The organism is Nonomuraea sp. NPDC049378, from assembly GCF_055586745.1.
The window spans coordinates 191,637-239,062 of record NZ_JBVJHP010000018.1 but is presented as its reverse complement, the minus strand read 5'-3'; the positions used below and the strand labels follow the sequence as shown (position 1 = coordinate 239,062).

The 47,426-nt window shown below is 70.5% G+C and carries 51 protein-coding genes and 2 pseudogenes (1 of these 53 only partly in view); 28 read left to right on the top strand and 25 right to left on the bottom strand.

The features are described 5' to 3' along the window. Positions 1–375 precede the first annotated feature (375 nt). On the top strand, positions 376–663 hold the full coding sequence (locus tag ACZ6SA_RS35135; protein ID WP_347650777.1) for a helix-turn-helix transcriptional regulator: 288 nt from the start codon (positions 376–378) through the stop codon (positions 661–663). A 97-nt stretch (positions 664–760) separates the two neighbouring features. Here ACZ6SA_RS35135 and ACZ6SA_RS35130 read toward each other — a convergent pair whose 3' ends face one another. Further along, positions 761–1,228, bottom strand: a complete 468-nt coding sequence (locus ACZ6SA_RS35130) for a GbsR/MarR family transcriptional regulator (RefSeq protein ID WP_347650776.1) — start codon at positions 1,226–1,228, stop codon at positions 761–763. Positions 1,229–1,278: 50 nt separating this feature from the next. Between ACZ6SA_RS35130 and ACZ6SA_RS35125 the strand changes: the two genes are divergently transcribed. The 3 genes from ACZ6SA_RS35125 (at position 1,279) to ACZ6SA_RS35115 (ending at position 4,056) form a co-directional block, all read left to right on the top strand. Next, positions 1,279–2,139: an SDR family NAD(P)-dependent oxidoreductase gene (locus tag ACZ6SA_RS35125; RefSeq protein ID WP_465833054.1), complete on the top strand. Its 861-nt coding sequence runs from the start codon at positions 1,279–1,281 to the stop codon at positions 2,137–2,139. A gap of 184 nt (positions 2,140–2,323) precedes the next feature. After that, positions 2,324–2,767 carry a CBS domain-containing protein gene (locus ACZ6SA_RS35120; protein WP_347650774.1) on the top strand — a complete coding sequence of 148 codons (444 nt, stop codon included), beginning with the start codon at positions 2,324–2,326 and terminating at the stop codon, positions 2,765–2,767. Further along, complete coding sequence (locus ACZ6SA_RS35115; RefSeq protein ID WP_347650773.1) at positions 2,764–4,056, top strand: ArsB/NhaD family transporter; 1,293 nt, start codon at positions 2,764–2,766, stop codon at positions 4,054–4,056. Before ACZ6SA_RS35120 ends, ACZ6SA_RS35115 begins: the two co-directional genes overlap by 4 nt. A gap of 41 nt (positions 4,057–4,097) precedes the next feature. Here ACZ6SA_RS35115 and ACZ6SA_RS35110 read toward each other — a convergent pair whose 3' ends face one another. Further along, positions 4,098–5,111 carry an alpha/beta hydrolase gene (locus ACZ6SA_RS35110; RefSeq protein ID WP_465833051.1) on the bottom strand — a complete coding sequence of 338 codons (1,014 nt, stop codon included), beginning with the start codon at positions 5,109–5,111 and terminating at the stop codon, positions 4,098–4,100. A 186-nt stretch (positions 5,112–5,297) separates the two neighbouring features. Here ACZ6SA_RS35110 and ACZ6SA_RS35105 point away from each other — a divergent pair, with 186 nt between their 5' ends. The 4 genes from ACZ6SA_RS35105 (at position 5,298) to ACZ6SA_RS35090 (ending at position 12,212) form a co-directional block, all read left to right on the top strand. Continuing rightward, on the top strand, positions 5,298–6,212 hold the full coding sequence (locus ACZ6SA_RS35105; RefSeq protein ID WP_347650770.1) for a LysR family transcriptional regulator: 915 nt from the start codon (positions 5,298–5,300) through the stop codon (positions 6,210–6,212). Positions 6,213–6,222: 10 nt separating this feature from the next. Further along, complete coding sequence (locus ACZ6SA_RS35100; protein ID WP_347650769.1) at positions 6,223–7,398, top strand: acetate/propionate family kinase; 1,176 nt, start codon at positions 6,223–6,225, stop codon at positions 7,396–7,398. 59 nt (positions 7,399–7,457) lie between these two features. Next, positions 7,458–9,506, top strand: a complete 2,049-nt coding sequence (pta, locus tag ACZ6SA_RS35095) for a phosphate acetyltransferase (RefSeq protein ID WP_465833048.1) — start codon at positions 7,458–7,460, stop codon at positions 9,504–9,506. Between the two features lie 168 nt (positions 9,507–9,674). Then, positions 9,675–12,212, top strand: coding sequence for a cation-translocating P-type ATPase (locus ACZ6SA_RS35090; protein ID WP_347650767.1), 2,538 nt, complete (start codon positions 9,675–9,677; stop codon positions 12,210–12,212). 56 nt (positions 12,213–12,268) lie between these two features. Here the strand turns inward: ACZ6SA_RS35090 and ACZ6SA_RS35085 are convergent, their stop codons facing one another. Beyond that, the gene (locus ACZ6SA_RS35085) at positions 12,269–13,102 is read right to left on the bottom strand and encodes a class I SAM-dependent methyltransferase (RefSeq protein ID WP_465833045.1); all 834 of its coding nucleotides are present in this window, start codon (positions 13,100–13,102) and stop codon (positions 12,269–12,271) included. Beyond that, the gene (locus ACZ6SA_RS35080; RefSeq protein WP_347650765.1) at positions 13,099–13,500 is read right to left on the bottom strand and encodes a YHS domain-containing protein; all 402 of its coding nucleotides are present in this window, start codon (positions 13,498–13,500) and stop codon (positions 13,099–13,101) included. Before ACZ6SA_RS35080 ends, ACZ6SA_RS35085 begins: the two co-directional genes overlap by 4 nt. A 279-nt stretch (positions 13,501–13,779) precedes the next feature. Here ACZ6SA_RS35080 and ACZ6SA_RS35075 point away from each other — a divergent pair, with 279 nt between their 5' ends. Continuing rightward, positions 13,780–14,652: a universal stress protein gene (locus tag ACZ6SA_RS35075; protein ID WP_347650764.1), complete on the top strand. Its 873-nt coding sequence runs from the start codon at positions 13,780–13,782 to the stop codon at positions 14,650–14,652. Between the two features lie 40 nt (positions 14,653–14,692). Here the strand turns inward: ACZ6SA_RS35075 and ACZ6SA_RS35070 are convergent, their stop codons facing one another. The 4 genes from ACZ6SA_RS35070 to ACZ6SA_RS35055 all read right to left on the bottom strand — a co-directional run bounded on the left by ACZ6SA_RS35070 (position 14,693) and on the right by ACZ6SA_RS35055 (position 18,058). Then, positions 14,693–15,349 (bottom strand): CBS domain-containing protein, encoded by a 657-nt coding sequence (locus ACZ6SA_RS35070; protein ID WP_465833043.1) that lies wholly within the window; start codon positions 15,347–15,349, stop codon positions 14,693–14,695. A 127-nt stretch (positions 15,350–15,476) separates the two neighbouring features. Continuing rightward, a complete protein-coding gene (locus ACZ6SA_RS35065) occupies positions 15,477–15,944 on the bottom strand; it encodes a CBS domain-containing protein (protein ID WP_347650762.1) in 468 nt (155 codons plus the stop codon). A 395-nt stretch (positions 15,945–16,339) separates the two neighbouring features. Beyond that, on the bottom strand, positions 16,340–17,200 hold the full coding sequence (locus ACZ6SA_RS35060; protein WP_465833040.1) for a universal stress protein: 861 nt from the start codon (positions 17,198–17,200) through the stop codon (positions 16,340–16,342). Between the two features lie 18 nt (positions 17,201–17,218). Next, positions 17,219–18,058: a universal stress protein gene (locus tag ACZ6SA_RS35055; RefSeq protein WP_465833038.1), complete on the bottom strand. Its 840-nt coding sequence runs from the start codon at positions 18,056–18,058 to the stop codon at positions 17,219–17,221. 378 nt (positions 18,059–18,436) lie between these two features. Between ACZ6SA_RS35055 and ACZ6SA_RS35050 the strand changes: the two genes are divergently transcribed. Continuing rightward, the gene (locus ACZ6SA_RS35050) at positions 18,437–19,132 is read left to right on the top strand and encodes a universal stress protein (RefSeq protein ID WP_347650756.1); all 696 of its coding nucleotides are present in this window, start codon (positions 18,437–18,439) and stop codon (positions 19,130–19,132) included. Positions 19,133–19,329: 197 nt separating this feature from the next. Here ACZ6SA_RS35050 and ACZ6SA_RS35045 read toward each other — a convergent pair whose 3' ends face one another. Beyond that, positions 19,330–20,472: an RNA-guided endonuclease InsQ/TnpB family protein gene (locus ACZ6SA_RS35045; protein WP_465833036.1), complete on the bottom strand. Its 1,143-nt coding sequence runs from the start codon at positions 20,470–20,472 to the stop codon at positions 19,330–19,332. A 24-nt stretch (positions 20,473–20,496) separates the two neighbouring features. Between ACZ6SA_RS35045 and tnpA the strand changes: the two genes are divergently transcribed. After that, positions 20,497–20,925, top strand: a complete 429-nt coding sequence (tnpA, locus tag ACZ6SA_RS35040; RefSeq protein ID WP_465833034.1) for an IS200/IS605 family transposase — start codon at positions 20,497–20,499, stop codon at positions 20,923–20,925. 112 nt (positions 20,926–21,037) lie between these two features. Continuing rightward, entirely contained in the window at positions 21,038–21,682 is a 645-nt protein-coding gene (locus ACZ6SA_RS35035) for a P-loop nucleotide/nucleoside kinase family protein (RefSeq protein ID WP_465833032.1), read from the top strand. 49 nt (positions 21,683–21,731) lie between these two features. Here the strand turns inward: ACZ6SA_RS35035 and ACZ6SA_RS35030 are convergent, their stop codons facing one another. From ACZ6SA_RS35030 to ACZ6SA_RS35020, 3 genes are read right to left on the bottom strand one after another with little or no spacing between them, the layout of a single operon-like run. Further along, positions 21,732–23,435: a SulP family inorganic anion transporter gene (locus ACZ6SA_RS35030; RefSeq protein ID WP_465833063.1), complete on the bottom strand. Its 1,704-nt coding sequence runs from the start codon at positions 23,433–23,435 to the stop codon at positions 21,732–21,734. Positions 23,436–23,440: 5 nt separating this feature from the next. Beyond that, on the bottom strand, positions 23,441–23,782 hold the full coding sequence (locus ACZ6SA_RS35025; protein WP_347650752.1) for an ArsR/SmtB family transcription factor: 342 nt from the start codon (positions 23,780–23,782) through the stop codon (positions 23,441–23,443). Continuing rightward, positions 23,782–24,027: a hypothetical protein gene (locus ACZ6SA_RS35020; protein ID WP_347650751.1), complete on the bottom strand. Its 246-nt coding sequence runs from the start codon at positions 24,025–24,027 to the stop codon at positions 23,782–23,784. Before ACZ6SA_RS35020 ends, ACZ6SA_RS35025 begins: the two co-directional genes overlap by 1 nt. 257 nt (positions 24,028–24,284) lie before the next feature. On the opposite strand from ACZ6SA_RS35020, the gene ACZ6SA_RS35015 reads away from it, so the two are divergent. The 5 genes from ACZ6SA_RS35015 (at position 24,285) to ACZ6SA_RS34995 (ending at position 27,998) form a co-directional block, all read left to right on the top strand. Next, positions 24,285–25,709 (top strand): MFS transporter, encoded by a 1,425-nt coding sequence (locus ACZ6SA_RS35015; RefSeq protein WP_465833029.1) that lies wholly within the window; start codon positions 24,285–24,287, stop codon positions 25,707–25,709. 120 nt (positions 25,710–25,829) lie between these two features. Beyond that, on the top strand, positions 25,830–26,075 hold the full coding sequence (locus tag ACZ6SA_RS35010) for a hypothetical protein (RefSeq protein ID WP_465833027.1): 246 nt from the start codon (positions 25,830–25,832) through the stop codon (positions 26,073–26,075). A 24-nt stretch (positions 26,076–26,099) separates the two neighbouring features. Then, positions 26,100–26,393, top strand: a complete 294-nt coding sequence (locus ACZ6SA_RS35005) for a hypothetical protein (protein ID WP_465833025.1) — start codon at positions 26,100–26,102, stop codon at positions 26,391–26,393. Next, positions 26,390–27,280 (top strand): hypothetical protein, encoded by an 891-nt coding sequence (locus ACZ6SA_RS35000; protein WP_465833024.1) that lies wholly within the window; start codon positions 26,390–26,392, stop codon positions 27,278–27,280. The genes ACZ6SA_RS35005 and ACZ6SA_RS35000 overlap by 4 nt, the downstream gene beginning before the upstream one ends. A 139-nt stretch (positions 27,281–27,419) precedes the next feature. Then, on the top strand, positions 27,420–27,998 hold the full coding sequence (locus ACZ6SA_RS34995) for a dihydrofolate reductase family protein (protein WP_347650746.1): 579 nt from the start codon (positions 27,420–27,422) through the stop codon (positions 27,996–27,998). A 117-nt stretch (positions 27,999–28,115) separates the two neighbouring features. Here ACZ6SA_RS34995 and ACZ6SA_RS34990 read toward each other — a convergent pair whose 3' ends face one another. Continuing rightward, positions 28,116–28,886, bottom strand: a complete 771-nt coding sequence (locus ACZ6SA_RS34990) for a TetR/AcrR family transcriptional regulator (RefSeq protein WP_347650745.1) — start codon at positions 28,884–28,886, stop codon at positions 28,116–28,118. 169 nt (positions 28,887–29,055) lie between these two features. Between ACZ6SA_RS34990 and ACZ6SA_RS34985 the strand changes: the two genes are divergently transcribed. Further along, positions 29,056–29,703: a DUF2306 domain-containing protein gene (locus ACZ6SA_RS34985; RefSeq protein ID WP_465833021.1), complete on the top strand. Its 648-nt coding sequence runs from the start codon at positions 29,056–29,058 to the stop codon at positions 29,701–29,703. Positions 29,704–29,871: 168 nt separating this feature from the next. Next, complete coding sequence (locus tag ACZ6SA_RS34980; protein WP_465833019.1) at positions 29,872–30,765, top strand: helix-turn-helix transcriptional regulator; 894 nt, start codon at positions 29,872–29,874, stop codon at positions 30,763–30,765. A 156-nt stretch (positions 30,766–30,921) separates the two neighbouring features. Here the strand turns inward: ACZ6SA_RS34980 and ACZ6SA_RS34975 are convergent, their stop codons facing one another. The 3 genes and pseudogenes from ACZ6SA_RS34975 to ACZ6SA_RS34965 form a co-directional block, all read right to left on the bottom strand. After that, positions 30,922–31,959: a TerC family protein gene (locus ACZ6SA_RS34975; protein ID WP_465833061.1), complete on the bottom strand. Its 1,038-nt coding sequence runs from the start codon at positions 31,957–31,959 to the stop codon at positions 30,922–30,924. Positions 31,960–32,181: 222 nt separating this feature from the next. Then, positions 32,182–32,637: a hypothetical protein gene (locus tag ACZ6SA_RS34970; RefSeq protein WP_465833017.1), complete on the bottom strand. Its 456-nt coding sequence runs from the start codon at positions 32,635–32,637 to the stop codon at positions 32,182–32,184. Next, positions 32,595–32,957, bottom strand: a pseudogene (locus ACZ6SA_RS34965) (acyltransferase domain-containing protein); the annotation flags it as partial. The pseudogene ACZ6SA_RS34965 and the gene ACZ6SA_RS34970, both read right to left, overlap by 43 nt. Positions 32,958–33,034: 77 nt before the next feature. Here ACZ6SA_RS34965 and ACZ6SA_RS34960 point away from each other — a divergent pair. Both ACZ6SA_RS34960 and ACZ6SA_RS34955 read left to right on the top strand, forming a co-directional pair. Continuing rightward, a complete protein-coding gene (locus ACZ6SA_RS34960) occupies positions 33,035–33,574 on the top strand; it encodes a GNAT family N-acetyltransferase (RefSeq protein WP_347646163.1) in 540 nt (179 codons plus the stop codon). 166 nt (positions 33,575–33,740) lie between these two features. Beyond that, positions 33,741–34,673, top strand: coding sequence for an NmrA family NAD(P)-binding protein (locus ACZ6SA_RS34955; protein WP_347646162.1), 933 nt, complete (start codon positions 33,741–33,743; stop codon positions 34,671–34,673). On the opposite strand, the gene ACZ6SA_RS34950 is transcribed toward ACZ6SA_RS34955, so the two are convergent. After that, the gene (locus tag ACZ6SA_RS34950) at positions 34,660–35,484 is read right to left on the bottom strand and encodes an Atu4866 domain-containing protein (protein ID WP_347646161.1); all 825 of its coding nucleotides are present in this window, start codon (positions 35,482–35,484) and stop codon (positions 34,660–34,662) included. The genes ACZ6SA_RS34955 and ACZ6SA_RS34950 overlap by 14 nt on opposite strands. Positions 35,485–35,622: 138 nt before the next feature. Between ACZ6SA_RS34950 and ACZ6SA_RS34945 the strand changes: the two genes are divergently transcribed. Beyond that, positions 35,623–36,150 (top strand): RNA polymerase sigma factor, encoded by a 528-nt coding sequence (locus ACZ6SA_RS34945; RefSeq protein WP_465833014.1) that lies wholly within the window; start codon positions 35,623–35,625, stop codon positions 36,148–36,150. Beyond that, positions 36,147–36,632, top strand: a complete 486-nt coding sequence (locus ACZ6SA_RS34940) for a hypothetical protein (protein ID WP_347646159.1) — start codon at positions 36,147–36,149, stop codon at positions 36,630–36,632. The genes ACZ6SA_RS34945 and ACZ6SA_RS34940 overlap by 4 nt, the downstream gene beginning before the upstream one ends. A 90-nt stretch (positions 36,633–36,722) precedes the next feature. Here the strand turns inward: ACZ6SA_RS34940 and ACZ6SA_RS34935 are convergent, their stop codons facing one another. The 3 genes from ACZ6SA_RS34935 to ACZ6SA_RS34925 all read right to left on the bottom strand — a co-directional run bounded on the left by ACZ6SA_RS34935 (position 36,723) and on the right by ACZ6SA_RS34925 (position 39,079). Continuing rightward, on the bottom strand, positions 36,723–37,547 hold the full coding sequence (locus tag ACZ6SA_RS34935) for an SDR family NAD(P)-dependent oxidoreductase (protein WP_443154238.1): 825 nt from the start codon (positions 37,545–37,547) through the stop codon (positions 36,723–36,725). A 63-nt stretch (positions 37,548–37,610) separates the two neighbouring features. Then, complete coding sequence (gene sigJ, locus ACZ6SA_RS34930) at positions 37,611–38,546, bottom strand: RNA polymerase sigma factor SigJ (protein WP_347646157.1); 936 nt, start codon at positions 38,544–38,546, stop codon at positions 37,611–37,613. Positions 38,547–38,596: 50 nt separating this feature from the next. Then, on the bottom strand, positions 38,597–39,079 hold the full coding sequence (locus ACZ6SA_RS34925; RefSeq protein ID WP_347646156.1) for a carboxymuconolactone decarboxylase family protein: 483 nt from the start codon (positions 39,077–39,079) through the stop codon (positions 38,597–38,599). A gap of 112 nt (positions 39,080–39,191) precedes the next feature. Between ACZ6SA_RS34925 and ACZ6SA_RS34920 the strand changes: the two are divergent. Then, positions 39,192–39,491 (top strand): annotated as a pseudogene (locus tag ACZ6SA_RS34920) (hypothetical protein); the annotation flags it as partial. On the opposite strand, the gene ACZ6SA_RS34915 reads toward ACZ6SA_RS34920, so the two are convergent. From ACZ6SA_RS34915 to ACZ6SA_RS34895, 5 genes are all read right to left on the bottom strand, one after another. Next, positions 39,384–40,364, bottom strand: a complete 981-nt coding sequence (locus ACZ6SA_RS34915) for a cation efflux transmembrane domain-containing protein (RefSeq protein ID WP_465833010.1) — start codon at positions 40,362–40,364, stop codon at positions 39,384–39,386. The pseudogene ACZ6SA_RS34920 and the gene ACZ6SA_RS34915 overlap by 108 nt on opposite strands. Continuing rightward, positions 40,361–40,747 (bottom strand): ArsR/SmtB family transcription factor, encoded by a 387-nt coding sequence (locus ACZ6SA_RS34910; protein ID WP_347646154.1) that lies wholly within the window; start codon positions 40,745–40,747, stop codon positions 40,361–40,363. The genes ACZ6SA_RS34915 and ACZ6SA_RS34910 overlap by 4 nt, the downstream gene beginning before the upstream one ends. A gap of 98 nt (positions 40,748–40,845) precedes the next feature. Further along, positions 40,846–42,093, bottom strand: coding sequence for an MFS transporter (locus ACZ6SA_RS34905; RefSeq protein ID WP_347646153.1), 1,248 nt, complete (start codon positions 42,091–42,093; stop codon positions 40,846–40,848). Continuing rightward, entirely contained in the window at positions 42,090–43,181 is a 1,092-nt protein-coding gene (locus ACZ6SA_RS34900; protein ID WP_347646152.1) for a PLP-dependent cysteine synthase family protein, read from the bottom strand. Before ACZ6SA_RS34900 ends, ACZ6SA_RS34905 begins: the two co-directional genes overlap by 4 nt. A 90-nt stretch (positions 43,182–43,271) precedes the next feature. Next, positions 43,272–43,634, bottom strand: coding sequence for a hypothetical protein (locus ACZ6SA_RS34895; RefSeq protein ID WP_347646151.1), 363 nt, complete (start codon positions 43,632–43,634; stop codon positions 43,272–43,274). 310 nt (positions 43,635–43,944) lie between these two features. On the opposite strand from ACZ6SA_RS34895, the gene ACZ6SA_RS34890 reads away from it, so the two are divergent. The 4 genes from ACZ6SA_RS34890 to ACZ6SA_RS34875 form a co-directional block, all read left to right on the top strand. Then, positions 43,945–45,246, top strand: coding sequence for an aminotransferase class V-fold PLP-dependent enzyme (locus ACZ6SA_RS34890; protein WP_465833006.1), 1,302 nt, complete (start codon positions 43,945–43,947; stop codon positions 45,244–45,246). Positions 45,247–45,393: 147 nt separating this feature from the next. Continuing rightward, positions 45,394–45,867, top strand: a complete 474-nt coding sequence (locus ACZ6SA_RS34885) for a lamin tail domain-containing protein (protein WP_347646149.1) — start codon at positions 45,394–45,396, stop codon at positions 45,865–45,867. Between the two features lie 48 nt (positions 45,868–45,915). Continuing rightward, positions 45,916–46,758 carry a phosphotransferase gene (locus ACZ6SA_RS34880; protein ID WP_465833004.1) on the top strand — a complete coding sequence of 281 codons (843 nt, stop codon included), beginning with the start codon at positions 45,916–45,918 and terminating at the stop codon, positions 46,756–46,758. Positions 46,759–46,894: 136 nt separating this feature from the next. Further along, positions 46,895–47,426: the 5' portion of a polyprenyl synthetase family protein gene (locus tag ACZ6SA_RS34875; protein WP_465833059.1), read on the top strand. 506 nt of this gene lie beyond the right edge of the window; the window shows 532 of its 1,038 coding nt (coding positions 1–532); the start codon lies at positions 46,895–46,897; the stop codon falls past the right edge of the window.

Genomic DNA, 47,426 nt, shown 5'->3' with positions numbered 1-47,426 from the left:
CTCGCCGCCGTCGTCACGCCCGAGGAGCTCGGCCCCAACTACATCATCCCGAGCGTCTTCCACCCCGACGTGTCCACCGCCGTCGCCGCCGCCGTGCATGTCACGGGGGCACACCGCGGCCCATCGAGCCACAACTCAGCGCGCGGTCGGAAAGAGAGTTGGCAATAGCCCCGGCCACGATGGCCTGGCAGATGGTCGAGACCGTGGACTCGGACAGAGCGTCCTCGAGGGCCGAGCGCGTCGGCCAGCCGTTCCGGCACCAACAGGTTTCGATGGCGTTCGGTCTGCGGTTGGCCGGTGTCGTGTGTTGCTGCGCAGGCCCGGCTGGCTGAGCGCGGGTTCCCTGTGCCCGGCCGCCGACGCCGGGCCACGCCGATGTCGAGGCGGGCCGCGGCGATATCGCGGACGTCGTTCGCCGAGCGTTTCCGCACCGTGTCGGGCGTGCCGCCGCTGACCTACCTCAACCGGTGGCGGATGCTGCCGGCCCGGCGGGCACTCCGCGACGGCGACGTCCGCGTCGGGTCGCCGGCGACCGAACTGGGGTACGCCTCCGAAAGCGCGTTCAGCACCGCGTTCAAACGCAAGGTGGGCGAATCCCCGCTGCGCTACCGGCGCCGCGTACGCGACGAAATCGCCTCCCGTGCCGAGCCTCTGCCGGTGTGACAGGGACGGGGGAAGGGCCCGCCACCGGCGCGCCTCGGCCTGGGACACGCGGTCGCCCGTGGACACGATCGTGCGGCGCGCCGAGCCGGCGGTGCCGTCAGGCGCCACTCGGCCGTCGGCGGTGCTCTCGGTCCCATTGGTCGAGGAGCTTGGGGAACTCACGGCCCATGAAGCCGTACATGTCGCGCATGAGCTCCAGCCTGGCCCGGCTCTTGGGGTTGTCGCCGACGGCGGCGAGGCCCTGTTCGGCGAGCTGTGCGAACGCGGTGAACTCGGCCATCTTGGCCCTGAATGCGCGTCCGAAGACGTCCTCGGTCAGCCGGTAGTGATCGCGGCGGCCTCGCGGCGGGCGGAAGCGCTCGACGAGCCCGCCCCGTTCGAGCTGGCCCAGGGCGACGCTCATGCTGCTCTTGGCCACGCCGAGTTGCTCGCACAACGTCGGGGCGTCGGCGGAGTCGTCCGGATCGGCCAGGAGCGCGCCGATGACGCGGCCTGCCGTACGGCTGAGCCCCAGACGTTCGAAGTACAGCCCGGCACTTTCCACGAACTCCTCGGCACCGGTCACGCACAGATTCTAGTCTGTTCGGATTGTTCCGAACAGACTAGAATCCCCGCATGTTGTCCATCGCCATCACCGGCGCCGGCTCCGGGATCGGCCTGCGCGCCGCCCGCGCCCTCGCCGCCGCGGGCCACCACGTGCTGGCGCTGTGCCGAGACCCCGACCGGGGCCGCGCCGCGCTGGCCGACATCAACGCCCGCGCCGCGCACCCGGCCGACCTGGTCCAGGCGGACCTGTCGGCGCCCGCCTCCATCGAGGCCGCCGCCGAGCAGCTCGCGCGGACCGCCGGTCGCCTCGACGTGCTCATCAACAACGCCGCCGTCTTCGACCAGACGCTCCGCGCGCCCCAGTTCGCGGTGGACGGGCACGAACTGTTCTGGACGACCAACCACCTGGGTCCCTTCCTGCTGACCGCACGCCTCAGCCGGCTGCTCGCCGCCGCGGACAGGCCTCGCGTGATCAATGTCGCCAGCAAGGGCCTGCTCTCGATGCCACGCATCCGGATCCGTTTCGACCAGCTCGACGACCCGAGCTGGTACAGCCCCACCCGCGCCTACTACCACGCCAAACTCGCCCAGATCATGACCACGTTCACCCTGGCCGAGAGGGCCGCAGGACACCTGGAGACGACCTGCGTGCGCGTCCCCGCCGTACGTCTCGACCCGGACCGCGTGGCGGCCATGCCCTGGTTGCAGCGCACCTTGTACGCCCCCAAGAACCGCATGGCCGCCCCCGCCGAACGTCTCGGCGAGACCTACGCCCAGCTGGCCACCTGGGACGGGAACCTACCGGGACCCTACGTGGACGAAGACCTCCGCCCGGTCCGCGCCCCGGCCTTCGCCTACGACGAGGCCGCGCGCGAACGCCTCTGGACGGTGTCCCAGGCCGCCACCGGCCACCCCACCTGGGCCTGGTGACCGCGAAGGCCCGTCACGAACGCTTCCTGGCCACGTTGTCCTCCATTCGCCGGAACGGGCGGGAGGTGATCGTTCCCGTTCTCCGCCGGTCGCCACCGTTCGCGGATAGTTGATACGTTGATGGCAGGTGTGCCGGGAAGTCTGGTCGGCGATTCTCATCGTCGATCACGAAAGAGGCACGAAGATGCGCGCAGGCGATCTCGCATGCGATTTTCCGACCGTCACCGCGGACACCTCGGTGTACGCCGCCGCCCGGCTCCTCGCCGAGCAGGACCTGCCGGGCCTCATCGTGGTCGACGAGCACGGGTTGCCCGTCACCATCCTGCCCGGCACGCAGGTGCTCAGGCTGGCCGTGCCCGGCTACTGCCAGGACGATCCGGCGCTGGCGCGGGTCGTCGACGAACCACACGCGGACCGGTTCCTGCACGCTCTGACCGGCCGGACCGTCCGCGAGGCGCTACCGGCACAGCCGCGCGAACTGCCGATCAGCGACCCCGATGCCACCATCCTGGAGCTGGCCGCGTTGATGGCGCGCACGCACAGCCCGCTCGTGGCCGTGGTGAACGACGGGCGGCTGCTGGGCGCGGTCACGCTGCAGGCGCTGCTGGACCGGGCGGTGGCCGCGTGACCGTCACCGCATGGCTGGCGGTGGCGGTCTTCCTGTGCGCGTACGCGCTGATCGCCACCGAGAAGATCCACCGCGTCGCCGCCGCGCTCGGCGGCGCCGGCCTCATGCTGCTGATCCACGCCACCGACGCCGGAGCCGCGTTCTTCGACGAGCACACCGGCATCGACTGGAACGTCATCTTCCTGCTGCTCGGCATGATGGTGATCGTCGGCGTGCTGAAACAGACCGGCATCTTCGAATACCTGGCGATCTGGGCGGCCAAACGCGCCAAGGGCCATCCGTACCGGCTGATGGTGCTGCTGGTGGTCATCACCGCCGCCGCCTCGGCGCTGCTGGACAACGTCACCACCGTGCTGCTGATCGCGCCGGTGACCTTCCTGGTGTGCGAACGGCTGGCGCTGAACGCGGCGCCGTTCCTCATCGCCGAGGCCATGGCCTCCAACATCGGCGGCGCCGCCACCCTGGTCGGCGACCCGCCGAACATCATCATCGCCAGCCGCGCGGGCCTGAGCTTCAACGACTTCCTCATCCACATGGCGCCCCTCGTCATCGTGCTGATGATCGTCTTCATCGGGTTGTGCCGGATCCTGTTCAGGAGGTCCTTCCACTACGACCCGGACCGCGCGGCCGAGATCATGGCGCTCGACGAGCGGGAGGCCATCGCCGACCGGCGGCTGCTCTGGCAGAGCCTCGCCGTGCTGGCCCTGGTCATGATCGGGTTCGTGCTCCATCCCGTGCTGCACTACGAGCCGTCGGTGGTGGCCATCCTCGGCGCGGGCGTCCTGGTGGCCGCCACGAAGGTGACCACCGAGGACGCGATCGAAGAGGTGGAGTGGCCGACGCTGGTGTTCTTCGCCGGGCTGTTCGTCATGGTCGGGGCGCTCGTGGAGACCGGCGTGATCGGCCAGATCTCCCAGGCCGCGACGGCCGCCACCGCAGGCCGGCCGGAGCTCACCACCATGGGCCTGCTCTGGGCCTCGGCCGGGTTGTCGGCCATCGTCGACAACATCCCCTACGTCGCCACCATGAGCCCCATCGTCGCCGAACTGGTCCAGGCGGGCGGCGGCAACGACCAGGCCCAGGTGTTGTGGTGGGCGCTGGCCTTCGGCGCCGACCTGGGCGGCAACGCCACCGCCGTCGGCGCGGCGGCCAACGTCGTCATCCTCGGCATCGCCGCCCGCAACGGCACCCCGATCAGCTTCTGGCAGTTCACCAAGTACGGCCTGGTCGTCACCATGGTGACCATCACGCTGACCGCGCCGTACCTCTGGTTGCGCTACCTGACCTGACGTTCACCTCGCGGAGCCGTGCCCGGCCGGCCATGCCCCTCTCAGGACTCCATGTGGGACTGGAACCACTGCAGCATCGGTTGCGGGCGTCTCTGGAACTCCAGGTAGCCGTCAAAGCGGCGGCTGGTACCGCGGATCCACTGGAGTTTCTTGTCGGCGACCGGAATGTTGTCGAACATCGTCTGCACGTCGCTCGGGTGGGTCAGCGTGTCGTCGTGCACCTGGTAGAGGAACGTCGGGACCCGGACCCCCTTGGCCCACTCCTGTGGCTGCCGCGCCGCGAACGGGATGCCGGTGCGCAACACCACCCGCCTTTCCAGCTCGCCGATGCGGTCGGCGGGCACGCCCGCCATGACCAGCCGCCGCGCCATGATGACCTCCATGGTTACCGGTTGCGGCCCCACCAGGCAGCGCACGCCCTCGAACGCCCGCGGGTCCCTGGTCATCGCGTGAAACGTGGCGCTGCAGCCCAGGCAGCGGCTGAACAGGCCGATCCGCATGCGTCGCGTGTCCGGGCGTTCGCGTGCGTACCGCAGCGAGCCGAGGACGTCACGCGACTCGAAGATCCCGCTGGAGGCGATGCCGCCGTTGGCGGCTCCGCTGAGGCCGTAGTTGCGCAGGTCGTAGGCGAGCACGTTGTACCCGGCGTCGTGCAGGATCTTGTAGTCGGGTAGGAGGTCCACCTCGATGTCGTTGTCGCTGGAACTCCAGATGGACTTCCACGGTTCCAACTGGCCGGGCAGCCCGGCCCGGCTGAATCCCATCGGGTGATTGGCGATGATCAGCTTGTCGGATCCCCGAGCAGGGATGAACCAGCCCTCGATGGGCACGCCGTCAACCGCCTGGAAGGAAACGTCCTCGTGGTCGAGGCCCTGCTCCTCCGGCGAATGCATGATCGGCGAGCGGAGTTGGTTGCCGAACGCGTCGGCCATCTGCTGCAGGATCTGGTCCTCGTCGGGGGCCGTCGACGCGGCCCTCGCCGTACCCGCCAGGAGCGGGATGGCTGACAGTCCGGCCGCCGCTCCCAGCACGGCGCGGCGAGTTGCTTCAGGCATGTGGCTCTCCATCTTCTGGTACGGCAGGGCCCCGGTCGGACGGGGGTGCGCAGCTCCGCCGAGCCGGCAGGATCACGCATCAACGCCCCCATCGTCGGAAGGCCGGCGCGCGAAGTCCAAAGCCTGCGCGGCATCGCCATACGTTCGAGGCATCACCCGACGTCAGCCGCGGGCTATGCTGCAGGCATGGCGGAATCAGCGCCGGATCTGGACCTACGATCAGTGCGCTATTTCACGGTCGTCGCCGAGCACCGGCACTTCGGACGGGCCGCCGAAGCCCTGCACATCACCCAGCCCTCCCTGAGCCGCCAGATCCGCGGCCTGGAGCGGCAGCTCGGCGCCGCTCTGCTGGACCGCACCCCGCACGGCACCAGGTTGACCGAGGCGGGCGAGGTGTTCCTGCCCCGCGCCAAGGCGTTGCTGCGATCATCGGCGCAGGCGGTGGCCGCCACCCGCGCCGCGGCCCACCCCAGCAGGATCGCGGTCGGGCACACCCTGCACGTGCCCGTCATGCCCGCCGTGCGCGAGCTGCGTCATCGGCATCCCGACGCCGACGTGCGCGTGGTGCAGCTGGCCTGGAACGAACCGCGCGCCGCGCTGCTGGAGTGCCGGGTGGACGTGGTGGTGTGCCGGCTGCCGCTCCGTGACGAGGGGCTCCGCGTGACGACTCTCTACGACGAGCCGCGGGTCCTTCTCGTCGCCCGCGATCACCGCCTGGCCGGCAAGGAACGGGTGACCCTCGACGACATCGGTGACGAAGCCCTGCCGCGCCTGCCCGACACGGCCTGGAACGCCTACTGGCGGATCGACCCGCGGCCGGACGGCAGTCCCGCGCCGGACGGCCCGCTCGTCGAGGCGCCTGAGGAGAAGTTCGAGATCGTCGCGGCCGGGCAGGCCGTGGCCATCGTCTCGGCCGGCCTACGCGCGGAGACCCTCCACCCCGGCCTCACCAGCATCCCCTTGGAGGGAGTGAAGCCGAGCCAGGTCGCCCTCGCCACTCGGGCAGGCGATGGCAACCCCCTGCTCGCGCCCTTCCTCAAGGCCGCCCTGACGCGCCTCACGGGCGGTTGGCAGCCCTTCGGCGAAGCCCCCCGGACGTAGGCTCCTGGACATGGCCGGCCGCATTCTCGTCCTGAACACGGGATCCTCCTCGATCAAGTACGAGCTCATCGACGTCGAGACCCGCGAACGCCCGGCCCGCGGCCTGGTCGAACGCATCGGCGAGGAGATCGGGCGGCTCACGCACCGGGCCGGCGGCCGGCCGCCGTACGTGAGGGAGCGGACCTTCTCCGGGCACGGCGAAGGGCTGGAGACGATGATGGAGGCGTTCGCCGCGGCAGGCCCCGAGCCGGCCCCCGTCGCGGTCGGGCACCGGGTCGTGCACGGCGGGACCAGGTTCGCCGAGGCCGTGGTCGTCGACGACGAGGTGATCGCCGCGATCGAGGAGCTCGCTCCGCTCGCTCCCCTGCACAACCCGGTCAACCTCGCCGGGATCCGGCTCGCGCGCAAGGTGTTTCCCGACGTGCCCCAGGTGGCCGTGTTCGACACCGCCTTCCATCGCACGTTGCCGCCCGAGGCGTACACCTACGCCGTGCCCCGGGACTGGCGCGAACGGCTCGACGTGCGCCGCTTCGGCTTCCACGGCACCTCCTGCGCCTACGTCTCCCGCCGCGCCGCCGCCCTGCTCGGCCGCGACCTCGCCGGCCTCAACCTGATCGTGCTGCACCTGGGCAACGGCGCCAGCGCCACGGCCGTCTCCGGCGGCCACAGCGTCGACACCTCCATGGGCATGACGCCCTTGGAGGGGCTGGTCATGGGGACGCGCTCCGGCGACGTCGACCCCGCCATCGCCGGCTACCTCGCCCGGACGGACGGCATCGACGCCCAGCGGACCGAGCATGCGCTCACCCACCGCAGCGGCCTGCTCGCCCTGGCCGGGAGCCTCGACATGCGTGAGGTGCGCGGCCGCCACGACGACGCGGCCCGGCTGGCCCTGGACATCTACACCCGGCGCATCCGCAAGTACGTCGGCGCCTACTACGCGCTGCTCGGCCGGGTGGACGCGATCGTGTTCACCGGCGGCGTGGGCGAGCACGACGCCGCCACCCGCGCTGACTCCCTGACCGGCCTCGACCGCCTGGGCATCACCGTGGATCCCGCGCTCAACGAGCCGGACACTGCCGGTGAACGGGCTGTCTCGCCTCCCGGCGCCGAGGTGCCGGTGCTGGTCATCCCCACCGACGAGGAGTGGGAGATCGCCCGCCAGGCCCTCGCCGTCATCTCCTGACAGGCGGCGCGGCGACCCCTCGGCGAGTGGAACTGCCGCGGTTGCCGACAATGGTGAACATGACACGTGCGGTGTACGTCGCGGCGGGCGAGGCGGGAAGCAACAAGGGCACGGTCGCCCTCGGCATGGTCGAGCTGCTGTCCCGGCAGGTGGAGACCGTGGGCGTGTTCCGGCCGGTCGTGCGTACGGGGCGCGAGGACAATCTGATCAACACCATCCGGAGCAGATTCCAGCTCGCCATGCCGTACGAAACGTACGCGGGCGTCACCTACGACGAGGTGCACGCCGACGCCGAGCGTGCCGCCGGCGACATCGTGGCCCGCTACCGCGCGCTCGCCAGGCGGTGCGACGCGGTGGTCGTGGTCGGAACCGATTACACCGACGTGGGCGCGCCCACCGAGTTCGAGTTCAACGCCAGGCTCGCAGCGGATCTGGGAACGCCGGTGCTGAACGTGGTGAGCGGGAAGGGCAGGACGGCCCCGCAGATCGCCGCCGCAGTCGAGCTGTCGTCCCGGCAACTGGCGCAACACCACGCAAGGGAGCTCGCGGTCGTGGTCACCCGGGCGGCTGCCGAGCCCGTCGCGATCGACCACCCGACACCGGTGTTCGCCCTGCCCGAAACCCCCTCTCTGCGCGCGCCCACCGTCGCCGACCTGCTGAACGCCTGCGACGGCCGGCTTTTCCTCGGCGAGCGCGACGGGCTCGGCCGGGAGGCGAGCGCGCTGATGGTGGGCGCGATGTCGCTGCCCGGCATTCTGGACCGCTACACCGAAGGCGCCGCGGTGATCATCCCGTCTGATCGGGCCGCCGCGCTCCTGCCCGGGCTGATCGCGGCGCATGCGGCACCCGGCTTCCCCGCCCTGTCGGCGGTGATCATGACGGGTGGCACGGATCTGCCCGGCCCGGTGGACCGGCTGCTCGGCAGCATGGCCGTTCCCCTGCCGGTGATCGGCACCGACCACGACACCTTCGACACCGCGACCCGCCTGTCGGCCGTGGACGGCCAGTTCACCCCCGAGGCCGGCGGGAAGATCGACACGGCTCTGCGGCTGTTCGCCGAGCACGTCGACGGGCGGTTGCTGCTCGATCGGCTGGCGATCGCCAAGACCGACGTCGTCACGCCGCTGATGTTCGAGTACGAGCTGCTGGAACGGGCGCGTGGCCGCCGCCGGCACATCGTGCTGCCCGAAGGTGAGGAGCCGCGCGTCCTGCGGGCGGCCGACGTCCTGCTCCGCCGTGGCGTGGCCGAGCTCACCCTGCTCGGCGACGAGGAGCGCATCAGGGTGCAGGCCGCCCAGCTCGGCCTGGACCTGGACGACGCCAGGGTGCTCAGCCCGTTCGACGCGGAGCTGCGCGAGCGGTTCGCCCGCGAGTACGCCCGACTCCGGGAGCACCGGGGCATGACCGTCGAACTCGCCCGCGACACCGTCACCGACGTGTCCTATTTCGGGACGCTGATGGTGCACACGGGCATGGCCGACGGCATGGTCTCGGGCGCGGCGCACACCACCGCCCACACCATCAGGCCGGCGTTCGAGATCCTGCGCCTGGGGCTGGTCTCCAGCGTGTTCTTCATGTGCCTGGCCGACCGGGTGCTGGTGTACGGCGACTGCGCGGTCAATCCCGATCCCACCGCCGAGCAGCTCGCCGACATCGCGATCTCCTCAGCCCGCACCGCCACCCTGTTCGGCGTCGATCCCAAGATCGCCATGCTGTCGTACTCGACGGGCGCCTCGGGCGCCGGCGCCGATGTCGACAAGGTCCGCACCGCCACCGACCTGGTCCGCCGGCGCCGTCCTGACCTGCCGGCGGAAGGGCCGATCCAGTACGACGCGGCCGTCGACCCCGCGGTGGCGCGGACGAAGATGCCCGGCAGCCAGGTGGCCGGGCGCGCCACCGTCTTCGTGGTGCCCGACCTCAACACCGGCAACAACCTCTACAAGGCGGTCCAGCGCAGCGCCGGCGCCGTCGCGGTGGGACCGGTGCTCCAAGGGCTGCGCAAGCCGGTCAACGACCTGTCCCGCGGTGCCACCGTCGCCGACATCGTCACCACCGTGGCCATCACTGCCGCGCAGGTACGCGACCACGTACCAATCGACAACGGCTGAAACGGCGATACGCCGCTGAGCCACCCAGGACGGCAGCCCCGGTCACGCACCTGCCGTCCTGCTTCCCCTTCCTGGACCTTCGTCCCTGGGCTGCGTGTTCGTTTCCTGCGAAAACAGGTATGCGAAACGATGCGGCGGTTCTGCCGAGCTAGGAGCAGGGAGGACGACGTGGTGGTTCCCACACGGCCCGGACTGTCGTCCGGAGAAGCCGAGGCGCGTCTGGAGCGGGACGGGCCCAACCTGCTCCCGGAGAAGCCGCCCGTCCCCCTGTGGCGGAGGGTCGCCGTCCACCTGCGCGATCCACTGATCATCGTCCTGCTCGTGGCGGCGGCGCTGACCGTCGCCACGGGCGACTGGACCGACACCGCCGTGATCATGCTGGTGGTCCTCGTCAACACCTCCGTCGGGGTCGTGCAGGAGGTGCGCGCCGACCGGGCGATCACGGCGTTGTCACAGCTCACCGCCCCGACAGCGCGTGTGATCCGCGACGGCTCGCAGAAGGAGATCCCTGCGGCCGACGTGGTCGTCGGAGACCTGCTGGCCCTGGCGGAGGGCGACATCGTCGTGGCCGACGCCACGGTGGCGGAATCGGCCGCGTTGCTCGTCGACGAGTCGTCGTTGACGGGAGAGTCCGTACCGGTGGACAAGGCCGTCGACGACCAGGTCTCGTCCGGCACCGTCGTGGTGCGAGGACGTGGCGCGGCGACGGTCACCGCCGTGGGGGCGGCGAGCACGAGCGGCCGGATCGCGTCCATGATGGTCAAAGGAGCCGGTCTGACGCCGTTGCAACGCCGCCTGGTGGGGGTCGGCCGCCTGCTGGCCGGCGTGGCGGTGGCGCTGTCGGCGCTCGTGCTGGCGCTGGGTCTGGTCCGCGGGCAACCGGTCGAGCTGATGGTGGTGACCGCGATCAGCCTGGTGGTCGCGGCGGTGCCCGAGTCCCTTCCCGCGGTCGTGACTCTGAGCCTGGCCCTGGGAGCCCGCCGGATGGCGGCGCGCAACGCTCTCGTACGCAGGCTGCCCGCCGTGGAGACGCTGGGCGCGGTGACCGTGCTCGCCACCGACAAGACCGGCACCCTCACCGAAGGCAGGATGGTCGCGCGGCGCCTCTGGACTCCCTCGGGAGAAGCCACGATCACCGGCTCCGGATACGCACCCGACGGCGAGATCGTACGCGACGGCTCCCTCCACGACGCCCACCTCACCGGCCTGCTCGTGGCGAGCGTGCTCTGCAACGACGCCAGATTGTCGCCGCCGCAGGACGACGGCGGGGAGTGGGCGGCGCTGGGCGATCCCACCGAGGCGGCCCTGCTCGCCGCCGCCGCCAAGCTCGGCCTCGACCGCGAGCACCTGCACGAGCGCTTTCCACGGCTGGCCGAACGTCCCTTCGACAGCGAACGCAAGCGGATGAGCACCGTGCATCGCCTGCCCGGCGGACGTGGCCGGGTGATCTGCAAGGGCGCCCCCGAGGTGCTGCTCCGCCCGCCCTTTCTGGCCGGCGACCCGGAGTCGGCGGCCCGCGCCGCCGAACGCGCCGAGCAACTCGCCCGGGAGGGTTACCGGGTCCTGGCGGTGGCCGGGCGCGATCTGGACGCCGTCCCGGAGACGGCGCCGGAGAGCGGGCTGTCCCTGCTCGGGCTGGTCGCGCTCCTGGACCCTCCGCGCCCGGCCGCGGCCACCGCCATCGCGGACTGCAAGCGGGCCGGCATCAGACCGCTCCTCATCACCGGCGATCACCCAGGAACCGCCCGTGCCATCGCCGCCGACCTGGGCATCATCGGCACCGGCGATCCGGTTGTGGACCTCCGGGCCCCCGGGACGCCCGACCAGCCCCAGGCCCGCGTGTACGCCCGGGCCACCCCCGGGCAGAAGCTCGAGATCATCGAGGATCTGCGGACGCGCGGCGAGACCCTGGCCATGACCGGAGACGGCGTCAACGACGGCCCCGCGCTGCGCCGCGCCGACATCGGCGTGGCCATGGGCGAGCGGGGGACCGAAGTCGCCCGCCAGGCCGCCGACCTCGTGCTCGCCGATGACGACCTGGACACCGTGGTCGCGGCCGTCGAGGAAGGCCGCCGGGTCTACGCCAACATCCGCCGGTTCCTGGTCTACGGCCTGTCCGGCGGAGCGGCCGAGATCGCCGTGATGTTGCTGGGACCGTTCGCCGGTCTCGCCGTCCCGCTCCTCCCCGCCCAGATCCTGTGGATCAACCTGCTCACCCATGGACTGCCAGGCGTGGCTCTCGGCGGCGAACCCTCCGTGCCCGGATCCATGACCCGCCCGCCGCGGCCGCCCGGCGAGAGCATCCTCGGCGCGGGACTGTGGCAGCGCCTGATCCGCATCGCCGTCGTCCTCACGGCCGTCACCCTCGGCGTCGCCGTCTGGGCCCACCAGACCGGACGCCCCTGGCAGAGCATGGCCTTCTTCGCCCTCGGCGCCACGCAACTCGGCGTCGCGCTCGGTTCCCGCACCCGGCCCGGCTCGCGGGCCAACCCCTTGCTGCTGCTCTCCGTCGCCGGTGCGCTCGTCCTGCAACTCGCGGGCCTGTACCTGCCGCTGCTGCAGGACTTGCTCGGCACCGAACCCCTCGCCCCGGGTGATCTGCTGATCGTCAGCGCGCTGTCGGTCCTCGGCTATGCCGCCGCCCGCCTCGACCGGATCCTGCACCCACACCGGCCGGCCCGATCACCGGCCATGGGAGGTGGATGATCTGGCGATAATGGGCTGGTCCCCGCCGGGTCGAGGGGCGAGCGCATGCCCGCGCGTCACTCGGTTCGGGCGGTGACCAGCCAGGCCGAGGCAAGCAGTCGTACGGCGTCGTCGCGCTCATAGCGGCGCAACGTTTCTGCCAACGCGGACCGGGCTCTTGCCATGGCGGTCTCTTCAGCACCGGAGACGAAGCCGGCCAGCTGAACGTCGAGCAGGAAATCCGCAGCGTGGGCGGCATCGTCGCCCAGCTCGGTGAGGTACTCCACGGGGGACGTCGCAATGGCCGTGAAGCCCGCGTCGTCGAGCACGTCGCGGATGTGGGCCGGGTCGGTGAAGTCCGCGACCCCTCCCAGGCTTTCTTGGGGGTCCGGGGTGGGAAGATGCCGGGCCAGCGTGTCGAGGATCACGTCCGTCTGGTTCTCACCTGCGCGGTGACACAGGAACGCCAGGCGGCCCTTGGGGCGGAGCGACCGTCTGATGTTGGCGAACGCGGCGACGGGGTCGTCGAAGAACATGACCCCGGCGCGGCTGACGGCCACCTCGAAGTGCGCGTCCTCCAACGGGTGGACCTGGGCGTCCCCGCGCTCGAAGGTGATGTTGCCGATGGCTTCCTCTGCCGAGAGGCGTCGGGCGATCTCCAGCATCGGAGCCGACAGGTCGATCCCGACGGCATGCCCGCCGGCCGCCTGACGTGCGGCGATCCGCGTGGTGTCGCCCGTGCCGCAGCCGATGTCCAGAACCCGGTCACGCTCGCCGATGCCCGCGGCGGCGAACAGGTGCTCGTTGGCAGGTGCGGCCATGCGATCCAGACGTTGATGGTGATCGGCCCAGGCCCTGCCTTCCTCGCCGTTCCACTCCTCCTCCTGCCTGACATTGGCCACGAGTGTCATGAGGACGCCTCCGCATCGCTCAACTGCTTGACGAAGTGCCCGCGGCAGTGGGGGCAGCAGAACCCGTAGGTCTTCCCGCCGCGCTCCAGGATGACAGCGTCCTGGAGCGGGACGGTGGCGCCGCAGACCGGATCGACGATCGAGTCGTCCGGGACCGGGGCCGCAGGGCCGATCTTGGCTCGCTCGATCAGCTGCAGGACGTCGGAGGAGCGCTGGGCCCGCCCGTGCAGGCCGTAACCGCCTTCGGGAAGGCTGATCACGTGCACCCCGGGATCGGCGGACACCGGCTCCCCGTCCACGGCCGACAACAGGCGCCGCCCGGTCAGCCGCCCGGCGAGGCTTCGTCGCTCTTGCGCATCGAAAACACCCTTGGGCACCAGTAGCTCAACGAACAGCATCGTCGCTATGTCCTTTTCGAAGAGAGGGTCCATCAGTGGAAATGCTTCCGCGCCGGATCCCTCTCCGTCGTCGGCCCATAGACGGCTCTCCCGGCTACCTCGCCGGTCTTAGCGGGCAGGAACTCTACGACCTGGGGAGTAGTGCGAGGGCTCTCCTCCTCGAACGTGGCACGGTCCACGCGCATCGGACACCGGTGAGGCTGACGGTGAAGCGGTGCGGTCGATCTGATGGGGGCTTACCTGGTTTCGCAGGTCAGCCGGACACCAAGGAGGTACGCAATGGCGATCGATGCGATCGTGGGCTATGACGGGTCGCCCATGGCGGCGGCGGCGATCGATGCCGGTGCGGCGCTGTTTCCGCAGGCACACGTGTGGATCACCCATCTGTGGACCCCGCCGTTCGCCAGCGAGAGCCTGCGCCGGCGGCTGTGGACGGGCACCGCCGGCCTCAACTCCTTCATCGAGGCGATCGAACGCGAGGGCGAAGCAGAGGCCCGCCGGCTCGCCGACAGAGGCGTCAGGCTCGCGCGCACGGCCGGATGGAACGCCGAACCACTGGTGCGGCGCGCCTACGGCGGCGAAGGACTGGTCTTCGCCCAGCTCGCGCAGGAAATGGAGGCCGATCTGGTCCTGGTCGGCTCGCGTGGCCTCGGCGGCGCCCGAGCGATCCTGGGCAGCGTCTCGGACATGGTGGTGCACTACTCGCCACGCCCCGTCCTGATCGTGCCGGACCCCCTGCTGACCGCCGAGCAGGCGGCGCTGGCGAACGGGCCGGTGGTCATCGGCTGGGACGGCTCGCCCGGAGCCGAAGCCGCCTTCACAGCGTCGGCGCGGCTGTTTCCTGGACGGAACCTGATCGTCGCGTCCGTGGACGGCGCGGAAATCGCGTCACCAGCGGACAGCCCGCGGCCGGCCGAGGACCTCACTGTGGAGCGGGTGGACCTCGCGAGCGGGTACGGCCCGCCCGGACGCGCCGTGGCCGAGGCGCTCGGCGGGCACGCCCACAGCCGCGGCGCGGCCGCGCTCGTCGTCGGATCACGGGGGCGATCGGCAGTGCGGGAGATCCTGACCGGCAGCGTGGCGATGGCGACCCTGCATCACGCCCACCGGCCGGTCATGGTCGTACCCCGGCGTCGTGACAGACCCGCGTGAGAAGCGTGACGGCTCCCTGCCTCGCCGGGGCGCGCGGGCGCTACAGCAGCGGCGGGACGGCCATGAGGTCGTCGTTGTCAGGGACCACTTCGCACAGCACGTCCACGACGCCTTCGACGTTGCGGACCGCCTCGGTGAGGGCGATGGCCTGGGACCTCGACCGCACCCGTCCGCCGACCTTCACCACGCCCGCGTCGATCCCGATCGTGAACGGACCGCCCGCAGGAAGCGCTGCCCGGATGTCGGCCTCCAGTTCGGCGGCCGGGCGGGTGAAGACCCGCAGCACGTCCCGCTGATGCAGGGTGCCGATGATCCGCCCGGTGACCACGTCGATCACGGGCAGTTGCTTGATGTGCTTGGCGTGCATCAGCCGGGCCGCGTCGCGCACGCTGGTGTCCGGCGTCACAGTGATCGCCGGGGAGGTCATCAGTTGGGATGCCGTGGCTCCTGTGGCCTTCTCGTGCTCGCGCCGGCGGTGGCGGGACTCGAACATCGACATGCCGTGACGTACCGGTTCGATCTCCTTGAGCAGCAGGTCGTCCTCGGAGACCACGCCCATCGGCCGCCGGTCGGCGTCGATCACGGTGACCGCGCCGACCGCGAACCGCTTCATCGCGGCCACGATCTCGGCGAACGACGCGTCCGCGAGCACCGCGATGGCAACGCGTCCCATGATCTCCCTGACTTCGATCGACATGATGTCCACCTCGCTTCCCACGTCCCAGGCTCACGTACGGCGGCCCGCCCGGTCAGCGGCGAACGTCCCCGATGAGCGGGCCGAAGGTCCCACCAGGCTGCGTCCGACGGTGCCGGTCACGACGAGGTCAGCCCTGCACCGGCAGCACCGGCTCAAGGCGGAACATCCCCGTGATGACCTCATCCGACGGCTTCTCCGGCCGAACATGGCCCGCCACGGCCCTCAACACGTCCCTGGCGGTGATCAGCCCGACCAGGCCATCACCGGACAGCACGGGCAGGGCATCACAATCCGCGTCGACCATGACCGCCGCGACGCGTTCCAGCGGCGTGTCCGGATGGACGCGCGGCCGGCGTTCACCCGTCAGCAGCTCCCGCACCTGACGGTTCGACTGCTCCCTCAGGCTGCCTGACCAGGAGGCCGCCAGATCCTCCCGCGAGAGGATCCCGAGCACGTCGGCACCGTCCAGGACGGGGAGATGGTGCACCTGGGCTCGGCGCATCAGCTCCCAGGCCATGAGCGGCGACTCGTCCAGCTTGACCGCCACCAGAACGCGGCTCATCACCTGCCGCGCCGTGAGCGACTCGATCCTCATGACTCCTCCTCGGCCCTGGTCGCGTGACCGGTGCGTCGTCCTTTACACGGGTCGCGTTCCTGGCTCCACTCTCGCGAAGCGGGGAACCGGCAGCCGGAGGCGGAAGTCCTCAACGACGGCGCCATTGGTCCCATCCATCCGCCGGCCATGTCGCGTCCGCTGACCAACGACTGCCCGGCTCGGGACTTCCGGCCCTGAAACCTCGCCTTCCCGCGAGATGCGATGGAAACAACCAGAAAAGGCGCCTCGCCGCACGAGGGCCAGACAGGAGCTGACCGCCATGCGCGTGACCGTCGCGGACGTGATGACCGTCAAGGTCGTCTCCCGCCACCGCCCGACCTGGGGGGGGCACCGGCATCACGTCACCGGACGCGAGGCGGGAGCGCGGCGGCGGATCAAGGCGGTGGGGTCACCGCCACCGGGCATCGGGCTTCGGCCAGGGCGATCTGAGTCACCGGTCCCAGCAGAAGGCGAGGAGGCGAATCGTTCCCCCGGGTGCCGAGCACGAGGAGGGTCGCGTTCTTCGTCGCGTCGATCAGCGCCCGTTGTGGCCGTTCGGCCACGAATTCTGTGGTGACGGAAACCGTGGGGTGCCTGGAGGTCAGCTGGGACGTCGCGTCGCGGAACCGCGCCTCCGCCCCACTGCGGATCGCCTGGGAGTCGACGAACGGCTGCCAGTCAGGCCCGGCCGGCAGCCCGTAGTCTCGCCAGCAACAGATGGCGGTCACGGCGCAGCCGCGGAGCGCGGCCTCCTCCAGGCCGAAACCCAACGCCGCCAGGCTGGCAGGCGAGCCATCGACACCGACCACGACGCGTGGTGCGTCGCCGGTCGGCATCGCGTCAGACCGGACGACGATGACCGGCCGGGCACTGTGCGCGGGCACCTGCACAGCGGCCGATCCCACCTGCAGGTCTTCGAAACCACCTTGCCCCCGCAGGCCCAGCACCGTCAGCTCGGCCTCGCGTGCGACCCGCAGGAGCGCCGTGGAAGCCGTTCCTCTCTCCAGACGCGGAAGGACGTCCACGCCGGGGGCCAGGCCACGAGCACGGTGCACGCCCTCGTCCACGACTTGGGCGGCGACCCGTTCGACCTGGGCCAGGACCTCACGCTCAACGGGCCGGCGCGGATACGGCCAGTGCCAGGCATGGCACACCAGAACGGAGGATTCGCGTAGCCGCGCCTCCTCGACCGCCCAGCGCAACGCCACCGCGCTCGCGGGCGACTCGTCGTAGCCGACCAGTACGGGCCGTCCCATCATCGCCTCCCCGGGGCCTCAGCGGACGATCGCGACCGGGCAGGGCGCCTTGCGCAGCATGGCCGCCGCAACCGAGCCGAACCTGCCGCCCGGGCTGCCGACCACCACCAGGGTCGCGTCGGAGATGGCGGCGAGCGCCTCACCCGCGCGTTCCTGCGGCGTCCGCGCCTCGATGGCGACCTTCGGCTGCTTCTGCCTCCATGGCGCGAGGGTCTCTGCCAACCAGCTCTCGGCCGCGTGCTGAACGGCCAGCGGATCCATGACCGGGAACGTCATTCCTCCCCAGGCCACCGGTGGCTGGCGCCAGGCGTGCACGACCACCAGGGGAAGGCCGCGCATGGCGGCTTCCGCGCAGGCGAATCCAAGCACCGCGTCGGCCTTGTCGTCGGTCGCCACACCCGCCACGATCGGCCCCGGGTGGGGCTTTCGCGGCAGAGCACCCATACCGCGGACGACGATGACCGGGCACCGCGCGTTGGACGCCGCGTGCGCCGCCACGGAGCCGATGACCGCCCTCGCCATCGCGCCCAGCCCGCGGGAGCCGACCACGAGGAGTGCGGCAGCGGCCGACAGTTCCTCCAGACGGCTGGTCGTCGAGCCCTCGTACAGGTCCGTTCGCACGTGCAGGCCGCTGGAACTGGCGCGCGCGCAGTCGGCGCCGTGCCACAACACGTGCTCGGCCGCGCGGCGCAGCGACTCGCGGGCCGCCGGATCCCCGTCACCGTACGGCCACTGCCACGCGTGACAGACGGTGAGCGGCAGCCTTCGCAGCTCGGCCTCGTCCATCGCCCAGTCCAGCGCCTGCATCGAGTGGTCGGAGCCGTCATAGCCGCTGACCACGCCCAATGTCTCGTTCACCTGTCCACTCTCGGCAGATCGCACCGCAGGACGACAGGGACACACTTGTCCGAATTAGAAGCTTTCGCATTCTTTCGCCCGAACTTTGGCCGGGCATCGACGAAACGACGCCGGCGAGCGCCGTACCGGGATGCGGTGGAGATCCTGATGAGGCTGCCGTCACGAACGCCGCTGGGCACTACGCCGTCACCCGGCCCCACCAGCGACCCGCTGAGCCGTCCGCGCTGCTGGGCAACCGGCTTCTGCTCCGGGCCGTGACGATCGTGCTGCTGGTCTTCGTGGGCTTCCGTCGGGACCAAGGTCCTTCGAGGCCAGGGTCGCTCAGCCCTACGAGAGGGAGCTGCCGGAGCGAAGACTGGGCGCAGGGAGGCCACTGACATGAAGCACATCGTCCTCGGCTACGACGGCTCGGACTTCGCGATGCAGGCCCTGGACTGGGCGCTCGACGAGGCAGAGCTGAGGAAACTCCCCCTGACCGTCTCGCACGCCTGGCAATGGCCCTACGGCGAGGCGGAGGAGGAGGCCAAAGCACATCTGCGCAAGGCGGCCGAGCACGTGTTGTGGCACGGAGCCGACTGCGCCCGCGCCAGCAGCTCGGGTGTACGCGTCGAAACCGACCTCCACCAAGGGTCCGCAGCCCAGCGCCTCGTCGAGCTCTCCAGCGGCGCCGAACTCGTCATCGTCGGCTCCCGCGGCCTGAGCGCGCTGCCCAGGGTGGTCGTCGGTTCGGTGGCCGGCTATGTCGCCGCCCACGCCGAATGCCCGGTGATCATCGTACGCGGCCCTGGTCCGCTGCCCGCGTCGGCGACTCCCGGGCCGATCGTCGTGGCCGACAAGGAACCCGACGCGTCCGTCCTCGAGTTCGCGTTCGGCGAGGCGGCCATACGCCAGGTCCCCGTCACCGCACAGGCGGATCTGACCGACTGGGCGGCGCGCCACCCGGGCATCCGGGTGCAGCGTGGCGATGCTCACGAGCGCGCGACCCTCACGGTCGTCGGACGCGGCCAAGCGGCGCATTTCGGCACCGCGAACTTCCTCCTCCAACACGCGCCCTGCCCTGTCGCGGTGGTGTGAGGAAGACCTTGACCGTGCCGCCGACCCTGATGCGTTCCCGCACCGGAGGAGATGGTGTCATGTTCGCCACGACGAAGGAGACGCATACCGCCGTGGTGTTCCTGCTGGGCGAGCACGCGTACAAGGTCAGCTTCTCGGCCGTAAACGACCGAGCTTGCAGCTCCTCGCCGTCGATGGCTTTGACGGCGAGGTCCACGTCAGGCAGCGTGACTCACTGCCCAGCCCGCCACACCGCGTGAGGCGATGTTGCGGGCTGCGTTGACGTCGGCGTGCTCAGCGAAGCCGCACGACGTACATGAGAAGGTTTCCTGGTCGGGCCGGTTGTTCTTGTCCACGTGACCGCAGGCCGAGCACTGCTGGCTGGTGTAGGACGGGTCGACGTGGATGACGGCGACCCCGGCCCGGGCCGCCTTGTAGGAGATGAAGCTCCCGAGTTGGTGGAAGCTCCACGCATGCAGCGTGACCCGCTGGGGCTTGCGAAGCCGTACCCGGTCGCGGATGCCTTGGAGGTCTTCCAGGGCGATCCCTTGTCCGGTGCGTTCTGCCTCGGTCACGATCTGCTTGGCGATGACATGATTGGTGTTGACGGCGAAGCGCGCCTCGGCCCGGCGCCGCTTTTTCAGCAGCCGCTTGGCCGATTTGGTGCCCTTGGCCTGCAACCGGCGTCGCAGCTCGCGCCGCCGGCGGCGGACCGCGTTCAGTCCCTTGCCGCAATGCCGGGTGCCGGTGCTGGTGGTGGCGATGTTGGCGATGCCCAGGTCCACGCCCAGGAAGCCGTCCGGCAGACTCACCGGCCGGTCGGGAAGGTCGCAGGTCGCGATCAGGAACCACATGCCGTCCCGGCAGACCAGGTCGGACTCGCCCTTCCGGTAGGCCGACAGGGTCTTGAGCTGCTCGGCGGAGGCAGTGAACGTCAGGTCTTTCAGCCTCCCGGCAACCGTCCAGATCGACACCGTCCGCGCGTCGATCTGCCAGGACAAACATCGGTCATCGAAGGGCTGAGCGGCGTCGGGACGGAAGGCGATCGGCTTGGATTCGGCTTTGAGGCGTCGCGCTGAGCCCGGCTTGCCCAGGTTCCCGGCCCGCAGGTTGGCGTGCAGGACGGCGTAGGCGTCGGCGACCTTTTTGATGACGTGCTGAGCGGCCTGGGCGGCCAGCCCGTAGTGGTCTTTGATGCTCGTGTAGGCGTGCTTGCGCAGGTCGTAGTTACGGAAGACCCGCTGATCGTAGGCCAGCGTGGAGACCTGGCAGGCTGCTGCGTTGACCGCGCGCAGGGTCGCCTCCAGCGCCGCCGCCTGCTCGGGCGTCGGCAGGAGCCGCACCTGCACCACCAGCTTCACATCGAACACACTAACCTTTGGCCTATGTCACCGCGATGGGAACCCGATCCCGATATCCGGCGGGGGCGCACCGTCGTCCACACCCTGCACGCCCATTTGGTCTTCACACCCAAATATCGGCGTGGAGTGTTCACCGACGAACTTCTGCGCCGCTGTGAAGAAATCATGATCGAGGTATGCGACAGCTTCGGCGCCGAACTGGTCGAGTTCAACGGCGAGCATGACCATGTCCACTTGCTGGTTCACTATCCGCCCAAGGTCGCGCTCTCCACCTTGGTCAACTCTCTCAAAGGCGTCTCGGCCCGGCTGCTGCGCAAGGAGTACGGCGCTCATGTCCGCCGCTATCTCTGGGGCGGCCACTTCTGGTCGCCCAGCTACTTCGCCGCCTCCTGCGGAGGCGCACCCCTGTCGATCGTCAAGGAGTACATCGAGAATCAGAAGCGACCAGGCTGAGCCGCTCACGCGAAGCCAGCCGTCACGGCACCGCTCGGGCCTGAGGGCCCCTCCCGCGCTGTCGTTTCCTCCCGGGCGTAAACGACTCTGCCTGCGCCACTGGCAGGGCGACGTGGACGCCGGGTGGGAGGCGCGGCGGCTGGCCGAGCTCGCGCTACGTCATCTACGGGTCGGAGCGGTCGTTCTGGTGCTGGTCGGCGGGCCGCCCGGTAGCGGGAAGACGACGCTCGGCGGCTCACTGGCCGACCGGCTCGGTTACACGCTGCTACGCAGTGACCGCATCCGCAAGGAACTGGCCGGACTCGACCCTCTGCAGGCCGCCAGCGCGTCTTACCAGGAGGGGATCTACGACCCGGTGCACACCGCCGGCACGTACGCCGAGCTGCTGTCACGGGCCGAACGGTTGCTCGGGCAAGGGGAGTCGGTCGTCCTGGACGCGTCCTGGGGCGATGAGCGGCACCGGGCGATGGCCGCGGACGTTGCCGGCCGGACCTCGAGCAGCCTGATCCCGCTGCGGTGCACCGTCATGCCACAGATCGCCGTTGCGAGGCTCACCGCCCGGGGACACGAGCTCTCCGACGCGGACGAGGCCGTGCGCTCCGCCATGGACGCGGCCATGGCGCCGTGGCCTGACGCGATCGAGATCGACACGGGGACCGCCCCGGAGCAGACGCTGGCCCGCGCGCTCGATGCTGTTCATCCGCCTGAGCCGAACGTGTCCTGGCGGTTCCGGCGGCCTCGGATGGAACCCGGCTGAGTGGCCGATAGGGGACAAAGGCGCTGACCGCCCGAACCCGCGCCGACAGTCAGCAGGCGGCCTGGGCCGGGCCGGCGGAGGAGGGAAGGATTCCGGCCTGGTGGAGATGGCGGCGGGCTGCCGCGATGGCCTCCGGGGTCGAGGCGAACACCTGCCCTGCCTCGTCCAACCGGGCGATCACGCCCAGGGCGTGCAGCGGCCGGTGGTGGCCGTCGCGGATGCCGGAGACGTACACGGTGATGCCGCGTCGTTGGAGGCGGGCGATCGCGTCGCCGAGCACCAGCGCGCCGCTGGCGTCGATGGTGGTGATGCGCGACAGGCGCAGGATGACCACCGAGACGTCGGCGACCTCGGACAGCTCCAGCAGGAACCGGTGCGCCGCGGCGAAGAACAGCGGCCCGTCCAGCCGGTAGGCGACGATGTGCTCGGCCAGCAACGCGTGCTCTTCGGCGTCGTGGTCACCCGGCAGGTCCGCTTGCAGCGGCACGGTGTCCAGACGGACGTTCCTGGCGATGGCGCGCAGCGCGAGCGCGCCGGCGACGATCAGCCCGAGGATGACGGCGGCGACCAGATCCAGGGCGAGAGTGGCGATCGCGGTCAGTGCCAGGACGACGGCGTCGGCCCGGGTGGAGCGCATCATCGCCGTCACCGAGCCGACCTCCACCATCCGTACCGCGGTGGCCAGCAGCACCCCGGCCAGGGCCGCCAGCGGGATGCGGGCCACCACGCCGGCGGCGGTGAACACGATCACGCCCAGGATCACGGCGTGCGCGAGCGCGGCCAGCCGGGAAGAGGCACCCGCACGCACGTTGACGGCGGTGCGCGCGATCGCGCCCGTGGCCGGCACGCCGCCGAAGAGCGGGGCGACCAGGTTGGCCAGGCCTTGGCCGAACAACTCCTTGTCAGGGTCGTGCTGGTGGTTGACGCTCATGCCGTCGGCGACCGCGGCCGACAACAACGATTCGAGCGCGGCCAGCGCGGCGACCGCGACCGCGGGAGCGATCAGGGAGCTCAGCGCGGACACGTCCAGGAATTCGAGCGACGGGGCGGGTAGCCCGGCGGGCAGGGCGTCGATACGCGCCACCGGCAACCCCGCCAGCTCGGCGGCGAGGGTGGCGGCGGCGACGGCGACCAGTGAGAACGGCACCGCGGGCCGCCAGCGCCCTCCGGCCAGGATCACCGCCGCCACCGCCGCGGCCAGGGCGATGGCGGCCCAGTTGGGGCGGGCGGCGAAGTCGAGCACCGCCTGCCAGGCCACGGCCAGCGCCTTGTCGCCTTCAGGTGTGGGAACGCCGAGCGCGGCGGGCACCTGCTGCAGGCCGATCACGCACGCGATCCCCAGGGTGAAGCCCTCCACCACCGGCGCGGGCACCAGCATCATGAACCGGCCCACCCGAGCCAGCGCGAGGCCGAGCAGCAGCAGCCCGGCCAGCACACCCACGGTCAGCACGCCGGTGGCGCCGTGCGCGTGCATGATCGGCACCAGCACCACCGTCATCGCCCCGGTCGGCCCGGACACCTGCAAGGCGGAGCCGCCGAATACGGCGGCCAGCGCGCCGGCCACCACCGCGGTGGCCAGCCCCGCTTCCGCGCCCAGCCCGCTGGAGATGCCGAAGCCGAGCGCCAGCGGCAGCGCGACGACCGCCACCGTCAACCCGGCCAGCAGATCACGGCGCGGATGGCGGTTGAAGGCGGCGAGGTCGGCGCGGGCGGGCAGGACTGAGCGCAGGCGGGCCCAGCCCGCCAGGAGCACAGAGGTCACCGGCCGCCGGCCTCCGACTCGAGCAGCTCGTTCAGCAGCGCGTGCCGGCCCGACAACTTGGCCTGCAGCAGGTGGCGGGCCGCGCGCAGCAGCTCGGCCACGTCCCCACCGGACAATGCGTACACCACGGTGGAGCCGTCACGGCGCGCGGTGACCAGCTCCGAGCGGCGCAACACGGCCAGGTGCTGCGACAGCCCGGTCGGCTCCACCTCGATCTCGGCCAGGAGGTCACGCACCGGCATCGGCCCGTCCTGCAGCAGCTCCAGCACGCGGATCCGCACCGGATGTCCGAGCAGCCGGAACAACTCGGCCTTGGCTTCATACAAGGGCACCGACATCAACGTGCGTCCTCCCCCGCCACCACGTCCGGCGAGCCGGGATCCGCGATCGTGCCCGATCCGGAGCCTGTCTCGTGGCCTGGACCGGTGCTCACCCCGTGAGCACGCGCCATGCGCAGCATCTCGTCCAGCGCCCCTGCCGCCGCCAGCGCCGCCTCGGCGTCTCCATCCCGCTCGGCCGTGCGCAGCGCGTCTGCCGCTTCACCGGCCCGACGACGGATCGCCGCGGCAAATGCCTCAACCACACCTGTCCTCGCATGTCTTCCGATCGGTGGCTCACTTCGCACAATGATAGACCAATGGATTACGAAATTTCGCAATTCCTAAGAGCCAGACCGTCCACTCGTGGCCATCGATCTCCAGGAAGCCGGACGCGGACCCCAGCGGACTTGACATATACCCCCCACTGGTATTGATTGACCTCTGCCCCTACATACCTCTTAGGGGTATAGGAGAGCCCGCTATATACCCCACCCGGGTATGAGAAAGATCTGGAGAGCTCATGTCTGAGCCATCACCTCGACGCTGGGCCGCTCTGGCCCTGATCGCCACCGCCCAGTTCATCGTCATCATGGACACGTCGATCATCGGTGTGGCCCTTCCCCGCATCCAGCAGGACCTGGGCTTCTCCCAGGAGAACCTGTCCTGGGTCTTCAACGCCTACGTCGTCGCCTTCGGCGGCCTCCTGCTCCTGGGTGGCCGCCTGTCCGACCTGTTCGGCGCCCGGCGGCTCTTCAGCACCGGCTGGCTGATCCTGCTCGCCGGCTCGCTCCTCGCCGGCATCGCCCCCGACGTGTGGGTCGAGCTGACCGGCCGCGCCGTACAAGGAGTCGGTGCGGCCCTGATCGCCCCATCGGCCCTCACCCTCCTGATGATGTTGTTCGGTCACGACCCCAGGGAACTGACCAAGGCCCTCGCCCTGTACGGCGCCGCCGCGCCCGCGGGCGGCACAGCCGGCGTCTTCCTCGGCGGCGTCATCACCGAATACCTGAGCTGGCCGTGGGTCTTCTACATCAACATCCCCATCGCCCTCATCGCGCTCCTCGCCACCGGCCCGCTGATGCCCGCCGCCCAGCCCCGGCGCGGATCCATCGACATCCTCGGCACGGTGACCGTCACCCTCGGCCTCGGCGCCGCCGTCTACGCCATCGTCCGCGCACCGGAAGCCGGCTGGGGCTCCGCCGAGACGTGGATCGTCCTCGCCGCCGCCGCGACACTGCTCGCCGCGTTCGTCGCCGTCCAGGCCCGCCGCCGCGAGCCGCTGATGCGCCTGTCGATCTTCCGTACACCGAACCTCGCCGCCGCCAACCTCACCCAGCTGCTGCTGGGCGGAGCCTGGATCCCGATGTGGTTCTTCCTCAACCTCTATCTGCAGCAGGTCCTCGGCTACAGCGCCTTCCCCAGCGGCGCCGCCCTGCTGCCGATGACCGTCCTCATCATGATCGGCATGATCGTCCTGGCCCCCCGTGCCATCAACCGATTCGGCCCCAAGGCGACCACGGTCACCGGCCTGGTCCTCCTCACCGCGGGCATGGCCTGGCTCTCGCTGATCAGCCCGGACGGCAGCTTCGCCGCCGACGTCCTGCCTGCCAGCCTCGTCGCCGCCCTCGGCATGTCGCTGGCCTTCATCCCCTCCCTCGGCACCGCCATCTCATCCGCCCGCCCGGAAGAGGGCGGACTCGCCTCCGGCATCGTCAACACCAGCTACCAGGTCGGCTCCGCGCTCGGCCTGGCCGCGATGACCGCCGTCGCCGCCGCCAACGGCTCCGGCCGGCTCGGCGACCTGCCCGCGCTGACCGACGGCTTCTCCGCCGCCTTCATAGGCGCCGCCGCCATCGCCCTCGCGGGCGTCCTGGTCGCCGCCACCACCCTGCGGACCCGCGCCACCGCACCCGCCGCGGACGAGGTCGCCTCCTCCCGCGGATGACCCACCGTCGATGTTGTCGGCGGCTGCCCTGCCGGTGCCGGTATGTGGCGTTCCGTGCGCGCTCGACAGCGGCGGGGTACGTGCCTAGACTCCCGAAGATCCCAACTTCCGGAGGTGCAGATGGACGAGTGGGTGACGGCGGAGGTGGGCGAGGACGGGCTGCTGGCCGCCGTCCACATCGAGCCGCGGGCCATGCGCCTCTACTCGGCGGAGCTGGCCGGACACGTCGTCGAAGCCGTACGCACGGCGCAGCGCGAGCACGAGCAGCCGCCCCAGGACTCCCGGCCTCGACGCACTCCTCCAGCGGCTGGACGAGCTCGAGGCCCGGGCGGACAGGGATTTCGACTACGTGAACAGCAGGCTTGACGACGCTCTCAGAGGGCTCACGGAATGAGCGGGCTCCCGACCGGGATCACGATCGACGCCGGCGGGCGCGACTCCGCGGGCCGGGCGTTCGGCACGCTGGCCGACGAATACCACGGGCAAGCCGGCGGGTGGGGCCGGGGCGAGAGTCCGCTGCCGTACGAGGAGTTCGCGGCCGGCTACCAGGAGCTCACGGCCGGCCTTCGCGCCGCTTGCGAAGGGTTGTCCGGCTCGCTCGACCGGGCCGGAACGGGACAGGTCACCATGGCCGCCACCAACACGAGCACGGAACTCGCCAACTCCCGCGGGTGGCACGTATGACGGAACAGGCATCGGCGGGCGGGCTGGCGCTGCTCGGCGTCCCGCCGCTGCCCGACCTGGACGGCATCGACAGGCACATCGCCGATCTGGACGCGGCGGTCGCCCACCACCGGGGGCTCGCCGCGGAGAGCGGGCGCGCCCACCGGCTGGCGGGGGCGAACAGCGGCCCGGCCGCCGACGCGGTGGACGGCCACGTGACCGGCCGCGACGGCATCACCTTCACCGCGGATGACCTCGCCGGCCGCCTCTCCAACCTGGCCGGCACGTTGCGCTTCACCAGGGAGACGCTGGTCTGGGTCGGCGGCCTGCTGACCGGGCTGGCCGCGCTCGCCGTGGCGGCCGTCGCGTACGCGCCCCACCTGCTGCCCCGGCTGAGAGCCATCGCCGTCAAGCTCTCCACCAGGCTGCGCGAGATCACCGCCCGCCTCGGGGCGCTGATGCGCGGCATGTCCACGAACCTGACCAACCGCAGGGTCGACAGCGTCGCCGACCGCTTCCACGACGCGTGGCGCGCTCCGCGCAGGCTGCCCGACGGCACGTACGACCCGAGGGTGAAGACCACCACCGACGCGGCCTGGATCAAGAAGCACGACACCGACCAGGTCGACATCGCCAACACGCGCTATCGCGACCTGCCGGCCGACTGGAAGCGCGAGAACCAGGAGTCGGCGCGCGTCGGGGTACAGCTGGTCGACGAGGCGCGGGTGAGCGGCGTGGACGTCAGAGGCAGGCGGTTCATGGAGGAGGCGAGCTCGGTGGTGCACGACAAGTGGCTCGTCCGCAACCGCGACTGGGCCCCAGAAGAGCAGCGCCGCCCGTACGAACTGCTCTCCGAGGCCGAGAAGGAGAAGGACCGCGACGTCATCCGCATGGTCCTCGGGATCTAGCCAGGCGAGGAGGCGGGAAGGATGGTCTGATCCAGGTCATCCCGTTCGCGCGGTTGAAGGTGTGCGACGGCGATGAGTTTCGCCGAGGTGTCCCGTCTGCATTCACACACACCGATCCACCGCACTCGAGGAGAGCAGCGTGACCGCCACCTACACTTTCGACGTCTTCAGCAGCCTCGACGGCTTCGGCGCCGCCGGCGGCGACTGGACCGGCTACTGGGGCAAGCAGGGCCCCGAGCTGCTGGGCCACCGTCTCGCCCTGTACGGCGAGGAGCAGCGGATGGTCTTCGGGGCCCACACGTACCGGGCGTTCGCGCAGATGCTGGCCACGAGCACCGAGGACTCCGAGGTGCGTGACCCGTGGGTCACCCGGATGCGGAACCTGCCGGCGACGGTGGTGTCGACCACGCTGGAAGGGCCCCTCGACTGGCCGGATGCGACCCTCGTGAGCGGTGACGCCGTCGACGTCGTCGCCCGGCTCAAGGAGGAGTCCGAGGTGCCGTTGCGCTCCCACGGCAGCCTGTCGATGAACCGGGCGCTGATGGCCGCCGGCCTGGTCGACCGCGTCCAGGTGACGCTCTTCCCCGTGATCACCGGTCAGACCGGGCTTGACCCGATCTTCCAGGGCGCGGCCGACTTCGACCTCGAGCTGATCGGGAGCCGGACGCTCGACGGCGACATCCAGGAGCTCGTCTACCGGCCCACCCTGCATGTCTGAGCCCGTCCCGTGGGCGGGCGGCACGCCGGCGCGGCGTCCGGCATGTTCGGGGCAGGCTCGCCGCCGGCCGGCAGCTCGTTCTCGTGCAGGCCGACCAGACGGGTTCGCTCGGGTCCGTCATCGTGTCCGTGTGGCGGTGATCAGGGTGTCGATGCCGTTGAGTATCAGCTCGACCCCGAACCTGAAGCTGCCGTCCGTCCCTTGAGGCAGGGGTGATTCGAAGACGTCGGAGGCGAAGAGCTCGGCCGCCTCGGGATAGCGGTCAGGCTCCACGAGCCCGGCCAGGGCCCTGCCGTAATCTTGCTCGCTCTGCGCCTGATCGAGCCCGATCTCCTGGCGAGCGTGCGCGAGCTGCTGCTCCTGAGCGCTGGAGGAGCGGACGTACCCGCCGACGAGGTTGAGTATGCCCACCTTCGCCTGCCAGCCGAGGCCCGTCCCGCGCAGAGCGCGGAACATGGCGTCCATCCAGGCGATCGCGTGCGGCCCACGCGGCGGGCCGCTGATCGGAAGGTGCGCCAGCCAGGGATGGCGCTCGTAGACCTGCCGGTTGGCGAGGATCCACTGCTGCGTGCCGGCCCGCCAGCCGGCACGTTCGCTGATCTCGGGAGGCGGGCCGATGGCCAGGTCGCTCATCAGATCGAACAGCTCTTCCTTCGATCCCACGTAGCGATACAACGACATCTTGGTGACGCCCAGCACCTCGGCGACCTTCGGCAGGGTCGCGCCGGCCAGTCCGCCGCGGTCGGCGAGCTCCAGTGCGGTGCCGATCACCCGGTCGACATCGAGCCCCGCCGGGCGGCCACGGTGCGACCCGGTGGGGAGCCGCCACAGCCGCCTCAGCGGTGCGGGCACCTCGGGTTCTGGCTTGCCGGACGGCTTGCTGCGCACGCTCGTAGACTCTACCGCCCACGATTAATATCCATGGGATAGTATCCATGGGATGCTAATTAGAGGAGAGGGGCGGCACGAGATGACTCAAATGGCACAGCACGACACACCGATGGCACGACCGCGGCGAAAGCGGCGGCGTCCCGCCTGGTGGATGCTCCCGCTATCGGTGACCACGCTGGCGCTCCTGGCTTTCATGCTGTCGGCGTACATCCCGCCGGACATTCGTACGAGCCGGGCCGACATGCACGGCGACCAGGTGCGTTACTGGCTGCTGGTAGGACACATCGCGTTCGGCACGGTCGCCACCGTGACCGGCCTGCTGCAGCTCTGGGCCGGGCTGCGCAACAGGTTTCCCCGCATACATCGATGGACGGGCCGCGTCTACTTCTACGCCGGGATCTTCCCGGCGATGATCCTCGCAGTGCCCGTATCCGTCATGAGCGAGTCCGGCGTATCCAACGTCGCCGCGCTGGACACCATGCTCGTCCTGTGGGCCATCACCGGCGTCGCCGGCCTACGCGCCGCCAGGTCACGCCGCTTCAACGATCACCGCAAATGGATGATCCGCAACTACGCCGTCACGATCGCCATCCTCGCCTCCCGCCCGTGGGGCACCGTCATGGCGTTGATCGTCATGGCCCAAGCCGACTCCCCCGCCTACCAGGGCAACACCGTCGCGATGATCCACGACATCGCCAGCTCGGGCGCGTGGATCGCTCTCATCGTCAACCTCGTCGTCGCAGAGGCGTACATCCAGCACAAGTACGGAGGCAAAAGCCGCAACCCCGCCCTGGCAGGGCACGCCCAACGGTGATGCCCCACCCCCGCCCTCGACGCACATCAGCCGTTCAAGCCCGCCGACCCGCACCCCGCCAGGACATGGGGCCCCGTCAACCACGAGCCGCACCCTCGCGGCACGACAACCGTTGATCGCTTCGACGTCCAGGCACCGCACGGGAAAGGGGCGGATTGCGTGATCGATGTGTGTCGTGAGATCGCCGCCACCTTCACGGATGGTGTTTCCGCTTCCGGGCGGGTCGTCGAACTCGGCGTGGCCGCACTGGAGGTGAAGCGATTCCGCCCGGCATACCTGCGGCGAAAGGACTATTCGGAGCGGGCAGAAGAGGAGGACATCGTCCAGCTCATCATGCCGATGTGCGGCACCGTCGACGCGACGTGGGCCGGACGGCACAACACCGTGGCCGTGGGCGACCTCTACGCGCACGACCTCGCCCAACTCGACGAGATAAATCTGCAGTGCGACGGGCGGGATGCCCTGGAACTGGCCCTGGTCGCCATCCCTAAACCGCTACTGCCGCTGCGGAGCGGCGCGATGGATGACGTGCTCGGGCGCGGCGTGCCCGTCAACGGTGGAGTGGGCAGGCTGCTCAAGGGCTTCATCGAGGATTTGTCCGACGAGAACCTGTCGCTGAAGCCCGAGGACGGACAACGGCTGGGAACCGTGCTGGTGGATCTCGTGGCCGCCTGCCTTTCCAGCCTGCTGGAACCCGGGCAGGGCCCGCGACCAGGCTCCCACCGGCAGGCCCTGACCCTTCGTATACGCGCCTACATCCAGCGCCATCTGCACGATCCCACGCTCACCCCCCGCGCAGTCGCGGCGGAGCACCACATCTCCATCAGCTACCTCCATCGGCTGTTCCAGGAGCAAGGCGAGACTGTCTCAGCATGGATACGCGACCAGCGGCTCAGGCGTAGCCGTCGAGACCTCGCCGACACGGCCCTGGACAGCGTGCCGATCCACCAGATCGCCGCCCGCTGGGGGTTCGGCCGCGCGGGCGACTTCAGCCGTGCCTTCCGCACCGCCTATGGCGAGTCGCCTCGCGAATACAGATCCCGTACGGCCCGCAAGGGCTGAGCGCGAAGCGCACTGCTCAGGTTGAACCGGCCGGAATGAAGAACCGCACCCGCTGGTGAAGCGACGTCCTGACGTTTCAGCTCGGCATGTGACGCGCGGCGGCCGGCATGTTCGGGGCAGGCTCGTCGCCGGCCGGCGACGAGCCTGCCCTCTTTCTCAGTTGCGAGCGCGGTCGGCGGGCTCGGACGCAGCCGGCCCTGACGCAGCCGGCTCGGCGGCCTGGCGGGTGTCCCTCCTGGACTTGAGCAGGCTGGCCACCGTCGTGATGGTGAGCACGGTGACGATGACGGACAACGAGAGCCAGTTGTTGATCTCGGGGACCCAGGTGACGTGCTCGCCGCCGTTGATGAACGGCAGCTCGTTCTCGTGCAGGGCGTGCAGGACGAGTTTCACGCCGATGAAGCCGAGGATGACCGCCAGCCCGTAGGTGAGGTAGACGAGCTTCTCCACCAGCCCGCCGAGCAGGAAGAACAGCTGTCTCAGCCCCATCAGCGCGAACGCGTTGGCCGCGAAGACCAGGTAGGCGTCCTGGGTGATGCCGAAGATCGCGGGGATGGAGTCGACGGCGAACACCAGGTCCGCGCCGCCGATGGCGATGATGACGATGAACATCGGGGTCAGCAGGCGGCGACCGTCCTGCCGGACGGTCATCCGCGCACCGTGGTAGGCGTCGGTGACCGGGAACAACTTGCGCGCCAACCGGACGACGCCGCCGTTGGGGTCGTACTCGTCGTCGTCGTTGTGGTTGAAGGCGAATTTCCACGCGGTGTAGATGAGGATGCCGCCGAAGATCCAGAACACCCAGCTGAAACGCTGTACGGCCTGCGCGCCCACGCCGATGAAGATCCCGCGCATGACCAGCGCCATCACGATCCCGATGAGCAGGACGCGGTGCTGGTAGATCGCGGGCACGGCGAAGTTCGCCATGATGAGCATGAAGATGAACAGGTTGTCGACGCTGAGCGTGTACTCGGTGATGTAGCCGGTGATGTAGGCGGCCGCCTGGTCATCGCCACCGAAGATCCACACTCCTGCGCCGAAAGCGACCGCACAGGCGATGTAGAAGGCGATCCACCGCGCCGACTCGGCGATCGTGACCTTGTGGGGTTTCCTGTTGACGATGATCAGGTCGAGGAGGATGAGTCCGAGAAGGGCGGCGATGGTGGCCGCCCACAGCCAGGCGGGCACGGGCATGGGTGGGGGCATGAAAGCTCCTCCGACTTAGGCGTTGACACGTCCGTCGGAGGTCTTCTCCGCCCGCGGCGTCGCGGACCGACCGCGCCGGGTCCCGAGAAAGGGTCCGTGATGACGACGTGGCCGCGAAGGAGTACTCCCCTCCACTTCGCCTGCGATCATACATATGGAATGCTGTAGGCCAACATCCCCCCTCGTATGTTTCAGCGTAGGCGGTCGAGGTCAGGCGGATTCCGGGCGTGCCGGCAAGGCGATCCAGCCGGTGCGTGCCCGCCGGTTCCGTCCGGACCTGAGGTGGGCCACATAGGCCCTCCGCAGGGAAGTGCCCTGTGGTAGCTCCGCGAGTTGACGTGCGGTGACCGGCCCCGTCCGGCTCGGCTGTCCGAAGACGTACTCCAGCATGGAACCGTCGGCGAGATCCTCATCGCCGGACGTCAGCGGCCTCAACGCGAAGCGGCGGAGGAATCGCACGATGTTCGACCGCTCGGGGAGATATTCGATGAGCTGCGGGTCGAGCAACCAGGAGTGACAGACGACGTACGAGAGCGGCTCGTCAGGGAAATGGCGGCCGAAGAACCTCCGGGCCTGGCCGAGCGATTCGTCGCAGGAAGCCGGGGACAGCGGTGCACCGGACGGTGTTCGGCCATCATGGGGCCGAGTGTCGACAACGTCTCCCATGACGTTCGGGGGTCGATGCCGCGCTCGGCGTGGTAGCGCAGCGTCTGCGGCAGGACGGCGAGATAGAGCCAGACGTAGAGGTGGAGCGCCACCGGGCCGGCGCCGGCCGGGAACGCCGGGAAGCCGCGATAGCCACCGGCCGAGAGCCCTGAACCCATGTGCGACGTCACATCCTGGTGGCACCGTTCCAGGTGCCGCCACAGCTCCGGATGCTCCTCGGGATCGGGCCGCGCCGCCAGCGCTTCGTTCCGATCGGCGGGCGATGCACCCAACTGCTCCAGCAACCGCGCCGCTTCCGCGTTCGAGGGAAGTTCGAGCATGTGACCCAACCTACGCGGACCGTCCGTACGGGTCACCCGCCGGAGTGATCCCGTCGGTGGGTGTTTACCATCGCCGTGTGAGCGGAGACGGCGAGGAGCTTGTGACCGCACGGCTGTCGCTGCGGCGGCCCGCGCCGGAGGACGTCGACGCGATCTTCAGCATCCATCACGACCCTGCCACCTGCCTGCACAACCCCTCCGACGCTCTGTCCCGGCGCGAGGAGGCCCGGGAGCTCTTCGAGCGCTGGAACGATCACTGGCAGCGCTTCGGCTTCGGGTACTGGGTGGTGCGGCGCCGCGGCTCGGAGCGGCAGCTGGGGTTCTGCGGCACCAAGGCCATGGACCTGAACGGCATGAGGGTGCTCAACCTCTTCTACCGCTTCGAGGCCTCATCGTGGGGTCGGGGGCTGGCGGGCGAGGCCGCCGAGTCAGTGGTCGGGTGGGTGTCCGGACGCGTTCCCGACCTGCCGCTCATCGCCCGTGTCCGGCCGGCCAACATCGCCTCCCAACGTGTGGCCGTACGCGCTGGTCTGGCGCGAGCCGAACATCTCGACACCAGCGGCGAGGACGGCCTGGACTGGATCTTCGCGACGAACCTGCCTCGTCACGAGCTCTGAGGGCTGAGACCTGCGACGGCCGGGGGTGCTCCGGTGCGAGGGTCATGCCGGCGGCCGGGGTGGTCAGGTGGTCGTCTCTCCGGACATTGCTAAGTGGCGGGGTCCGTCGTATTGTATCGCGCACAAAACGGCGGGGCCCGCCGTTTCAGCCGTACGAGGGAGAAGCATGGTCACCACCTCCGCGCCCGTCCTGGTCACCGGCGCCACAGGCAAGCAGGGCGGGGCCGCCGCCCGCGCCCTGCGCAGGGCCGGCGTTCCCGTCCGCGCCCTGGTACGCGACCCGGCCACCGCCCGGGCCAGAGCCGTCGAGGCGCTCGGCGCCGAACTCGTCACCGGCGATCTCCACGACCGCGACTCGGTGGTCCGGGCCGCCGAGGGCGTCCGCGCCGTCTTCTCCGTACAGATGCCCGCGCTGACCGCCGATGGCTTCGGTTTCGACGGAGAGGTGGCCCAGGCCGTCAACCTCATCGAGGGTGCGAAGGCCGCGGGGGTGCCGCAGTTCGTGCAGACGTCCACCAGCGGCGCGGGCGGGCACACCGAGACGCCCGGCTGGGTGGCAGGCCGCTGGGGCTCGCTGGACGACAGCCTGGAAGCCAAGAGCACGATCCAGGACCGGGTTCGCGCGGCCGGTTTCCCCCACTGGACGATCCTCAAGCCGGGCTTCTTCATGGAGAACTTCCTGCCGTCCATGGCGTTCCTGTTCCCGCGCGGCATCGAGGGCGGCCTGGTGAGCGTGGTGAAGCCCGGGACCCGGCTGTCCCTCGCCGCGGTGGACGACATCGGCACGACGGTCGCCGCGGCCATCGCCGACCCCGCGCGCTTCGACGGGCTGGAGCTGGAGCTGGCGAGCGACTATCTGCCGATGTCGGCGATCGCCGAGATCCTCTCCCGCACGCTGGGCACGTACCTGCCCGCGCCGGACATGACCGAGGAAGAGGCGCTCGCCGCCGGAATGCCGCCGATGGGCGCCTCGCACGAGTGGATGAACGTGGCCGGTCAACCGGCCCGGCCGCAGTACGCCAGGGACCTCGGCCTCCCGCTCACCGGCTTCGAGGAGTGGGCGCGGCGGCACCTGCCGGAGACGGTCACCCGGGTGTGAGGCGTTTGCGCATGACGAACCCGGCGTGGTGGAGCACCCCGTCGACCAGCTCTCCGAAGGCCCAGAACCCGGTGTCGTCGAGGTAGGTGACGCGGTCGTCGCGGACCCAGTATCTGCCTGTGTAGGCATCGGTCCGGCCGTGGCGCGTCTCGGTGTACCTGCCGTCGAGGAGCAGGTGTTGTTCCAATTCATGCGATTCGTCGACCCAGACGCCGTGCCATCTCTGGAGCCCTGGGGCGGGTGTTCCGGCGGGACGGGTGGGTTCGCCCTGCCACGCCTCGACATGTCCCGACACGACGACGGCGAGCAGGTCGTACGGCCGGAGGACCAGCATCTGCCCGATCCGCGACTCGCTCATACGCTCCCGGGTGACGGCGAAGGTCGCCGGGTTGCCCGGGGCCACATCATAGACGCCGCGCTGGTCCTCGGCGCGGGCGCGCATCGCGGTGTCCACCAGCAGCGGTACGACGAACGCGCCGTCCGCCTCGATCACCCGGGCCCGGGCCGGACGGGGCTTCTTCCCGCGCGGGCCGACGTGCGTGATCCTCCCGTCCTCGGCCCACAGGTCTCCGCGGACCGTCCGTGACGGCGTGACGTGGACCGTGGCGTCTATCACGACCAGGGGATCGGAGGCATCGTTTCCTGACATCGGCTGTGCTCCTCGTGAGGCCGTATCGGCTGCGGGGGCGCCGATCGGATGCGGGCGTACCGAAAAGATCGCGAGGCCGGCGGCCAGCGCGGCCGCCGGCAGGATCCACCAGGGGCGGCCGGTCTTCGGTGCGGAGGTGACCACGGTGGGCGCGTCGCTCATGCGCCTTACCCTCGACGAGGGCTGGGGTGCGGGAGAAGGCCGCGGTTCTCCTGGGAGCGCCACGCCCATGCTCGCGCCGATCGTGGTGAACCTGAGCGGCTTCTCGCCCGACTGTGCAGGGTGACGGGAAGGGGCGAGATGACCGATGAGCTGCTGGTGGTCCGCGCCCAGCTGGGAGAGCGGGCCGCATGGGCCGAGCTGGTGGCCCGATGGCGGGTGCCGGTGTGGACCTATGTTCGGCGGATGCTGGATGCGGAGCGAGCCGACGACGTCACGCAGGAGATCTGGCTGGCCGTGGTCCGTGGCCTGCCGGGGCTGCGGGAGCCCGGCCGGTTCGCACCCTGGCTCTTCACGATCGCCCGCCGTTCGGTGACCGACCGCCTGCGCGGTGAGTACGCCAGGGAGAGGGTGGAAGGCGTCACGACCGACGAGGCCATGGTGGAGGACCCCGTCCAGGCCATGGTGGACCGCGCCGAGCTCGTCGCCGCACTGGCCGGGCTGCCGGTCCTGGAACGGGAGATTCTCGTCCTCTTCTACCTGGAGGACCTGTCGGTGGAGGAGTGCGCACAGGTCTGTCTCGTCCCGCCCGGCACGGTCAAATCCAGACTCGATCGGGCTCGCCGGATGTTGCGGGAGCACCTGGAGAAAAGGGGATACCAGCCATGACCGAAGAGGGGCCTCGCCTGTCGGCGGAGGAGCTGATCGAGCGGCTCGAATCGCCGCTGTCACCGTGGCGGCGGGTGCGCGCCGTGGCGGCGCTGCTGGCCGGACTGGCCGGCGTGGTGTTCGTGACCGCGCTGTGGTGGAGCGAGCCGGGGCAGGTGCCCGGCCGTACGCATCTGGCGTTCGCGGTGCTCGCCGTGTTCTGCCTGGCCTGGGCGGGTTACGGTACGTGGCTGCTGACGCGCAGGGTGCCGTTGTTCGCCACCGACCGGGTGATCGCCGCCTGGATCGCCCTGAGCGCGTCGCTGGTCACGACCGCGGGCCTGGCGGGCATCGCCACCCAGCGCGATGCCGGCCCGGGCACCGCACTGGCGACGGGGGGCGCGCTCGTCGCGGTGTCGCTGGTGCTGGTCGTACGGGCGCACGCGCGCCGGGCCGCGCTGCTGCGCCGCAAGCGCGAGCTGACCCGTGGCGAGCAGGCGTGACCGGGCGCCGGCGTCGACGGGGTCCACGCCGCCACCCGGCACGGTCCATGGCCCGCCTGCACGGGCTCATGCAGCGTGGCCTTGACGGCCCTACGGGTTATGGGAGTACGCGTGGACGGCGGCTGTTCGGTTCTCGGCGTCATGTCCGAGGTCGATGCCGCCGGCCAGCCAGCCGCCATCGATGGTGAGCACGCTGCCGGTGATGAACGACGCGTTCTCACTGGCCAGGAACGCGACCAGGTTGGCGACCTCCTCGCTGCGCCCCGGTCTGCCCAGCGGAAAGCGGCTGGCGACGTCGAGCTCCTCACCCATCTTCCTGGTGAGATCGTTACTGGCGATGTACCCCGGGCAGACGGCGTTGACCCGGATCCCGACCGGCCCCAGCTCCAGCGCAGCCGACTTGACCAGACCGAGCACACCATGCTTCGACGCCGCGTACGCAGCCGACATCCGAACTCCGGTGAGCCCGGCCGCCGACGAGGTGACCACGACCGAGCCCCCACCCGCCTCGCGCATCGACCGGCCCGCCGCCTGCAGACCGAGCAGCACACCCCGCAGATTCACCGCCATCGTGCGGTCCCACTCCTCCAGCGGGTAGTCCAGAAGACCGCCCCAGTGCCCCGTAGCGGCGTTGAGATGCGCGATGTGCACGGCCCCGTAACGGGCGACCGTCTCGCGAACCATCGCATCGTTGTCCTCCGGCGACGCCACGTCGACCCGCAACCCGAACGCCTCGCCGCCGGCCGCCACGATCTCTCCTGCCGTCCGCTCGACCTTGTCGAGGGTACGCCCGGCACAGCACACCCGCGCTCCCAGGGCCGCCAGCGCCACCGCGGTCGCCGCGCCGATTCCGGACCCCGCTCCGGTCACGACCGCGACCCTCCCCGCCAGGGAAAACCTTCCTTGCTCCGTCATCAGTTGTTTCCTCCTCCGGTCGAACACGAGACATCAGCGACTCGCCCCTGGCGACAGGGCACGTCAGCCCGTCGTCCAGGGACGAAGTTTGTCGGGATTCAACACCGACCAGATGCGCTTGATCCGGTCACCCACGACATCGAAGGCCAGCACCACCACGGTGACGCCGTCCTGCTGGGCCACCAGACCGGGCTGACCGTTGACCGTACGCTCCAGGATCGTCAGGCCGGGTGCCAGGCCGGCGACGGCGACGAAGGCGCGCGCGATCCGCTCGCCGCCCTCCATCGGGCGGAGCATGGCGCTGACCAGGCCGCCGCCGTCGGCGGTCCCCGTGGCCTCAGGGTCGAGGAGGCCGATGAGGGCGTCGATGTCCTTGGCTTCCCATGCCCTCTTGAAGTCCCTGACGATCCCGGTCTGCCGGGCCGTCGGAGCAGCGGGCGCCCGAGACGCGCGAATGCGGCGGCGGGCCAACCACGCCAGCTGGCGACACGCCGCCGGCGTACGGCCGACGATCTCGGCCACCTCGGCGAAGGAGTAGCGGAAGACGTCGTGCAGGACGAAAGCGACCCGCTCGGCCGGGGTCATCGCTTCGAGCACGACGAGGAAGGCCATGTTGATCGACTCGTCGAGGGTGACCCGGTCGGCCGGGTCGGCCGTGCTGCCGCCCGGTCGGCCGTCGCTCCATTCCGTGAGATCGGGCAGCGGCTCAGGAATCCACTCGCCCACATAGCGCTCGCGCCGGGCCCGCGCCGAGCCGAGCAGGTCGAGGCAGATGCGGCTGGCGACCGTGGTGAGCCAGGCGCCCGGCGACTCGATGGCCTCCTGCTGTCGCCGGGTCATGGCGTACCAGCGGGCGTAGGTCTCCTGCACGACATCCTCGGCATCGGCCAGAGAGCCGAGCATCCGGTAGGCGAGATTGATCAGCTGACGCCGCTCGCTCATGATCGCGCTCAGCCCCGGATCGAACCGGCCGTCACCTGGATCGGATGGGGTGCTCATGACGTCGCCCGACTCCCTTGGTCGCAACTGCCCTCACCGAGACAGCGCCGCTATCCGTGCTGGCCGTACTGGCCGGGCCGGTAGTCGCCGGCGGGCTGCTGGGTGATGATGTTCAGCCGGTTGACGGTGTTCATGATGGCGATGAGGCCCACCAGGGCGGCGAGCTGGTCCTCGTCGTAGTGCTTGGCCGCCGTCGCCCAGACCTCGTCGGTGACGCCGCCGGCCGCGTCGGCGACGCGGGTGCCCTGCTCGGCCAGTTCCAGGGCGGCCCGCTCCGCGTCGGTGAAGACCGTCGCCTCCCGCCACGCCGCGACCAGGTTGAGCCGCACCGAGGTCTCCCCGCGGTGCGCGGCCTCCTTGGTGTGCATGTCGACGCACACGCTGCAGCCGTTGATCTGGCTGACGCGCAGCGCCACCAGCTCCTGCGTCGCGACGGGCAGGGCCGAGTCGTTCACGACCCTGCCCGCGGACAGGACGTACTTCAGAAGCTTCGCCGCGATCGGGGTGCCGACGAAGTCGAGACGGGTGTTCATGCTGTTCTCCTTGCCGTGTTGGCTGCTACACCCCACCGACGAAGCAGTCCGGCGAGATGTCACCACCAACCGGATGTGACGTGCGTCTCCCACCCGTGCGGAAGCGGTCGTCATGCTGCACGCCGACCCGGCCTCTGGCGCGCCAGATAGCCTCTCGGTCGTGATGGGCGCCTGGGGATGGGATCTGCTGATCGGGGTCGCCGTGGCGTTGCTGGTCACCTGGTCGGCGTTGCTCGCGGCCCTGGCCGCCGTCCGGCCGCGCGGCGCCCTGCTGCGCGAGGCGCTGCGCCTGCTGCCCGACGTGCTACGCCTGATCCGGCGCCTGGCCGCCGACCGTGCCCTGCCCCGCGGCGTCCGTGTCCGGCTCGCGCTGCTGCTGGCCTATCTGGCCCTTCCCGTCGACGTGGTGCCGGACTTCATCCCGGTCCTGGGCTACGCCGACGACGCCATCATCGTGGTCGCCGTGCTCCGGTCGGTGGTGCGCCGTGCCGGGATCGACGTCGTACGCCGGCACTGGCCGGGCACCGACGACGGCTTCGCCGCCCTGACCCGGCTGACCGGCCTGGCCCCACCCGGCTCGGGGCAGCCCTGACTGTCCTGCGGCGGGGGTCGGCGGGCAGCAGCCGGCGTCGTTCTCCGTGCTGGAGACCTCGTCGGCCAGGGGGTGCGGGCAGCAGGCGTCGCCGCGCCACGCTTCGCGGCCTTCCTTGACGGCGACGGCGGCGATCACCAGCGCGGCGATCGGGTCGGCCCAGGACCAGCCGAACAGGCTGTTGAGCGCCAGGCCCGCCAGCAGCACCGCCGACAGGTAGGTGCACAGCAGGGTCTGCTTGGAGTCGGCCACCGCGGAGGCGGACCCGAGCTCGCGACCGGCGTGGCGCTGCGCGTACGACAGGAAGGGCATGATCACGAGCGAGAGGGCCGCCAGGATCAGGCCGGGGGTGGAGTGCTCGGCCTCGCCTGCGCCCAGCAGCGCCCGTACGGCGTCGAAGGTGACGTAGGCGGCCAGGGCGAAGAACGAGATCGCGATGACGCGCAGCGCCGTCTTCTCCCGTGCCTCGTGGTCGGTGGCGGAGAACTGCCAGGCCACGGCGGCGGCGGAGGCGACTTCGACGACGGAGTCGAGGCCGAATCCGATCAGCGCGGCCGAGGAGGCGATGCTGCCCGCGGTGATGGCCACGGCGGCTTCGATCACGTTGTAGGTGATGGTGGCCGCGACCAGCAGGCGGATGCGGCGCCGCAGTGACGTCCGCCGGTCAGGGGCGGGCGGGTTGAGCGCCGTCATGCCATGACGTCCCCTGCGTCGAGCGCGGCGCCGGGAGCGGGGCGGAGCGTGACCGCGTGGCCGGTGGCCGCCAGCAACTGCTCGGCCGAGGCCAGCAGGTCCATCAGCTCGGGCCGGGTCAGGGAGTAGAACGACTGCCGCCCTTCGGCGCGATAGTCGATCAGGCCGCAGCCGCGCAGGCAGGCCAGGTGCTTGGACACCGTGGACTGCGCCAGCCCGAGCTCGGCGGTCAGGTCGACCACGCGGGCCTCGCCGCGGGCGAGTCGGGCCACGATGCGCAGCCGGGTTTCGTCGGCCAGGGAGTGGAACAGCGCCGCCGCCGGGGGGACGCCGGCGGCGATGTCGGCGCTGACGCACAGGCCGGACTCCTGATTGATCGCCATATGGCGATGATAGCCCGGAATCGACATGTTGTGGCAGAAACCCTCGAATGCGCCTCACCCGGGGAGCGGAGGGCTCCCCGGGCTTCCGTCCGGCGGGCTCAGGCGGTGGCCCGCAGCGGGCCGGCGGCCGGGATCCGGTTGCGGTGCTCCAGCCGTGCGACCGCGGCCGCGGAGACCAGACCCGCACCGGCCAGCAGCAGCCACGGCAGGCTCACCATGCCGGAGGAGCGGGCCACGTCCACCAGGGCGCCTGCCACCAGATTCCCTGCCAGGATGCCGATGCCGGACAGCAGGTTGTACAGGCCGTAGTAGGTGCCGATCAGCCGGTTTCCGGCCATGTCGGCGATGGTGGCCATCTCGAACGGGAAGGCCACGAGCGTGCCGAGGGTGAGCAGGGCCGTACAGGAGATCATCGCCGCCATCCCCCACGGCGGCGGCAGCGGCAGCGGCGCCGTGACCGCGAGCGGGACGAAGGCCAGCCCGAGCAGGGCCAGGCCCCGCGCGATCGCCTGACCCCGGCTCCAGCGGGCGGCGCACCAGGCGGTGACGCGCACCTGCCCGGCGATGCCGAGCAGCGCGGACAGCGCGTACAGGGCCATCACGCCGGCGTCGCCGCCGCCTATGCGCGCCACCTCCAGCGGCAGGCCCAGATACATCTGGTACGACAGCGCGTACGAGGCGATCATCGCGGTGGCGAAGGAGACGAAGGCCCGGTCACCGAACGCCTGCCGCCATTCGCTCAGCACCGGAGGCCGCTCGCCGGCCGGGGCTGCGCCGCGGCGGGGGAGGTATCGGGCCTGCAGGAGGGTCAGCGCCGCGAAGATGGCCGCCGCGCTCAGGCACACGACGGTGAACCCGCCGCCCAGCAGCACGAGGCCGAGCAGCGGGCCGAGCAGGATGCCACCCTGGTAGAAGACGTTGAACACGGCGAAGGCGGCCACCTTGCGCTCGCCGGCCTCCGCGGCGAGGTAGGCACGCGCCGCCGGGTTGAACAGCGCCCCGGCCAGCCCCGTCACGACCGCGGCGCCGACGAGGAGCGGCAGCGAGGTGCTCAGCCCGAACGCCGCGAACCCGAGGGTGCGCAGCGCGCATCCGGCCATGATCAGCGGCTTGTGGCCGAGCCGGTCGGCCAGGGTGCCGCCGATGAGGAACAGGCCCTGCTGGCTGGCGTTGCGCAGGCCCAGGACCAGTCCGATCGTCCAGGCCGCCAGGCCCACGTCGTCGGCCAGGTGGCGGGCGAGGTAGGGCATGAGCATGTAGAAGCCGAGGTTGATGCCGAGCTGGTTGATCTGCAGGAGCTGGATGGGCCGGTCGAAGGAGCGGAACTGCCGCAGGGTGTCCTTCACCGGGTGCCGCCCAGCGGGTCGGTCACCGTGGTGCAGCGGCTCCAGCGGTGCACCTCGCGCGAGGTGGCGGAGGCCAGCAGGTCGGGCTCATCGGCCGGAGGGCCCGCGAGCAGGTTGTGGGCGCGGCAGTAGGCGTCGTCGTAGACGGTGCCGTAATAGCGCCAGGGCCCGTCGGGGAAGATCGCCACGATCGTCTGGCCGGGGTGCACGCCGGCCAGCCAGCGGGCCGCCAGCGCCACGGCGCCGGTGCTCCAGCCGCCGGAGATGTAGTGACCGCCGGCCAGCGTGCGGCAGGCCCACACCGCCTCGGCGGGGCTGACCCAGTGCACCTCGCTGAAGGCGTCGTAGGCGACGTTGCGCGGGTGGATGCTGGAGCCGAGACCGCGCATCAGCCGGGGCCGCGCGGGTTGCCCGAAGATGGTGGAGCCGACCGTGTCGACGCCGACCAGCCTCACGTCCGGGAAGTGGCGGCGCAGCACGTTGAAGATGCCCGCGCTGTGCCCGCCCGTGCCGACCGAGCACACCAGCAGGTCGATGTGCGGGAGCCGGGCCAGCAACTCGTGCGCCAGCCCGGCGTAGGCCTCGACGTTGTCGGGGTTGTTGTACTGGTCGGGGCAGTAGGAGTCGCCGATCTCGGCCAGCAGACGCTGCACCCGCTCGCGGCGGGCCTGCTGCCAGCCGCCGACGGGATGCGGTTCGGTGACGATCTCCAGGCGTACCCCGTAGGAGGCCAGCAACCGGCACATGAGCGGCTCCATGCCGGGGTCGCCCACCAGCACGACCGGGTGGCCGAAGACGATCCCGGCCAGCGCCAGGCCGAGCCCCAGGGTGCCGCTGGTCGACTCGATGATGGTCGCGCCCGGCAGGAGGTCTCCCCGAGCCCGTGCCCTGCGGACCATGTGCAGGGCGGGACGGTCCTTGATCCCGCCCGGGTTGAAGCCCTCCAGCTTGGCCCAGAAACCTCCGCCGCCCGGCACGAACGGCTGGGAGATGAATGCCAGCGGCGTGTTCCCGACGGTGAGAGAAAGCGCCGAATAACCGGCGGGCGGCGCCTCTTGCGGGCGCGCGAAAGTCGTTTGCGATGACATTGGTGAAATCCCCGAAGTGAAGAGCGCGATTCGCGGAACAGGAAGCCGCGATGTGAACGGACGGTGGACGGCTGACGAACGCCGCCAGTCCTATATGCGCATCACGCAGAGGCCCGCCAGATGGGGTGCGGAAAGGCAGCCCAGGTCCGCCCGCGCGGAAGGAGCCTCTCCTGCGGGCCGGGCGGGAGAGAGGGACGCGGACGCGGGCAGCGCCACGGGAGCCGGCACGCCCGCGGGGCTGGTCACCGGGCAGTCCGCTTCCGTTCCGTGCCGGTGGCGGGCCGGGAGCTTGTGGTGCAGGCACCGCGCGTCGTGGTCGGCGTGTGCGCGGTCGGCGCCGGGCAGGTGAGCGCTGTGGGCGGACCCTTCCGACAACTCCACGGCCGCGCACGCGCCGCCGTGGGCGAACACCACGCTGACGACCAGGGTGATCGCGAGCACCACATGCGCCATCAGCCGGCCGGCTCCGCATGCGGCCGGGCGGCGAGATCGGGCAGATCGTGTCGCGAGCATCACTGGGTGATAGTGCCCGCGAGGCGGTTTGACGCGCCCAGCGGCAGCAAAGGTTCCAGTAAAGCTCTCGCCTTTATGGGACGTGCAGCGCGCGTCGCACGAAGATCGTACGGCCCTGCGTGTTCATCCTCTTGAGTGTTCTGCCATTTACGCCGTATCCCGCCGGCACGGTTGAGGAAGAAATTGTGCCGCGCGGAATATCGGCCGTGTTCATCGTCCGTTCATTTCGCTGATATCAGTGGAGCCCGTGATGACTTTGTCCAGACGCCGGATGGTCGCCGGGTTCGGCGCGCTGGCGGCCGGTGCCGCGATCCGTCCCGCCGCGGCCGAGGCGCTGACCGTGCCGCCAGGTGTCGCCCCCGAGCTTCTGGCCCGCGACGAGCGCTTCTGGGGCACGGTCGCCAGGCAGTTCCAGGTGAGCCCCGACTTCGTCAACCTGGAGAACGGCTACTACGGGATCATGCCGGACCCGGTACGGCGGGCCTATGACCACCACGTCGACCACCTCAACGAACGCAGCTCGCACCTGCTGCGCACCGAGTACAAGCCGCGCGCCGACGAGGTACGCGAGCGCATCGCCGCCCTGCTCGGCGTCACCGGGAACGAGATCGCGCTGACCAGGGGCGGCACCGAGGCCCTGCAGAACCTCATCGCCGGCTACAACCGCCTGCGCCCCGGGGATGCGATCATGTACGCCGACCTCGACTACCACAGCGCCCAGTACGTCATGAACTGGCTCCCGGCCCGGCGAGGCGTCCACGTCGAGCGCATCGTCATCCCCGAACCCGCCACCCGCCAGGCGGTGCTCGACACGTACGAGCGCGCGCTGAACCAGCATCCCAAGGTGCGGCTGCTCCTGCTCAGCCACATGAACAACCGCACCGGCCTGGTCACGCCGGTCCGCGAGATCGTCGCCATGGCCCGCCGGCGAGGCGTCGACGTCATCGTGGACGCCGCCCACTCCTGGGGACAGCTCGACTTCACCCTTGCCGACCTCGACGCCGACTTCGCCATCTTCTCCCTGCACAAGTGGATGGGCGTGCCCCTGGGCGCCGGATTCCTCTACATCCGCGACGGCCGGCTGGCCGACATCGACCTCCTCTACAACGACGAGACCTACCCGGCCTCGGACATCCGCTCCCGGGTGCACTCCGGCACCATGAACGTCGCGCCGCACCTGACCGTGGACACCGCCCTGGACTTCCACGAGGCCTTGGGGGCGAAGGTCAAGCAGGCCCGCCTGCGTTTCCTGCGCGACCGCTGGGTGCGGCAGGCGCACGAACTCGGCTCCGTGCAGATCCTCACCCCGGACGAACCCGGCATGTACGGCGCCATCACCGCCTTCCGGCTCCACGGCCGGACCTCCAAGGACGACAACGTCGCCATCGCCGATGACCTCATGACCAGGCATCGCATCTTCACCGTCGCCCGCAGCGGCATGAGCGGCGGCGACGCCGTCCGCGTCACACCCGCCCTGTTCACCTCCGCCGGCGACGTGGACCGGCTGGCGGCCGCCCTGAAGGACATCTGCGCGCGTACCAGGTGCCGGTGACCGGATCAGCGTTGAGCACTCAGCGTGGCGGAAGGGACGGAGTGGCTGCGCAACGGACACCAAACCGATATGGGAACGGTCCATACGGATCCGACTCCCATCAATACCATCAATCCAGATCATGTCTCACACCTCAGGAGTGTCCCTGTGCGTATCGGATCCCTGCTGACCGCCGCCGCCCTGTTAGCCGCGTCCGCGGCCGTCGCCGCCCAGCCCGCGTACGCGGCCGCCCCGGCCGTCCAGATCACCAAGATCTACTACGACTCGCCGGGATCGCCGGACTCCGGCGCGAACAGCAGCCTGAACGGCGAGTACGTGCAGATCAAGAACATGACCAGGAAGGCCGTCAACCTCGCCGGCTGGACCGTCCGGGACAGGACCCGGCGGGCCGATCACATCTACACCTTCGGCAGGCTCACCCTCAGGGCCGGCAAAACGGTCACCCTGCGGACCGGCAGGGGCAAGAACACCACCACCACCCGCTACTGGGGCAGGAGCGGCGGGACTCTGGCCTACATCTGGAACCAGGCCAGCGACGCCGCCTACCTGCGGAACGCGTCCGGGAAGCTGGTCGACTCCTGCTCGTACAACTCGACGCGGCAGGCGTACAAGATCTGCTGAGCTGACCGTGAGGTTCATCCCGGAGGGCCCGGCCGTACTGTTCACGGCATGACCGTGAAACCCGCGCCAGCCGCTCCGAGCGCCGGCGAACTGCTGGAGATCGCCGGCGCCCTGCTCCCCGGCCACTCCCTCGGCTCGGCCCGGCTCACCGAGGGCAACCTCCATCACGTCGTCCTCCTGCCGGGAACGGCGGCCGTACGGGTGACCAAGACCCCGCTCTCGGCGCAGGAGATGCCGCGGCGGATGGAGGCGCTGCGGGAGATCGCCGACGCGGGGCTGCCCTTCGCGGTGCCGGAGCCGCTCACCCCCGTCACCAGGTTCGGCGAACGTACGGCGGCCGCCGTCTCGTGGATCGACGGTGAGCCGCAGGCCGAGGGGCAGGGCGACCCCGAGCAGATCGGAAGGCTGCTCCGCGCCGTGCGCGAGGCCACCGTCACCCCACGCCTGCGGCGGCTGCTCAACGCCCCCCGGGAGAAGGGCTGGGCCGAGGCCCTGGCCGAGCACGTCGTCCCGCACCTGCCCGGCAGATGGAGGGACGAGTGCCGCAGGCGGCTGGAGGCGGCGCGGGACCTGGAGGCCGTGCCCGATGTGCTGGTCCACGGCGACCTCGGGGCCTCCAACGTGCACTGGAGCCCGGACGGTCGGCTGATCGGCGTCCTGGACTGGGACCAGGCCCATCTGTTCGATCCCGCCATCGACGCGGCTCTGATGGCCTGGCACGGCTGGGACAACGTCAGGCGGGCGGTGGATCCGGAGACGTACCGGCGCGCCCGCGTCTACGATGCGCCGTTCGGTGTCGGGCATCTCATCGGGATTCTCGACGGCCGCCCGCTGATCAACGTCGACGCGTTCGTGCGCAGCATCGTCGCCTGGCTCGACAGGAACGCCTGACACCCTGGGCGTGTCCCGTTTGGGATCCAGTGTCCGGTGGTTACCGTAAAGAAGCATTCCGGATCGTGTGCAACCAGGTCCGCTCCTCCTGCGAAAGCGTGTACGGCGACAGAAGGAGCTGCGTGAATTGGACACGGTGACCTCGCAGGCCGGCCAGGTGCGCGAGCTGATCGACCGGCACCTGGCGCGACTGCTTGACGAGCAGGTGGGGCGGCTCGACTTCCTGGACGGCCCGGACGTCGACCTGGTGCGCGAGCTCCTGGTGGCGTTCGTCCTGGAGGGCGGCAAGCGGTTGCGGCCCGCGTTCGTCTACTGGGGCTACCGGGCCGCCGGCGGCGGGCGACCTGAGGAGGTGCTGCCCGCGGCGTGCGCCATGGAGCTCGTACACGCCGCGGCGCTGCTGCTCGACGACGTGATGGACGAGGCGGACACGCGGCGCGGCCGGGCGGCGGCACACGTCGCGCTGGCCGGCCTGCACCGGCGGTCGGGACGGCGGGGCGACGCCGGCCGGTTCGGCGAGTCGGCTGCGACGTTGCTCGCGCTGCTGGCCCTGAGCTGGGCCGATGCGGTCCTCCTCGAGACGGGTCCGCGTCTGGAGGCCGCGCTCGACGTCCTCACCCGGCTGCGCGTGGAAACGATCTGCGGGCAGTACCTCGACCTGGCCCGCG

Bases quoted from the DNA above. Each gene is read 5' to 3' on its own strand.
- ACZ6SA_RS35105 (WP_347650770.1), top strand. From the start codon at position 5,298: ATGGCGGAATCAGCGCCGGATCTGGACCTACGATCAGTGCGCTATTTC.
- ACZ6SA_RS35010 (WP_465833027.1), top strand. From the start codon at position 25,830: ATGGACGAGTGGGTGACGGCGGAGGTGGGCGAGGACGGGCTGCTGGCC.
- ACZ6SA_RS35025 (WP_347650752.1), bottom strand. From the start codon at position 23,782: ATGTCGGTGCCCTTGTATGAAGCCAAGGCCGAGTTGTTCCGGCTGCTC.
- ACZ6SA_RS35075 (WP_347650764.1), top strand. From the start codon at position 13,780: ATGGCGATCGATGCGATCGTGGGCTATGACGGGTCGCCCATGGCGGCG.
- sigJ (WP_347646157.1), bottom strand. From the start codon at position 38,546: ATGAGCACCCCATCCGATCCAGGTGACGGCCGGTTCGATCCGGGGCTG.
- ACZ6SA_RS35135 (WP_347650777.1), top strand. From the start codon at position 376: ATGTCGAGGCGGGCCGCGGCGATATCGCGGACGTCGTTCGCCGAGCGT.
- ACZ6SA_RS34940 (WP_347646159.1), top strand. From the start codon at position 36,147: ATGACCGAAGAGGGGCCTCGCCTGTCGGCGGAGGAGCTGATCGAGCGG.
- ACZ6SA_RS34900 (WP_347646152.1), bottom strand. From the start codon at position 43,181: ATGTCATCGCAAACGACTTTCGCGCGCCCGCAAGAGGCGCCGCCCGCC.
- ACZ6SA_RS35110 (WP_465833051.1), bottom strand. From the start codon at position 5,111: ATGCCTGAAGCAACTCGCCGCGCCGTGCTGGGAGCGGCGGCCGGACTG.
- ACZ6SA_RS35070 (WP_465833043.1), bottom strand. From the start codon at position 15,349: ATGTCGATCGAAGTCAGGGAGATCATGGGACGCGTTGCCATCGCGGTG.
- ACZ6SA_RS34950 (WP_347646161.1), bottom strand. From the start codon at position 35,484: ATGAGCGACGCGCCCACCGTGGTCACCTCCGCACCGAAGACCGGCCGC.
- ACZ6SA_RS34880 (WP_465833004.1), top strand. From the start codon at position 45,916: ATGACCGTGAAACCCGCGCCAGCCGCTCCGAGCGCCGGCGAACTGCTG.
- ACZ6SA_RS35060 (WP_465833040.1), bottom strand. From the start codon at position 17,200: ATGGGACGGCCCGTACTGGTCGGCTACGACGAGTCGCCCGCGAGCGCG.
- ACZ6SA_RS34890 (WP_465833006.1), top strand. From the start codon at position 43,945: ATGACTTTGTCCAGACGCCGGATGGTCGCCGGGTTCGGCGCGCTGGCG.
- ACZ6SA_RS34925 (WP_347646156.1), bottom strand. From the start codon at position 39,079: ATGAACACCCGTCTCGACTTCGTCGGCACCCCGATCGCGGCGAAGCTT.
- ACZ6SA_RS34945 (WP_465833014.1), top strand. From the start codon at position 35,623: ATGACCGATGAGCTGCTGGTGGTCCGCGCCCAGCTGGGAGAGCGGGCC.
- ACZ6SA_RS34910 (WP_347646154.1), bottom strand. From the start codon at position 40,747: ATGGCGATCAATCAGGAGTCCGGCCTGTGCGTCAGCGCCGACATCGCC.
- ACZ6SA_RS35065 (WP_347650762.1), bottom strand. From the start codon at position 15,944: ATGAGGATCGAGTCGCTCACGGCGCGGCAGGTGATGAGCCGCGTTCTG.
- pta (WP_465833048.1), top strand. From the start codon at position 7,458: ATGACACGTGCGGTGTACGTCGCGGCGGGCGAGGCGGGAAGCAACAAG.
- ACZ6SA_RS34975 (WP_465833061.1), bottom strand. From the start codon at position 31,959: ATGCCCGTGCCCGCCTGGCTGTGGGCGGCCACCATCGCCGCCCTTCTC.
- ACZ6SA_RS34895 (WP_347646151.1), bottom strand. From the start codon at position 43,634: ATGGCGCATGTGGTGCTCGCGATCACCCTGGTCGTCAGCGTGGTGTTC.
- tnpA (WP_465833034.1), top strand. From the start codon at position 20,497: ATGTCACCGCGATGGGAACCCGATCCCGATATCCGGCGGGGGCGCACC.
- ACZ6SA_RS35005 (WP_465833025.1), top strand. From the start codon at position 26,100: ATGAGCGGGCTCCCGACCGGGATCACGATCGACGCCGGCGGGCGCGAC.
- ACZ6SA_RS35100 (WP_347650769.1), top strand. From the start codon at position 6,223: ATGGCCGGCCGCATTCTCGTCCTGAACACGGGATCCTCCTCGATCAAG.
- ACZ6SA_RS35125 (WP_465833054.1), top strand. From the start codon at position 1,279: ATGTTGTCCATCGCCATCACCGGCGCCGGCTCCGGGATCGGCCTGCGC.
- ACZ6SA_RS35080 (WP_347650765.1), bottom strand. From the start codon at position 13,500: ATGCTGTTCGTTGAGCTACTGGTGCCCAAGGGTGTTTTCGATGCGCAA.
- ACZ6SA_RS35085 (WP_465833045.1), bottom strand. From the start codon at position 13,102: ATGACACTCGTGGCCAATGTCAGGCAGGAGGAGGAGTGGAACGGCGAG.
- ACZ6SA_RS34915 (WP_465833010.1), bottom strand. From the start codon at position 40,364: ATGACGGCGCTCAACCCGCCCGCCCCTGACCGGCGGACGTCACTGCGG.
- ACZ6SA_RS35050 (WP_347650756.1), top strand. From the start codon at position 18,437: ATGAAGCACATCGTCCTCGGCTACGACGGCTCGGACTTCGCGATGCAG.
- ACZ6SA_RS35015 (WP_465833029.1), top strand. From the start codon at position 24,285: ATGTCTGAGCCATCACCTCGACGCTGGGCCGCTCTGGCCCTGATCGCC.
- ACZ6SA_RS34970 (WP_465833017.1), bottom strand. From the start codon at position 32,637: ATGGGAGACGTTGTCGACACTCGGCCCCATGATGGCCGAACACCGTCC.
- ACZ6SA_RS34935 (WP_443154238.1), bottom strand. From the start codon at position 37,547: ATGACGGAGCAAGGAAGGTTTTCCCTGGCGGGGAGGGTCGCGGTCGTG.
- ACZ6SA_RS35120 (WP_347650774.1), top strand. From the start codon at position 2,324: ATGCGCGCAGGCGATCTCGCATGCGATTTTCCGACCGTCACCGCGGAC.
- ACZ6SA_RS35000 (WP_465833024.1), top strand. From the start codon at position 26,390: ATGACGGAACAGGCATCGGCGGGCGGGCTGGCGCTGCTCGGCGTCCCG.
- ACZ6SA_RS34955 (WP_347646162.1), top strand. From the start codon at position 33,741: ATGGTCACCACCTCCGCGCCCGTCCTGGTCACCGGCGCCACAGGCAAG.